The sequence below is a fragment of the Argonema antarcticum A004/B2 genome (assembly GCF_023333585.1).
In the GTDB taxonomy this organism is placed as follows: Bacteria; Cyanobacteriota; Cyanobacteriia; order Cyanobacteriales; family Aerosakkonemataceae; genus Argonema; species Argonema antarcticum.
The window spans coordinates 1-57671 of the sequence record NZ_JAIQZN010000035.1 but is presented as its reverse complement, the minus strand read 5'-3'; the positions used below and the strand labels follow the sequence as shown (position 1 = coordinate 57671).

General features: G+C 45.2%; 55 protein-coding genes (1 of these 55 running past the window's edge). 27 read left to right on the top strand and 28 right to left on the bottom strand.

The annotated features are described in order from the left end of the window. Window positions 1–813, top strand: partial view of a dynamin family protein gene (locus tag LAY57_RS16575; RefSeq protein ID WP_249067893.1) — the 3' portion only. 1563 nt of this gene lie to the left of the window's left edge; only the last 813 of its 2376 coding nucleotides appear in the window; the start codon falls outside the window, past its left edge; its stop codon occupies window positions 811–813. 76 nt (window positions 814–889) lie between these two features. Here the strand turns inward: LAY57_RS16575 and LAY57_RS16570 are convergent, their stop codons facing one another. Then, on the bottom strand, window positions 890–1168 hold the full coding sequence (locus LAY57_RS16570; RefSeq protein WP_249067892.1) for a type II toxin-antitoxin system RelE family toxin: 279 nt from the start codon (window positions 1166–1168) through the stop codon (window positions 890–892). Further along, window positions 1155–1424: a type II toxin-antitoxin system Phd/YefM family antitoxin gene (locus LAY57_RS16565; RefSeq protein WP_249067891.1), complete on the bottom strand. Its 270-nt coding sequence runs from the start codon at window positions 1422–1424 to the stop codon at window positions 1155–1157. Before LAY57_RS16565 ends, LAY57_RS16570 begins: the two co-directional genes overlap by 14 nt. 388 nt (window positions 1425–1812) lie before the next feature. On the opposite strand from LAY57_RS16565, the gene LAY57_RS16560 reads away from it, so the two are divergent. Beyond that, a complete protein-coding gene (locus LAY57_RS16560) occupies window positions 1813–2280 on the top strand; it encodes a pentapeptide repeat-containing protein (RefSeq protein WP_249067890.1) in 468 nt (155 codons plus the stop codon). 346 nt (window positions 2281–2626) lie between these two features. Here LAY57_RS16560 and LAY57_RS16555 read toward each other — a convergent pair whose 3' ends face one another. Together LAY57_RS16555 and LAY57_RS16550 are read right to left on the bottom strand one after the other, a co-directional pair. After that, window positions 2627–3766 carry a glycosyltransferase gene (locus LAY57_RS16555; protein ID WP_249067889.1) on the bottom strand — a complete coding sequence of 380 codons (1140 nt, stop codon included), beginning with the start codon at window positions 3764–3766 and terminating at the stop codon, window positions 2627–2629. Further along, window positions 3759–5045, bottom strand: a complete 1287-nt coding sequence (locus LAY57_RS16550) for a Glu/Leu/Phe/Val family dehydrogenase (protein WP_249067888.1) — start codon at window positions 5043–5045, stop codon at window positions 3759–3761. The genes LAY57_RS16555 and LAY57_RS16550 overlap by 8 nt, the downstream gene beginning before the upstream one ends. 200 nt (window positions 5046–5245) lie before the next feature. Between LAY57_RS16550 and LAY57_RS16545 the strand changes: the two genes are divergently transcribed. Next, window positions 5246–5821: a DUF4126 domain-containing protein gene (locus LAY57_RS16545; RefSeq protein ID WP_249067887.1), complete on the top strand. Its 576-nt coding sequence runs from the start codon at window positions 5246–5248 to the stop codon at window positions 5819–5821. A 95-nt stretch (window positions 5822–5916) separates the two neighbouring features. Here LAY57_RS16545 and hemH read toward each other — a convergent pair whose 3' ends face one another. Continuing rightward, window positions 5917–7080, bottom strand: a complete 1164-nt coding sequence (gene hemH / locus LAY57_RS16540; RefSeq protein WP_249067886.1) for a ferrochelatase — start codon at window positions 7078–7080, stop codon at window positions 5917–5919. A gap of 111 nt (window positions 7081–7191) precedes the next feature. On the opposite strand from hemH, the gene LAY57_RS16535 reads away from it, so the two are divergent. Together LAY57_RS16535 and LAY57_RS16530 are read left to right on the top strand one after the other, a co-directional pair. Then, window positions 7192–7818, top strand: coding sequence for a class I SAM-dependent methyltransferase (locus tag LAY57_RS16535; RefSeq protein ID WP_249067885.1), 627 nt, complete (start codon window positions 7192–7194; stop codon window positions 7816–7818). A gap of 306 nt (window positions 7819–8124) precedes the next feature. Beyond that, window positions 8125–8406 carry a YiaA/YiaB family inner membrane protein gene (locus LAY57_RS16530; RefSeq protein ID WP_249067884.1) on the top strand — a complete coding sequence of 94 codons (282 nt, stop codon included), beginning with the start codon at window positions 8125–8127 and terminating at the stop codon, window positions 8404–8406. Window positions 8407–8452: 46 nt separating this feature from the next. On the opposite strand, the gene LAY57_RS16525 is transcribed toward LAY57_RS16530, so the two are convergent. From LAY57_RS16525 to LAY57_RS16480, 10 genes are all read right to left on the bottom strand, one after another. Beyond that, window positions 8453–9619, bottom strand: coding sequence for a nucleotidyltransferase domain-containing protein (locus tag LAY57_RS16525; RefSeq protein WP_249067883.1), 1167 nt, complete (start codon window positions 9617–9619; stop codon window positions 8453–8455). 27 nt (window positions 9620–9646) lie between these two features. After that, a complete protein-coding gene (locus LAY57_RS16520; RefSeq protein ID WP_249067882.1) occupies window positions 9647–11434 on the bottom strand; it encodes an ABC transporter ATP-binding protein in 1788 nt (595 codons plus the stop codon). Between the two features lie 81 nt (window positions 11435–11515). Continuing rightward, window positions 11516–12670: a 50S ribosomal protein L11 methyltransferase gene (locus LAY57_RS16515; RefSeq protein WP_249067881.1), complete on the bottom strand. Its 1155-nt coding sequence runs from the start codon at window positions 12668–12670 to the stop codon at window positions 11516–11518. Between the two features lie 25 nt (window positions 12671–12695). Continuing rightward, window positions 12696–13679 carry a phosphoenolpyruvate carboxykinase (ATP) gene (locus LAY57_RS16510; RefSeq protein ID WP_249067880.1) on the bottom strand — a complete coding sequence of 328 codons (984 nt, stop codon included), beginning with the start codon at window positions 13677–13679 and terminating at the stop codon, window positions 12696–12698. A gap of 177 nt (window positions 13680–13856) precedes the next feature. Continuing rightward, window positions 13857–15713 (bottom strand): asparagine synthase-related protein, encoded by a 1857-nt coding sequence (locus tag LAY57_RS16505; RefSeq protein WP_249067879.1) that lies wholly within the window; start codon window positions 15711–15713, stop codon window positions 13857–13859. Next, window positions 15710–16171 (bottom strand): lasso peptide biosynthesis B2 protein, encoded by a 462-nt coding sequence (locus LAY57_RS16500; RefSeq protein ID WP_249067878.1) that lies wholly within the window; start codon window positions 16169–16171, stop codon window positions 15710–15712. The genes LAY57_RS16505 and LAY57_RS16500 overlap by 4 nt, the downstream gene beginning before the upstream one ends. Continuing rightward, window positions 16155–16439: a PqqD family protein gene (locus LAY57_RS16495; RefSeq protein ID WP_249067877.1), complete on the bottom strand. Its 285-nt coding sequence runs from the start codon at window positions 16437–16439 to the stop codon at window positions 16155–16157. The genes LAY57_RS16500 and LAY57_RS16495 overlap by 17 nt, the downstream gene beginning before the upstream one ends. Window positions 16440–16591: 152 nt before the next feature. Further along, window positions 16592–17044 (bottom strand): ferredoxin, encoded by a 453-nt coding sequence (locus LAY57_RS16490; RefSeq protein ID WP_249067904.1) that lies wholly within the window; start codon window positions 17042–17044, stop codon window positions 16592–16594. 53 nt (window positions 17045–17097) lie between these two features. Further along, window positions 17098–17484 carry a DUF1257 domain-containing protein gene (locus LAY57_RS16485; RefSeq protein WP_249067876.1) on the bottom strand — a complete coding sequence of 129 codons (387 nt, stop codon included), beginning with the start codon at window positions 17482–17484 and terminating at the stop codon, window positions 17098–17100. 38 nt (window positions 17485–17522) lie between these two features. After that, on the bottom strand, window positions 17523–17732 hold the full coding sequence (locus tag LAY57_RS16480; protein ID WP_249067875.1) for a DUF2997 domain-containing protein: 210 nt from the start codon (window positions 17730–17732) through the stop codon (window positions 17523–17525). Window positions 17733–18277: 545 nt separating this feature from the next. Between LAY57_RS16480 and bioU the strand changes: the two genes are divergently transcribed. Beyond that, window positions 18278–19279 carry a (S)-8-amino-7-oxononanoate synthase BioU gene (bioU, locus tag LAY57_RS16475; protein ID WP_249067874.1) on the top strand — a complete coding sequence of 334 codons (1002 nt, stop codon included), beginning with the start codon at window positions 18278–18280 and terminating at the stop codon, window positions 19277–19279. A gap of 89 nt (window positions 19280–19368) precedes the next feature. Here bioU and LAY57_RS16470 read toward each other — a convergent pair whose 3' ends face one another. Next, complete coding sequence (locus tag LAY57_RS16470; RefSeq protein ID WP_249067873.1) at window positions 19369–20007, bottom strand: Uma2 family endonuclease; 639 nt, start codon at window positions 20005–20007, stop codon at window positions 19369–19371. A 79-nt stretch (window positions 20008–20086) separates the two neighbouring features. Between LAY57_RS16470 and LAY57_RS16465 the strand changes: the two genes are divergently transcribed. Then, window positions 20087–20314 (top strand): hypothetical protein, encoded by a 228-nt coding sequence (locus LAY57_RS16465; RefSeq protein ID WP_249067872.1) that lies wholly within the window; start codon window positions 20087–20089, stop codon window positions 20312–20314. Between the two features lie 437 nt (window positions 20315–20751). Here LAY57_RS16465 and LAY57_RS16460 read toward each other — a convergent pair whose 3' ends face one another. The 5 genes from LAY57_RS16460 to LAY57_RS16440 all read right to left on the bottom strand — a co-directional run bounded on the left by LAY57_RS16460 (window position 20752) and on the right by LAY57_RS16440 (window position 26654). Next, the gene (locus LAY57_RS16460) at window positions 20752–21342 is read right to left on the bottom strand and encodes a hypothetical protein (RefSeq protein WP_249067871.1); all 591 of its coding nucleotides are present in this window, start codon (window positions 21340–21342) and stop codon (window positions 20752–20754) included. A gap of 80 nt (window positions 21343–21422) precedes the next feature. Beyond that, entirely contained in the window at window positions 21423–22490 is a 1068-nt protein-coding gene (locus LAY57_RS16455; protein WP_338022425.1) for a type II secretion system F family protein, read from the bottom strand. Window positions 22491–22895: 405 nt separating this feature from the next. Beyond that, window positions 22896–23999: a type IV pilus twitching motility protein PilT gene (locus tag LAY57_RS16450; protein WP_275994068.1), complete on the bottom strand. Its 1104-nt coding sequence runs from the start codon at window positions 23997–23999 to the stop codon at window positions 22896–22898. Between the two features lie 189 nt (window positions 24000–24188). Beyond that, window positions 24189–26204 (bottom strand): GspE/PulE family protein, encoded by a 2016-nt coding sequence (locus LAY57_RS16445; protein ID WP_249067868.1) that lies wholly within the window; start codon window positions 26202–26204, stop codon window positions 24189–24191. Between the two features lie 258 nt (window positions 26205–26462). After that, the gene (locus LAY57_RS16440; protein ID WP_249067867.1) at window positions 26463–26654 is read right to left on the bottom strand and encodes a CopG family transcriptional regulator; all 192 of its coding nucleotides are present in this window, start codon (window positions 26652–26654) and stop codon (window positions 26463–26465) included. 399 nt (window positions 26655–27053) lie between these two features. On the opposite strand from LAY57_RS16440, the gene grpE reads away from it, so the two are divergent. The 7 genes from grpE (at window position 27054) to LAY57_RS16405 (ending at window position 33087) form a co-directional block, all read left to right on the top strand. Continuing rightward, the gene (grpE, locus tag LAY57_RS16435) at window positions 27054–27773 is read left to right on the top strand and encodes a nucleotide exchange factor GrpE (protein WP_249067866.1); all 720 of its coding nucleotides are present in this window, start codon (window positions 27054–27056) and stop codon (window positions 27771–27773) included. A gap of 83 nt (window positions 27774–27856) precedes the next feature. Further along, on the top strand, window positions 27857–29818 hold the full coding sequence (gene dnaK / locus LAY57_RS16430) for a molecular chaperone DnaK (protein WP_249067865.1): 1962 nt from the start codon (window positions 27857–27859) through the stop codon (window positions 29816–29818). A gap of 50 nt (window positions 29819–29868) precedes the next feature. After that, window positions 29869–30996: a molecular chaperone DnaJ gene (gene dnaJ / locus LAY57_RS16425; protein ID WP_249067864.1), complete on the top strand. Its 1128-nt coding sequence runs from the start codon at window positions 29869–29871 to the stop codon at window positions 30994–30996. Beyond that, on the top strand, window positions 30993–31244 hold the full coding sequence (locus LAY57_RS16420) for a sulfurtransferase TusA family protein (protein ID WP_249067863.1): 252 nt from the start codon (window positions 30993–30995) through the stop codon (window positions 31242–31244). Before dnaJ ends, LAY57_RS16420 begins: the two co-directional genes overlap by 4 nt. Window positions 31245–31246: 2 nt before the next feature. Continuing rightward, window positions 31247–32356 (top strand): small ribosomal subunit biogenesis GTPase RsgA, encoded by a 1110-nt coding sequence (gene rsgA / locus LAY57_RS16415; protein ID WP_249067862.1) that lies wholly within the window; start codon window positions 31247–31249, stop codon window positions 32354–32356. A 96-nt stretch (window positions 32357–32452) separates the two neighbouring features. Continuing rightward, complete coding sequence (locus LAY57_RS16410; RefSeq protein WP_249067861.1) at window positions 32453–32704, top strand: type II toxin-antitoxin system Phd/YefM family antitoxin; 252 nt, start codon at window positions 32453–32455, stop codon at window positions 32702–32704. After that, window positions 32701–33087, top strand: coding sequence for a type II toxin-antitoxin system VapC family toxin (locus tag LAY57_RS16405; protein WP_249067860.1), 387 nt, complete (start codon window positions 32701–32703; stop codon window positions 33085–33087). The genes LAY57_RS16410 and LAY57_RS16405 overlap by 4 nt, the downstream gene beginning before the upstream one ends. A gap of 21 nt (window positions 33088–33108) precedes the next feature. Here LAY57_RS16405 and LAY57_RS16400 read toward each other — a convergent pair whose 3' ends face one another. The 3 genes from LAY57_RS16400 to LAY57_RS16390 all read right to left on the bottom strand — a co-directional run bounded on the left by LAY57_RS16400 (window position 33109) and on the right by LAY57_RS16390 (window position 36965). Then, a complete protein-coding gene (locus LAY57_RS16400) occupies window positions 33109–34341 on the bottom strand; it encodes a DUF445 domain-containing protein (protein WP_249067859.1) in 1233 nt (410 codons plus the stop codon). A gap of 595 nt (window positions 34342–34936) precedes the next feature. Next, on the bottom strand, window positions 34937–35641 hold the full coding sequence (ubiE, locus tag LAY57_RS16395) for a bifunctional demethylmenaquinone methyltransferase/2-methoxy-6-polyprenyl-1,4-benzoquinol methylase UbiE (RefSeq protein WP_249067858.1): 705 nt from the start codon (window positions 35639–35641) through the stop codon (window positions 34937–34939). A gap of 379 nt (window positions 35642–36020) precedes the next feature. Then, entirely contained in the window at window positions 36021–36965 is a 945-nt protein-coding gene (locus LAY57_RS16390; RefSeq protein ID WP_249067857.1) for a response regulator, read from the bottom strand. 356 nt (window positions 36966–37321) lie between these two features. Between LAY57_RS16390 and LAY57_RS16385 the strand changes: the two genes are divergently transcribed. From LAY57_RS16385 to LAY57_RS16370, 5 genes are all read left to right on the top strand, one after another. Next, the gene (locus tag LAY57_RS16385; protein ID WP_249067856.1) at window positions 37322–38416 is read left to right on the top strand and encodes a RuBisCO accumulation factor 1; all 1095 of its coding nucleotides are present in this window, start codon (window positions 37322–37324) and stop codon (window positions 38414–38416) included. Between the two features lie 140 nt (window positions 38417–38556). Beyond that, window positions 38557–38808 carry a transposase family protein gene (locus LAY57_RS16380; protein ID WP_249067855.1) on the top strand — a complete coding sequence of 84 codons (252 nt, stop codon included), beginning with the start codon at window positions 38557–38559 and terminating at the stop codon, window positions 38806–38808. A 114-nt stretch (window positions 38809–38922) separates the two neighbouring features. Further along, the gene (locus LAY57_RS36540; RefSeq protein WP_420839092.1) at window positions 38923–39030 is read left to right on the top strand and encodes an NACHT C-terminal alpha/beta 1 domain-containing protein; all 108 of its coding nucleotides are present in this window, start codon (window positions 38923–38925) and stop codon (window positions 39028–39030) included. A gap of 75 nt (window positions 39031–39105) precedes the next feature. Then, entirely contained in the window at window positions 39106–39378 is a 273-nt protein-coding gene (locus LAY57_RS16375) for a hypothetical protein (RefSeq protein ID WP_249067854.1), read from the top strand. Beyond that, complete coding sequence (locus LAY57_RS16370) at window positions 39375–39752, top strand: clan AA aspartic protease (protein ID WP_249067853.1); 378 nt, start codon at window positions 39375–39377, stop codon at window positions 39750–39752. Before LAY57_RS16375 ends, LAY57_RS16370 begins: the two co-directional genes overlap by 4 nt. 68 nt (window positions 39753–39820) lie before the next feature. Here LAY57_RS16370 and LAY57_RS16365 read toward each other — a convergent pair whose 3' ends face one another. Both LAY57_RS16365 and LAY57_RS16360 read right to left on the bottom strand, forming a co-directional pair. After that, window positions 39821–40294, bottom strand: a complete 474-nt coding sequence (locus LAY57_RS16365) for a DUF7689 domain-containing protein (RefSeq protein WP_249067852.1) — start codon at window positions 40292–40294, stop codon at window positions 39821–39823. Next, entirely contained in the window at window positions 40288–40710 is a 423-nt protein-coding gene (locus LAY57_RS16360; RefSeq protein WP_249067851.1) for a hypothetical protein, read from the bottom strand. Before LAY57_RS16360 ends, LAY57_RS16365 begins: the two co-directional genes overlap by 7 nt. A gap of 216 nt (window positions 40711–40926) precedes the next feature. Here LAY57_RS16360 and LAY57_RS16355 point away from each other — a divergent pair, with 216 nt between their 5' ends. After that, the gene (locus tag LAY57_RS16355; RefSeq protein WP_249067850.1) at window positions 40927–41094 is read left to right on the top strand and encodes a hypothetical protein; all 168 of its coding nucleotides are present in this window, start codon (window positions 40927–40929) and stop codon (window positions 41092–41094) included. Between the two features lie 562 nt (window positions 41095–41656). Here LAY57_RS16355 and LAY57_RS16350 read toward each other — a convergent pair. Together LAY57_RS16350 and LAY57_RS16345 are read right to left on the bottom strand one after the other, a co-directional pair. Continuing rightward, window positions 41657–43342, bottom strand: coding sequence for a glycosyltransferase family 39 protein (locus tag LAY57_RS16350; RefSeq protein ID WP_249067849.1), 1686 nt, complete (start codon window positions 43340–43342; stop codon window positions 41657–41659). Continuing rightward, window positions 43339–44727 (bottom strand): serine/threonine protein kinase, encoded by a 1389-nt coding sequence (locus LAY57_RS16345; protein WP_249067848.1) that lies wholly within the window; start codon window positions 44725–44727, stop codon window positions 43339–43341. The genes LAY57_RS16350 and LAY57_RS16345 overlap by 4 nt, the downstream gene beginning before the upstream one ends. Between LAY57_RS16345 and LAY57_RS36775 the strand changes: the two genes are divergently transcribed. The 7 genes from LAY57_RS36775 (at window position 44713) to LAY57_RS16310 (ending at window position 57481) form a co-directional block, all read left to right on the top strand. After that, on the top strand, window positions 44713–44937 hold the full coding sequence (locus LAY57_RS36775; RefSeq protein ID WP_249067847.1) for a hypothetical protein: 225 nt from the start codon (window positions 44713–44715) through the stop codon (window positions 44935–44937). The two genes, LAY57_RS16345 and LAY57_RS36775, sit on opposite strands and share 15 nt — an antisense overlap. A gap of 52 nt (window positions 44938–44989) precedes the next feature. Beyond that, window positions 44990–47269 carry an ATP-dependent helicase gene (locus LAY57_RS16335; RefSeq protein ID WP_249067846.1) on the top strand — a complete coding sequence of 760 codons (2280 nt, stop codon included), beginning with the start codon at window positions 44990–44992 and terminating at the stop codon, window positions 47267–47269. A 552-nt stretch (window positions 47270–47821) separates the two neighbouring features. Beyond that, entirely contained in the window at window positions 47822–49147 is a 1326-nt protein-coding gene (locus LAY57_RS16330; RefSeq protein ID WP_249067845.1) for a response regulator, read from the top strand. Window positions 49148–49312: 165 nt separating this feature from the next. Continuing rightward, window positions 49313–49675, top strand: coding sequence for a response regulator transcription factor (locus tag LAY57_RS16325; protein WP_249067844.1), 363 nt, complete (start codon window positions 49313–49315; stop codon window positions 49673–49675). Window positions 49676–49775: 100 nt separating this feature from the next. Then, entirely contained in the window at window positions 49776–50330 is a 555-nt protein-coding gene (locus tag LAY57_RS16320) for a chemotaxis protein CheW (protein ID WP_249067843.1), read from the top strand. A 126-nt stretch (window positions 50331–50456) separates the two neighbouring features. Beyond that, window positions 50457–53996 (top strand): GAF domain-containing protein, encoded by a 3540-nt coding sequence (locus LAY57_RS16315; protein WP_249067842.1) that lies wholly within the window; start codon window positions 50457–50459, stop codon window positions 53994–53996. A 335-nt stretch (window positions 53997–54331) separates the two neighbouring features. After that, window positions 54332–57481 (top strand): hybrid sensor histidine kinase/response regulator, encoded by a 3150-nt coding sequence (locus LAY57_RS16310; protein ID WP_249067841.1) that lies wholly within the window; start codon window positions 54332–54334, stop codon window positions 57479–57481. The last annotated feature ends 190 nt before the right edge of the window (window positions 57482–57671 follow it).

The window sequence follows — 57671 nt, the reverse complement described above, 5'->3', positions numbered from 1 at the left end:
GGTATGAAGGCCAAAACTTTTTTAACCTGGATTTCTAAACAGGTCAAATCTCCGTTAGAAGTGAAGCGTCAGACTTCAATTGAATTCCCTACACTCAGAGAAGCAGAAGATTTCGCAGATACAGCGGTGGCTTATGCCAAGCAGAGAGTAGATATATTGCTAGACAAGGTGCGTGAAAATACGACCAAACAAATCGAACAAGCGCGTCAAGAGATGATGCAGTTTTTGGATGCCCAGACAAAACCGATCGTCGAGAGGGCACGCGAACGTTTGAACGAAAATTTTAATTTGGAGCTATCATTGCCCAATTTAAGATTAGAACCTGACTATTATATTGACTTGAACAAACCACTGGTAATGCGTCATACGAGGACAATAGACCAGGGATATACAGAAGTAGTTAGAAATTCAAGGTCGTTTTTACATTATTTATGGCTAGTTCCTTTTGAGGTGACCGAAAAAATCAAACGACCGAACAAGCAGGAAAATTTCTACACTGTTTCTCTGCAAGGGATAGTTTATGAAGTTAATAAGATAATAGACCAGAATATTAATACGATCAAACTGGGGATTAATCAGTACTTGGATGAGGATTTCCAGCAACGAATTGATGAATTTTTTAACGACTTGGATCGTTACCTGAGTAACTACCGAGACAGTTTAAAACAGGCACAGTCAGATCAGAGGTTATCTATTGAGGCAAAGACAAAATTGATAGCATCTCTTAATTCCTTAGTTCCAGAACTTAAGGAACAAATCAAAAAGTCAGATGACTATCTGAAATACACAGAAGATTTAATGTCAGGTAAATGATGAGAGATTGATAGATGGGATGGTAACCTCCGATCAATTCACCAACAAGATGATTTATTTTCCCACGGGCTATGTCTCATAAAAGACGCTCCAGTTTTTTATATACCTCATCATCATTGCGCTTGCCAACCAAAATTACCTCTACCAAGTCTTCATCGGCATTAAATTGATAAACGATCCGATATTCGCCACTATCTACCCGATAATAACCAGGATAACCAATTAATTCTTTGCTATCAGCAGGCAACGGAGCGACATTTAGCGCCAACACCTTTTTAGCAATTTGAGCGGCAATCTTCGGTTGCAAACCTTTGATAAAATCAAGAACTGTTTGTAAACCATCAAGTTTCGCCATTAGCCAGTTGCTTTAGTGATTCTACAAAACTTTCTGTACCCACCATTTGCGACTGACTCAGCGCCGCTTCTGCTGCTTTACCCAAAGCCATATCTTCTAATTCTGTCAGCCTTTCCATCAAGTGTCTATAGATATCGAAGGACATAATTACATGGCTGGGTCGCGATTGCTTGGTGAGTAAAACTGGCTCCACAATAGCTTGGTCAAAGACTTCCCCGTGTTGGTTACGGGCTTCTGTAAGGGTGTAACTACGCATGGGAACAGTTAGGTTTGACTTTTTTGTACATTATGTCTATTTTAAGCATAATCGCTGGAAATTTCCAGCTATCGCCTATCATACACAACCCCGTAGTAGAGGCATAATGTTCAGCTTTGCGCCAGTGGAGTCAGCACCCGGATGGATTCTTGGCCTAAGCTTGGTGTGTGAAGCGATCGGTCTAGCATAGTTAGATTGACTAAATCAGCATTTAGGACTCAGCATCAGTGACCTAGCGCACACAACCGGACTGTACAGGATCGATACTATAACATTTGTATCATCACAACCAACTTGTGGCGTCGGTCAACATCTGTAGCTAAATGAGTGAGATAATAAAAGGGTGAGGAAAAAAACAGCACCAACCTTTTGAGGAAGGGGCAAAATTATGAAACTTTTTCATGCAGCAACCCTAAGCTTACTCGCTCCCCTATTTTTGAGTGGCTCAGCTCTAGCCTTCGATCCGCTTCACGTACAACGGTTATTGTCAACTGGGGAATGTTTTCGATGCGATCTATCTGGGGCCGATCTCAGTCGCGCACATTTAATTGGGGCCGATCTCAGAGAAGCCAATTTGCAAGGAGCAAACCTCACTCGCACTAACCTAGAAGGCGCTGATTTGACTCGTGCTAACTTGACAGGCGCTAACTTAACTCAAGCTTTTCTTACCAACGTCGATTTTAAGCAAGCAAATCTCGACGAGGTAAATTTGACTCGCGCTACGATTTATGACGCGAATGTGTTCGGTGCATCAATGAATAATCTTGATATCACTGATGCCAATATCTTTAACACTGCGATCGGCATTGGCGGTGAAGATGGGGCGGAAATCCCAGATTGGCCAAGGCTGGATTGAGTCCCTACCTATAGCAAAGTGCTGAGTGCTGAGTGCTGAGTACAAACGCAGTACTTTCCTTCATTTGAGCAACCCCCTTTATCTCGATCTGCTGTAGAGACGTTTCATGAAACGTCTCTACAATTTATATCATGTCCGGTAGCATCGATTGCCTAAAAAAATCTCTCTCTTATCTGCGTTTATCTGCGTTTATCTGTCTATCCTACGGGAAGGCGAAGCGCCTACATCTGCGGTAAAAATTTAACCATTGATGACAACAGACAATTTCCCGTAGCACTTTTACACTAACGATGCAACCAGACACGATATTACTCATAAAAGGGAGGTAATAAACCCGAATTCCCTATCAGCTAAAAAACTTTTTCCTCAACTTGCCACTAATTCTCTGAGTGAGTAGTTTAGCAACACGCATACTCGTCAAACTCGTGATATTCGGTAAGTAACGTTTTTTACTGTCAAAAAAATCATTTATATCTTCTAAAATCACCTGTAACCGTTTAACAATATTTTCAGACCGATACTCTGCAAGAACCTGTTCCGACAATGTGAGTGATGCTGAAGTTTCAAGCACTTTTAAAATGCGTTGAACATCATACTCTTTTGAGTATCCAGCGATTTTATAGCAATTAAATCCAGGATCTAAGTAATCCGATAATCCACCATTGACACTAGAAAAAACCTGACAACCACAGGCGAGAGCTTCCATTGGTTGCAGACCAAATCCTTCGCTCACTCCCTGTTGCGCCCAGTACTCAGCGGAGTCATAGAGATAAACCTTGGCGCGATTGAAAAGTCCTGTTAAATCTTTCACATAAGAATCAACTACGAATACGTTACATTGCTTCTGCAATGCTGGAATCAAATCCTGAATTAAATACTCAGAAGATTTTCGAGCTTGAACTAAAACATCAATATCCCGTTTTTGGTTAATGTTTTTAAATTCATCCGAAATCTCATTAGGCAAATAATAAATCAGTGAATTAGGAGAATTTTGCCCCCAATATCCCATTGTATTTCGGCTCACAGTCATGATGGGAATACTTGAAGGCAGCGTAAATTTGTATCCCGCACTGTGAGCATGATAAACTACATTATAGGATTTTAGCTTGGCAGCAAGTTTGGGGATATGAAATCCCCAGCTAATCACAAAAATTACATCATCTAAGTTTTTCTGCTTTAGCAAGTCATCTAAGAAAAGTGTGTCCTTTTCCCGTTGGCGGTAAGTGACAACCTCAGAACTGCAAATCTGCTTAGCAAGATTGAATGTTTTTAACTCTGCCCAAAGACCACCGCAGGCAAACTTGCCATCTGTCCCAGGAACTAAGAAGTACAGTTTCCTCATTACAACACCTTCCGAGAATGCGTTAGCGTATTGCGTTAATATTAGCTGATTATTATCATTATTGGTACGTTGTTGCGCTTTAGCGCTAAAGCGCAACAACGTACCAATAAGACAAAACGATCGCGCTTTTCTATCCTTACCCATTCACGTAATAATCCCTCGTTCCTTTAGTATTAATCGCTTCACCCAAACGATTCAGCGCATGGATGTAAGCAGCAGTTCGCATGGAAACGGATAATTCCTGAGAAATCTTCCAAATATTCTCTGTTTCCTCAATCATTTTGTCTTTCAAACGTTGATTCACTTCTGCCAAAATCCAATAAAGTCCGCTGCGATTTTGCACCCACTCAAAATAGCTAACTGTCACGCCACCTGCATTCACCAAAATATCGGGAACGATATAAATTCCTTTTTCTTCTAAAATTTGATCTGCGGCAGATGTTACCGGCCCATTGGCGACTTCAAAGATAAACTTTGCTTTGATATCATTGGCATTCGCTTCCGTAATTTGATTTTCCAAAGCAGCGGGAACGAGTACATCCACATCTAAAGCTAAAAGTTCTGCATTCGTCAAAACCTCATGTTCGACAACGCTACAAACTGTGCCTTCACAATAGACGGCGTGCATACCTTTGATAAATTCTTTGCAGCGTCGGATGCTGCGAATATCTAAACCTTGTTTGGCATAAATTCCGCCTTGAGAATCGCTCACTGCAACTACTTTATAACCATTTATTGCTAGTAATTCTGCCAGCACACCACCAGCGTTGCCAAATCCTTGCACTGCTACAGTCGTTTCTCTGGGTAGCTTGTCAAATTTGGAGAGAATGGTTTCAATCACAAAAAAAGCTCCGGTTGCAGTGGCGGTATCTCGACCTAAACTTCCCCCAATTGTGACTGGTTTTCCGGTGACGACAGCGGGGGTAATTTGCCGCTTGATAATATTATATTGATCCATCATCCAACCCATGATTGTCGGGTTGGTATAAACATCGGGTGCTAGAATATCAACATCGGGGCCAATAAAGTCTGCGATCGCATCTATATAACCGCGACTCAAACGTTCCAACTCCAGTCTCGATAAGGCTTTGGGGTTCAGCGTCACCCCACCTTTAGCACCGCCAAAAGGCAAATTCAACACAGCACATTTAAACGTCATCCAATACGCTAAAGATGTGACTTCATCCATTGAAACGTTTGGATGATAGCGGACGCCTCCCTTGGTTGGCCCTCTGGTATCGTCATACCGAACGCGATAACCCTGAAAAATCTTCAAAGAACCATCATCCATCCGCACGGGTATAGACACTCTTAAACTAGCTTTAGGAAATTTCAAATGTTCGATCGCATCATCTGAAATTGAGACATACTTTAGTGCCTTTTCTAGTCTTTGACTAGCATCAGCAAATAGGGAATTTTCCATATCATGTTTTTTCATTACTATTAGTATATTTAAGCACATTTTACTAATAATTATCGTAACAATTTAATAAGCTGGAAAGCACGTCAAGCTCTTATGCTTGTTAAACAGTGCAACCGAAGCGCCAAAATGATTAAACTTAAGAAACATTAAGTTAAAGTCAGGTTGTCTTTTTGAGCATAGCCTAAGTACAGGAAGAATTGATGATTGAACTCCTAGCCGCACTCTCGGCTGCGGCGGCGGTGGGAGTGGGGAGAATTGCCCTGCCCCTCCTGTTGATTGGCCTTTTGCAGGGAAATAATCTCTGGTCTCGCGTGCCGATTTTATCTTTGATTCATCCGCAGGTAGTTGTGGGAATCCTCACGAGCTGGTCGTTATTCGAGCTTTTTGCCTCCAAAAAGCTATTAGGGCAGCGCGTACTGCAAATTTTCCATCTTTTGTTTAGCCCTATTGTTGGGGCGATTATGGGGGTTGCTGTTGCGGAGGCAACCGACGCTCCTGGTTGGTTAATTATATTAGTTAGTGTAGTGGGTGGCTTGTTGGCGCTTGTGCTGCAACTTGTCCAAGTCGGTTGGTTTTTTCGATTGCGGGGCTTACCCTTGTGGGCTGTTTTTGCCCAAGATGCCTTGTGTGTGGCGCTGGTACTTTTAGCTTTTGATGCGCCCAGACAGGGAGGTTTAATTGCGATGATCCTGCTGTGGTTAGCAATTCGCAGTTCTGGTGAATGGTATAGCTGGTATAGCAAAAGTCAAAAGTCAAAAGTCAAAAGTCAAAAGTGAAATTGGTTCTGGGGGTCGCAATACTGAGTAATTTTAGATTGCAGATTTCAAATTTTACTTTCAATCCAAAATCTAAAATCTAAAACCTAAAATTTCTAGAGTAGTCCGATTAGGTGTAGAGGCCCGTGACCGCTGAGCAGTTCCAACACTAGGTCAATACAGATAATCATTGCTATACGACCGTTCCAAACTTCAGCAGATGGAGTTATGCCCCATTCCCAACGCTCTTGCGGGTACATCTTAACTTGTTTCTTGAGTTGTGTTACTTCGGAAAGCTTTATACTGGGGGAATTAAGAGCTTCGACTACGAGATCTGCCAGGGCGTCAATAAATACAGGATGGGTGTTGAGGGCGGGTACGCGGCGGAAGTTGTGAATGCCAGATTCCTCAGCTAGTTCGCGGTACTCCATATCAATTTCTTGGAGGGTTTCGATATGCTCAGATACAAAGCTGATGGGCACTACTAGCAAATCTTTGACTTCTTGGATGGCAAGTTCTTTAATAGCGTCTTCAGTGTAGGGTTTGAGCCATTCTACTGGGCCGACCCTACTTTGGTAAGCCAGAGTGTGGGGATTGGGTCGATTCAGCGTCTCCATGATTCGGACTGTGCAGTCTTCTATTTCTTGCTGGTAGGGGTCGCCAGCTTCTTCTACGTAGCTCACAGGGACGCCGTGGGCGCTAAAGAAGAGTGTAACTAGATCGGGATTCTCAAAGCGATCGAGTTCTTGGGCGATCAGCTGGGCCATTGCTTGTAGGTAACCGGGCTGCTGATACCAGGAACGAATGACGGTGTAGTCAATGGGGGTGAGGGAGGGGTCTTCTTGCCAGATCTTTTCCAAAAGGCGGAAGCTGGAACCGCTGGTGCTGATGGAGAATTGGGGATAGAGGGGGAGGATAACCAGACGATCGACGCGATCGCGTTTCATTCGTGCGATCGCTTCTTCCGTGAAAGGATGCCAGTACCGCATCCCTATGTAGACACTTGCTGGTTGCCCTTTTTGCTCCAAATCTTCTTCCAGGGCATGAGCCTGGGCTTCTGTAACGCGGCGTAGAGGAGATCCACCGCCAATTTGGCTATAATTTTCTTGGGATTTCTTGGCTCGCAGTGTAGAGATGAGCCATGCCAGGGGTTTTTGTAACCAGGGAAACGGCAGCCGAATGATTTCCGGGTCGGAAAATAGGTTAAACAGAAAAGGCCGGACATCCTCCAGTTGATCCGGTCCGCCCAAGTTAAGTAGTAAAACCCCAGTACGCCCCATAGCTCTTACAGTTTCCCAATGTTTTCAGATTCGTTACCGATTTTAATAATATATCTTGTTATTGGCTTCCATTAGCACCAAGGAATACACAATTTCAGGAGCAGTTAGGCCGTGGCCACTATTTTAAGGGACTGGAGCTATCGATATCAGTGGTTGTACGATGGGATTTCTCGTCTTGCTGCCATTAGCGTTGGTGGTGAAGGGCGATTCCGCCAGTTAGCTTTGCAAGGTTTGACCATCCTTCCAGATACCAAGGTACTAGACCTTTGTTGCGGTAGCGGTCAGGCAACCCAATTTCTGGTGCAATACTCCCAGAATGTGACGGGATTGGATGCCTCACCTTTATCGCTGAAGCGGGCGCGATCGAATGTTCCATCTGCTCAGTATATAGAAGCTTTTGCAGAAAATATGCCGTTTGCAGACAATTCTTTCGATCTTGTGCATACCAGTGTGGCGATGCACGAAATGCAGCCTGAGCAATTGCGACAGATTCTCAAAGAAGTTTATCGGGTGCTGAAACCGGGTGGAGTGTTTGTGCTGGTGGATTTTCACGCGCCGACGAATCCCTTATTTTGGCCGCCGATATCGTTATTTTTGTTATTGTTTGAAACGGAGACGGCGTGGCAGTTGTTGAAAACGGATTTGCCTGGGTTGTTGGCGGAGATTGGGTTTCGGGAGAATGAACAAACTTTGTATGCCGGTGGGAGTTTGCAGACGATAAAGGCCGCTCTCCCGTAATTAGTGTACTAAATTATCAGGAAAATACCAGATCGGGACGGAAGAACCTCTACGCCTCTGGCAAAAAACTAAAGATAAACAAAACTAAATCTAAAGTCGCAGGTATCTTGTGCCAGTTGCCAAACCGTCCCCACACAGTAAGACTTATCAATTCTTGAAAAGCCCTCATTGTGGTTGAATGCCAAAATTTTGGAACATCCACTTAAGAAACTGTCACTTAGAATTCATCTACCATAATAAGTAAATAGAATATCATGAAAACAAGCTAACAAGCAAAAAGATTTTATCCTACGACTGAGAGCCTGTATGCCACAACCAACTGCCCCTCAAAAAGATACTGCCGCTTGGATTATTCAAGTCTGGCTTTCTTTTGCTCTTTCCGTCTCGGCAACTGCTGGCGGTATAATTTACCTACCTGTAGATGGCTGGGTAAAAGGTTATATGGGAATGGGTTTACTGTTTTCAATTGGCTCGACTTTTACTCTAGCCAAAACCACTAGAGATAATTATGAAGCGACAAAACTAACAGCTAGGATTGATGAAGCCAGAGTCGAGAAAATACTCAGCGAACACCATCCTCTTAAATAGGGAATAGGGGATAGGGAAAATTATTAATTCTCCCACTCCCCCACTCCTAATTAGATACCCGCCTCAAACCCCGCAACCAACGGTAAGGATAATAAAAAGGTACAAACAGCGGATGTACAATTTTGTAGCGATATTCCATATACTCGCGAGTCGGAAACAGCGTATCCCAAACAATACGCAACCGTTGACGCCAATCTTTAGCACCCGCTACATCAGCAAACAAACGCAAAGCCATAATTTCATATTGCCAAGCATAAGTTCGCACTTCTTCCCGCGATGGTTCCAAAGCAAGAAATTTATCCAAAACATCTGCCGGAATTGGCGAATCCCATTCATCAGCTATTTGAAGCAAAATCCGCTGTAACGACATCACCAAATTGTATTCTTTTGCCTTACTTATAACCAATTCCCAATCAATTTTTTCTTCGTAAAACCTTATAACAGCCGCTATATCGTGCAACCACATCAAACTTTCTCCGCCGTGATGCAGCATCAAATGAGCGCATAAATAAACCACTTGCGCTTCGCAACCCAGCACCAGCGCCGGTGCTAAATTAATCTTGACAGGCAAAGAAGTTTCCCAAAACCAGTCAGTGGTAAACCTGCGCTGATAATATATAGGAGCTATTAGCCGCCAGTGTAAATCGATATAAATATCTACAAGTCCACCCTTGTAAAAAATTTCTTCATTGCGGAATTCTTCAGTGAAACCAGCCTGCATTTCCACACCCACAGGTGCATATCCCAAGCCTGTCAGAATTTGTCGAGTCATTGGCAAATCTTCAGGGTGGATAAGTAAGTCTAAATCGCTCATCGGTCGGGCCGCAATATCATCATAAATCATCTCGGCTAAAGCAGCACCTTTGAGGACGATAACATCTACTCCACTAGCAGAAAGTTGGTGCAGTACATCAGCTAATTCCCGCAGCAGCAAAGTGTTGCGGCAGGCATTGTGATAATAAGCTTTGCGCCATTCCTCCTCAATCAATGGCGAAACTAAGTTTTTACCGCGCACAATATGGTATAATAAGGGAGCCAAAGCTTCTGTATGTACAATCTGGCGCAAAGCATCCCAATTGAAATGATCGGCAGCCGCTATTTCTCGCGCCGCATTCAATGCTTTTGAATCCCAGCGTCCACGAAGACACAACCGCAGAAAGATGAGAAATTTAGGGTCTAAATTGCTAACAGGTATGCTACATTCTGCGTTCATATAAAAAATATCGATTTTGCCAACATTCTATACTGACTCTTGTATTTGCCTTTGCCAAGACTTAGCATAAGCGCCACCGCGAGATAATAACTCATTATGACTGCCTGATTCTACAATTTGACCATCAGCCATTACGTGAATGATGTCGGCTCGTTTGGCGATCGCAAAACGATGGGTGATAATAATAGCCGTGCTATAACCTACCAATTGCCGAAACCTCTCTAGCCAGTCAGCTTCCGCCCAAGAATCCATCGCGCTGGTAGGTTCATCTAGTATAATCAGAGGAGCCTGACGGAGAAAAGCTCTCGCTAGGGCAATCCGCTGCCATTCGCCGCCGCTGAGTTCTGTACCACCTTCAAACAACTTCCCCAATAAAGTATCGTAACCTTTTGGCAAGCGATCGATCATCTCGTTAGCACCCGCAGCTTCAGCAGCAGCACTAATTTCAGATAAACTGGGAGATGATATTAAATCCCCCATTGCAATGTTTTCAGCGACGGTGGTATTATAATCAACTGGTTGCTGAAACAGAATAGTGATGAATCGCCGTAAGTTTTGGATGGGTAAGTCGCGCAAATCGATGCCATCCAACTTGATACTACCATGCTGCGGATCGTACAAGCGGCAAAGCAATTTGAGCAGGGTAGTTTTACCAGCACCGTTGCTACCGACGATCGCTACAATCTTACCAGCAGGAATAGTAAGATTGAAGTGTTCCAAAGCTGCCTTGTGGCTACCTGGATAGCGGAAGGTAACTTGATGAAAGCGGATTTCCTGTTTTAAAGTTATTGGTGTCAATCTCGGTGAGGGGGAGTCTACCACTTGGGGTTGCAGTTCGAGAAACTCGAATAGGTTGCCCAAAAATAACATATTGCTGTAAACTTGACCGAGGTTTGCCAGGAGATTTCGCATCACACCTTGACCTTGGTTAAAAGCCTGGTAAAATAAAGCTAAGTTTCCCAAAGTCACCCGCCCCTGAAAAACTTTCCACACCATCCAAGTTAGGGCAACTGCGGTGATTAAAAGTGCGATCGCACTAGCGCCCAGATTCGCAAAACTCTCATCCTTAGCCAACTTTACCCGTTCGGATCGTAACTTTCGCCGCAATCTCTGATAAGCAGATTTGAAATGTTCTCCTAATCCAAACAGCCGTAATTCAGCAGCATACTGCTTTTCTGTAAGCAGCCAATAGTAATACCAGCTACGACGTTCATCAGCAGTATTTCGCAACCACCAATCGTAGTTTTGGCTACTATAGCGCAAGACGACATAAAAGGCAGGCAGAGTACTTACTAGCAGTGCAAAAGGTAACCAAATGCCAAAGCGAATCAGTACCGCTGCCATTGCCATCAGGGTAATACTATTTTGCAGCAAATTGCCGCTATTTTCTAGTAACGCCACCGGACGAAAATAAGCATCCTGGCGAACTCGGTGCAAGCGATCGTAATATTCTGGCGATTCGTAAAAAGCAAAGTCAATCTCTATTGACTTTTCGTGAATAAGGCTGCTAATATAATCTTTGACTAATTCTGATTGAACGGTGCGAACCCAAGTTAGTAAACTGCCAAGTACCTGAGTTAACAACAAAATACCGCCCATTAAAGCAACTAGCGTCAGAGTCGGTAATATCTTTTGCCAGTCAGCACCAGCACCTAAAGCTGCTACTAGGCTATCTACCAGTTGCTGAGTTAAATAAACTGTCGCTACTGGCAATAGTCCCTGCACTACCAACAGGATAGCCCAGGCGATCGTCCAGTTTCTAGCAGATGTCCAGACTAAATTGAGACTTCTGGACAAATAAGGTAGTTGACTCAAACCACTTCTTACCTTTGTCTTTAGAATTCTCAAGTTTGTCATTGGTAATGGGTGATTGGTGATATCGAATCACAAATTCGACTATTTACTGTATTTTTTAGAGAGATCACCGACTCGCGTCAAAGCCTCCGGCGAATTCCGAAAGCGACTGGGAAATTTCTCCTTAACTCGATTGGCAATATCGCCTAACGCCATACCGCTACTCATAAATTCCACAATTAGTCGATCGATCTCTCCATCCTCATTAAGCGTCGGCACATAGTTAGCAGCAGTCTTACGCAGTTGTGCGGGAGATAGCGGCATCCCGAAAAAGGTTGACTGCTTGAAGTTTGCTTTGATCTCTGTGGGATTTTCCTGATTTAAAATACAAGTATTCCAGCGCCAAATATAGTCATCTCCCACTAAATTAGCCTGTAAAGTAACAGACACTTTATCCCCAACACGAAGAAGAACTGCCTCAGTCCAAGGAAAAAAAGCAATACTGTAGATTAATTCAGGCATTCCTGGCGCATTGGAAAAGCTTATGCCTTCTGCCAGAGTAGCATCAAACCAAACACTTAACCCGTGAGCCGTTCCACTTTTCGCCACATCCCAATTTATTTCGGCACTAATATCGGGACTTTCGATCGTAGTATAATCCAACGTAGCCCAAGATTGCGGTGTCGTTAAAAGTTGTGCTGGTGCTACCCAACCTTTACTCCAAATATTAGTTACAATTTGTCGTGCCGCCTTCATATCAAATCCATATTCGCTATCATCCCAAGCCGATACGATCCGATTGTACAAATGGGGTACTTCCACGACAGCCGCCCACAAAGTATCGCGCTGGGGAATCATTATTCCACCGGGCGCAAGCAACCGTTTTCTAGCATCAACAATAGATGGTATGTGCTGTTGAAAAAGTGGCAATACGCCGCGTATATCTGAGATAATTACATCAGCTAATTCCGGTAATTTTACCTGGTTTGAGAGTTGTTGGATAAGCTGAATACGGTCAGCATAGCCATTTACATACGCAATTTCTCTTGCGACTTGAATAGTATCGCTTGGTTCAATGGCATAAACTTTTTTAGCACCAAATTGACAAGCAAGCAAAGCAAAAATTCCCGTGCCAGTCCCTATATCCAGTACCACAGACGCAGGTTTGACGGCTTGACGCAGTGCCTTTACATAGGCATCCATGCGTCCTTTGTCAGCGATCATGCTACCATAGCCGGAGATGCTATAAATTGCCATTAGTTATTCTTCATTCGTTATTGTATTACCAGTTACCTAATTTATAAAAATCTTCTAAAATTAAATTACAGAGTTTTGAAATAAGTTGAACATCTGCATGAGGCGTGACTCGTCGCAGCGGCACATTATCCACAACCCGACTCAACAAATCAAATTCCTCGGCACGCATTTTTTTATCCAACCAATTGTTAGCGTAGGTGTTAGAAATTAGCGTTATTAAACCAGTATGGCTAGGTACTGCTTCCAGGAAAGGGGCAGATGGGGAAGTAGTGCGATCGCCTAAAATATAAATAGCACCCAGCGGCAAAGGCAAGTCTTGAAATTGATATCCTGGTTGGGTAAGATCCAAATAACGTTTATCCCAGTTTGGCGTCAGACAAGGCAAAGCATCCGCTTTACCGTACAAAGCTTTCACCGATGTTGGCCACAAACGCAAACGGGGATAAGCAGGTTGTACCAGAAACTTATTATCCCTCTCCAAAATCGGTACAACGTCATCCGATAATACGGGAAACCCAGCTTTGGCAAAAGCCGCAGCTGTAGTAGATTTTCCCGCACCTGCTGGGCCAAGTATAACGATCGACTTATCCCCTACTGCTATAGCAGAAGCGTGCAAACAAACAACCCCCCGCAGGCGCAATCCAAAGCCGAAAATCGGCCCTAGCAGGTAGGTAGCTGTATCTTCCAGTGTCAAATTATCTGGCCAATTAGCCCAGATTTCGGTAACCGAATGGTCAATGATGAATTCGGTGCGATCGCAATATAAAAGCCGGAAATAGCGATCGTCAATTTTCCACACACTCAAGGCTGGCTGACCGTGTTCGTCTTGGCAAGAACTAACATAACAAACTCTATGGAGTCCTTCAGGAATATCTGCCAACCAAGGCGGGACACAAGACAACCAGACCCGAACATCTACTTCAGATTCAGACCTATTTTGCAAAGGCACTAATCCCGGAATTGGTGCATTGGAATGCAGTTTTAGGCCATATACGGAATAAAAAAACACGGGTTTCTTCTGGAACTGATAGGCTGCTGTCTTTTACATCACGTATTTGTCTTGTTAGCACTAGGAAGATTATCAAAGTTCTTCGTTGGACCAACTGAGTTTTTGGTAATCTCCCTGATATCACCATACACAGATAACTTGGGGCTTGTATAAGGAATCTTGGTGAATTTTTCATTATTAGAACGCATGGTTTTCCTCCTTTAACGATTCGTAATTAAATAACTGCAAATTTTGTAACCAGTAGTTGAGATTTAATGGTTGCAGATTAATGCAAGCTTCATTTGTATCCTGCGATCTTCCAGAAACTATCGGCATCGCTTTGCGATCGACATATTTAGCTAACATTGGTGTAGCTTCAAATCGATCGATCCATTGCGAACCAGCTTGCTGCAAAAGTAAGCCGATCGGATCGCCAGCTAGGGGCGATTTCGGACGCCGACGTACCGACTCCGGTAAAATCCCCCGCATCGCCACCCGCATCAGTTCTTTATGCAAGCACCAAGGCACTGGTGGAATTGCCAATAAGTAATTTACCAGACGCAGATCGAAAAATGGATATCGTACCTCCACAGGCAAACCTGTTACTCCCGGATCGCAGCTTTCAAACAGGTAAGGCCAAGCCGAACTGGTAAGCTGTTGATATGCCTCTGGACGGACAGGATGAATCAGCGGTTTTTCATCGTAAAACTGCTCCCATCTCCCAGGCAAATCCAATTTAGCTGAAAAATCTGAGTTTATCCATCGGGGATAGGCAGGAAGTGGGGGACGAATTCCCAGCCATCGCTTAACCCTCGATCGCAAACCCGGTTGCGGTAGCCGTTTATGAGAGACAACATACTCAACAGTATCTACGATCGAACGACCTAATTGCCAGTTTTTCAAGAGGTGTGCAAAATAAAAGTAAGCTCCCCAAGAATAAAAAACCGGATCGCCACCATTCCCATCCAGCAGAACTCGGCTATGGGCTGCAACTTGTGTGAGTCGATCTGCAAAAATGGCTAACATACAGACATTGGTAGGTTCGGGATGCCCCGATTGCCGTTGTTCCGTTTGCCCAAACAAAGTATAGTCGTCTGCAACTAGGTAGCGGATGGGAATATTTAAAGCTTCTGCCACCAATCCTGAATAATAACGTTCTTTATCTGGAATTAATTTATCATAGACGACGGTGAACGCTCTCAAATCAAAGGCATCTTTATTGTACAGTTGGCTGGCAGTGGCGGCTATGGTTGTAGAGTCCATCCCCCCACTCATTGAGACAGCCACCCGGTTAGTGCGAAGTCTATCTCCTACCGCCTTTCCCATTAACTCTTTGAAATTTTCTACATAATCGCTTGCTTTTTTATACCGGATCTCACCATCTACAGGTAGCATCCAGTAACGTTTGGATTTTAGTGTTTCTCGTGACCAAGTTAAACAGTGTGCGGGAGGTAGACGCTGAATATCTGCAAAAGTAGTTGTATCTAGCTCTTGGTTATAACCAAACAGCAGAAAATCCGCAATAGCCAGATCGTTTAACTCATCCGAAACTTGTGGGTGAATTCTTACGCCATTTAGCGTATTGCTAAAAATCAGGCTATTCCCGACACGAGCATAGTAAAACGGTTTGACTCCAAAATGATCTCTGGCGCAAAATAACCGTTGCACTCTTGAGTCCCAAATGGCAAAAGCAAAATCTCCCAACAGGTGTTTAACGCAGTCTTCTTCCCAAACCTGATAAGCGCGGAGGATAAGTTGTACATCCGTTACCGTCTTAATATCGATACTGCTGTTCAACTTTTCAATCAGTTCTGCTCTACCATCAATGCGTGCATCAGCAGTAATCCACACCTCACCATCAAGACTACAGGGTTGCTGTTCCCGTAGCGATTCTGATGTTGTACGCAGCAGCGCGTGACCAAATCCTACATTACCATCAATCCAAATGTGCCGATCGTCTGGCCCTCGATAGGCCATGAATTCAGTCATTTGCTGCAACAGCTGTCGGTCAATTGGCTTACCGTCCAAGTTAACTATCCCGACGATACCGCTCATAGTGCTTGCTCCTTTAGCGGCAAAATCGCACCCGCAAAAGGCGCAAAACGCTCCTTAACATCACTACTGTCATTTAAAACATCACCCTCGTACTCCACCCAAGCATGAGCCTCCAGGCTGCCGTCCTGTTTGCGTACTCCTATACGCAGGTCGCTTTCAATACCTTGACAGCGCAGTAACCACCAGAGAACTAGAGACTTTTGCAGGCAGTTAGGGCGATATAAACCCCGGTTACTTGCTAGCGATACCATGCGTGTAATTACGTAGATATCTTTTTTTATCGGTTCTAAATGATACCAATTTTTTTTGGTAAATGCGATCGCAGCATACAGCCGTCGAAACCCAAACAGTTTTATACAAACAGCCGTCAGCGGCAGCAGCATTAGCGATCGAACCAGCAGCCTTAGCTCTGACCAGGAAAGTTTTTTTAACTTGCGCCAACTATTTACTGCTGACATTTACCAATCCATGCTCCACCAGCTGTTCGATCAAGTGATATAAGTCCCCTCGTAGCTGTTCCGCATCTACATCATATTCGGATAGTAAAGATTCGTAGGCATCCTGTATCATATCGCAACTAGAAAGAGCCGCCCACATACGGGTGCCTACCTCATCCAAGCCAAAATAACGTTCGCTCTTAAGATTGAGAATAACCGATTCGCCATCCAGTTCCCGAACCAACACATCTGCTGGCACTGAAAGCCCCATATCAAACGAAAGTGTCAAAATTTGCCTAACCTCCCAGATAAATAGGAATTTCCAACGATATCTTAGCCATCAGAGTTTAAAACCGCAACAGGCACAAAAATAGAGGCTGTATGTACCAGCCTCTCTCAGAATAACGGTATCAGACTAGATATAGGACTAATATCCTGCCTTTATTTGCGGTTTGTCTTCCGCTTTTGGTGACGGCGTTTGGTAGTAACCAGTGCGCGATCGACTGGAAATCCCACAACGGGTGGTATTACTTGATACTCCCGCTCTACTTCCAGATTTTTCAGTTCTGTGTAGTCTACCCAGTGGATGCAATCGACCGGACAAGTATCGATCGCTTCTTGAATCAACTCCTCCCCATCGCCATCCTGCCGAACCACACGAGAACGACCATAATCTGGTTCTATGTAGAAGGTATTACGCGCGACGTGAGCGCAATGCTTACAGCCAATGCAAGTAAGCTCATCTACATAAACCCCTTTCTGCCGCAGCGCTCCACCCAGTTCTGGCTCAAAACCCGATCGCTCTGGCGCATCTCGAAAGAAACCACCCAGTTCTGGTTCCAAACCAGACCTTGTGGAAGCTGGCGTCTCGCTATCCAGATTTTTCTCTCCCATTGATAGACAAAAATCTGTGGCATCATTTGCCGAAGGGCCAGAAAAGTCGGACATCAGTTCCTCCAGCGTTGCACTACCAGTCGGATCGAACCATCTTCATTTTGTTGTTGTTCGGCAACTTGGAAACCTTGCTTAGCGGTTTCCTTCATCACCGTCTGGAAAGCATAACGCTGAGTCACCTTGCTCAGGAACATATCCACAGACGACGTTTGGTGCCAAAACTGCAAGTCCGCAACTAATTCATACTCATTACCATTCCAGCTAAAACCGATGTCGTAACCGTTGTCTTGCTCGATCGCAATTTCCGCATTAACAGCTTGACCCCGATAGCCCCGCACCGGGCAAGGGCCTTCTTTCCAGTCAATCCCTAAATCTGTCAAAGCAGCTTGCAGAGAGGCCAGATTACGGATCTGAGTTTTGATTTGGCTAAAGTGTGACATATTATCCTCTGGTGAGTAAATTGTAGATTGATAAAAAATTACCACTCGCTAAAAGTGGCTTGCGCTGCCGCTGTTGCAGGCTGTTGTAGCACTGCGGCGAAATATTCCGAGGTCTGCTCCTGGCTGAGTACCTGCCCGAGCTGAGCTTCAATGGCAGCAGTCACCTCAGCACACGAGTAGCCAACAATGCCAGTAACTTTTTCTTTTACCCGACCATCGGGATAAATTACAAACTCTAGTGTCTCCACGCTCTTAACTGAACCCTAAAGACTTTTTGACCAAGGCGATCTCTTAGCTGGCTATAGCCTTCGCACGAAGGCGATTCGGCAAAAGTTTCTGCATCAAGATCCTAACTAGCTTCTCTTTAATTCACTTTACCCATTGGGGCTAAAATGAATCAAAACTTAACACAACTTATTAATTAAGCGATTAAGTTCTAAATTATTTGTTAGTTTCCCTTAACTTGCCACAGTAGTCAATATCAACGGGGCTACAAATTTAAAGCGGGACAGTCTAACCCCACCCCCTTGCCCCTCCCCGTCTACGGGGAGGGGAGAAATACTCTTCCCTCTTCCCTCTTCCCTCTTCCCTCTTCCCTCTAGCCCCTAGCCCCTAGCCCCTAGCCCCTAGCCCCTAGCCCCTAGCCCCTAGCCCCTAGCCCCTAGCCCCTAGCCCCTAGTCCCTAGCCCCTAGCCCCTAGCCCCTAGCCCCTTCTTCGTCTTGCTTGTCAACTGTTACAGAGTATAAATAACCCAGGATAATTAGAGATTGTCTGAATTCAAGGAAAAGAACTATGAGCTACGAGCAGCTTACAAGTCCGATTCGCGTAGGGGTGCTTGGTTTTGGCGGGTTGGGACAAGCCGCCAGCCGAGTACTTGCGCCCAAAGGAGAGATGATCTGGGTGGCGGCAGCAGATCGAGAAGGCTATGCTTATGTCAGTGAAGGGTTAAATCCCGATGTCTGTATTGCAGCTTACCAATCTCATGGTTCTGTGGGATATTTAGAGCCAGGAGGTACTTTAAGCGATCGCAGTATTCACGATTTAATCAAACAAGCATCTGTAGATGGCTATTTCTTAGCCTTGCCCAACCTGCCAAATACTTTTATCGCTTCTGTAGTGAGTCAGTTTATTGAATCTGGTTGGCAAGGAGTATTAGTCGATGCCATCAAACGCACCAGCGCCGTCGAGCAACTTCTCGGATTAAAACAGCCCCTTGCAGCTGCTGGAATTACTTACATGACGGGTTGTGGAGCCACGCCGGGACTGTTAACAGCAGCAGCTGCCCTAGCGGCCCAGAGCTACGCAGAAATTCACAGCGTCAAAATTACGTTTGGTGTCGGAATTGCCAACTGGGAGGCTTACCGCTCTACCATTCGCGAAGATATTGCCCATCTGCCCGGTTATAGCGTCGAAAAAGCCAGAGTGATGACAGATGAGGAAGTGGAAACACTGCTCGATCGCACAAATGGTATACTGACTCTGGAAAATATGGAACACGCCGACGATCTGATCTTAGAACTGGCGGGAATTTGCTCTAGCAGCTGCGTAAAAGTAGGCGGCGTAGTCGATACCCGCAATCCCAAAAAACCCCTCAGCACTAACGTCCAGGTCACAGGTCGCACCTTTGAAGGCAAAATTTCAACCCATACCTTCACCCTGGGAGACGAAACCAGCATGGCCGCAAATGTATGCAGCCCCGCATTTGGTTATCTCAAAGCAGGCATAGCTTTGCATCGACGCGGCATTTACGGTTTGTTTACCGCCGCAGAAATTATGCCCCAGTTCGTCAAATAGGGACTAGGGGAAGAGGGGTCGAGCGGGAAGTTCCCTCGATCCCCCTAGCCCTGCTTCTTAAGGCGGGACAATAAGATCGAAGTCCCCCCTTAAGAAGGGGGATTTAGTGGGGGTAACCCTGCTCGAAAAATCTGTTCGACCGTCAAGTTCAACTCTGGAAAAGCTAGCGACTCAATCCTCTCGCTTTCCCTAAACTGTTTGACTTGATACTCTTCGTCTACCAGTTGATAAACTGAGAGGGTGGGTTGTTTGGGATTGCCGATAAACTTGCGGCCACCTAAACCCAGGTAGTCCACAATCCAGTATTCGAGGATGCCCATTTCCTCATAGTCAGAAGCTTTCAAAAAATAATCATCCCGCCAGTTTGTGCTGACGACCTCTACAGCTAGTCGCACCGAAGCCCCCATCGTGATGATAGATTCTTTCTGCCAACGCGGTTCGTTTAAGAGTGCGGTTCGGTCTAGGACAATTACATCTGGCTGGTAACCTGATTCGTTACGGACGGGTTTAAGCAGGCAATCACCTGGAATTGAGTAAGCCAATTGCAGTCGCCTGATTTCAAAATTGATTTCACTGGCGATGAAACCTGTAACGTCGGAATGGTCGCCAGTTCCTAAAGGCATTTCAACAATTACTCCGTTGTGTAGTTCGTAGCTGCGGGCAGAGTTCTCTGGATACCAGGCCACGAACTCATCAAACGTGACTGTTTTGGGTATGGCTTGGAGCATGATGTTTTTTTTTCTGAAGTTGTAGAATACGAGTTCACAAGGGGTTTTGCTTGTTGTTGTGGAGAAAAATAAACTTTCTATGAAGAGTGCTGAGTTGAAAGTGCTGAGTGCTGAGTTAAAAGACCGCCCACTCGCTATGCGGGGTATCAACCTTCTCCTGATGATAAGATTCCGCCCACTCGCTATGCGGGGCATTTACCGAGTGCTGAGTGCTGAGTACTCTTTTTCTTACTCAGCACTCAGCACTCAGCACTCAGTACTGAGTACGGTAAATTTGATGATTAGTGCATTGACAGGTTCTATGTAAATTAATTTATTATAATTTTGTATGTTTGTTTTGAAATAACGATACGAGCGAAAAGGTAAAATTAAAAAAGGTACTAAACATCACATCACTATATTTAAATTTAATTACACTTTCAACTGATGAACTAATCGGTGTGGTCGGGGCGAATCAGATGTCATTGTCGGGGGCTGGTTAACTAAATGCCAAGAAGACGAAAAAAATGGGCTCTTCCGTACTTAGTGTGCCAAATTATTAGTTTTCCGTGTCCTACACCTTAGCTGGCTGGAGTTTCAAGGCTATCGCCCCGTCAGGAGCAAGTTGCCATCTGGCAAGCTAATGGTGTAGATAATGTCAAAGCCTTATCTAGCAAAGCCTTGAGGATAAATTTAAGTTAACTTAGCACACTAAGTACGGAAGAGCCCATTTTTCCATTTTTCCATTTTTTCTTTTGACTTTTGCTACGCTGGTGGACTTTCGGTAGACAAGGTGGATGGGATTTCTTCCTCTTCGATAACGGAGTCTAGAGTCTGAACGACAAAAGGTAGATATGCTCCAGCTAATCCCCGTTTAATCCTTTCCGGTGTCTGGGCAAAGACAACAAACAGAGGATGGATATTTTCCGCCTCCTCGTTCAGCACGTGCTTGTAGCGGGGGGGCATCACCCATTCATAGCTTTTGTGAAGATACACCTGTGTTTGTCGCCAGCGACTGAGCAAATCGGAAAAGTCTTCCTGCGGGCGATGGATGAACACCATAATTTCCACCCCTGTTTTAATTTTCCATTCGGGGTCGCACATTAAAATAGCTACATCGCAGGGCAGGCAAACAGCCTCTTTGGTAGCAGTAATAACACCACTATTCTTTGCCGATGATACTGTGTGGTTAAGTAGCACAATTGGCAAAGGAATGGTAATAACGCTTTGATCCGGTCGTCGCAGACTGGGGATCAGCTCTAGATAGGGACGGTGCTGCTTCAGAAGCGCGATCGCTCCCATCTGGTTGCTGTACTCTGCTAGTAGTGCTTCATAGTGAGATGGTTTAACAGACATTGTCCTGAACTTAGGGGCTAGGGGCTAGGGACTGGGGAAGAGGGGGGGAAGAGGGGCTAGTGCAAAAAGCAAGTTTACTCTTAGCCGATACCGTCCATCACTTTGAACATAGGAAGATACATCGAGAGCAAAATCATCCCCACCATTCCGGCGATACCGACCATCATTAGCGGTTCCAACATACTGGTAAGACCTTTCACCGCTTGTTCTACTTCATCTTCATAAAAATCCGCCAGTTTCAGCAGCATTTTGTCAAGTTCGCCCGTTTCCTCACCAATGCTCATCATTTGAATAGCCAAGGTGGGGAAAACATTCGCTTTTTGCAAAGCAATACTGATCATACCCCCCTGTTCCACTTCTGTTCGGGCTGCCTCAATAGCATTACCAATAATCACATTACCAGCGGTATCTCTGACAATTTCCATTGATGTCAGCATCGGCACCCCAGAACGAGTCAACATCCCAAAGATGCGGCAAAAGCGAGCCACCGCCGTTGTTCTAATCAGCTCTCCAACGATCGGCAACTTCAACATCATGCCATCTATTTGCAGACAACCAGCCGGAGTTTTGTAATATGCTTTATAAGCAGCAATTGCCGCAGCTATACCGGCGATAGCCGTCAAAACGAGAGGAGGTGTTCTCAAGAATTTACTAATTGCCAGCATGAATTGAGTCAGCGCAGGTAATTCCATCCCCAAGTCTTCAAATATCTTAGCAAAAATTGGCAGCAGGAAAGTTGTCATTGCAATAAAAATTACGACCGCCAAACCACCCACCATTTTCGGGTAAGCCGATGCTGACTTGATCTGATTTTGAAGTCGAGCCGAATCTTCTAGAATTTTAGCAACCCGGTTGAGTACTTCATCGAGAACACCACCAATTTCTCCAGAGTCCACCATTGATGTATAGAGATTGTCAAAGCAGTTTGGATGTTTACGCATCGATTCTGCGAGGCTGACGCCCTCATTCACATCAGCACTAATTTTCATCAAAGCTTTTTTGAGCTTGGGATTGGTGCATTGATCGCTCAACACGCCAAGGCATCTGACCATCGGTACGCCTGCATTAAACATGGCCGCGAATTGGCGTGAAAACATCGCCATTTCTTTGACCGTGATTTTGGCAAACATACTCGCAAAATCAGGCATTTCAAAGCCTTTAGATTCCTTAAGGTCTTGAACTGCAAGACCTTTTTTCATCAGCTTCTCCTTAGCTTCAGCCAAGGAGTTTGCTTCGACCTTCTGAGTTTTTTTAGAATCCCGAACTGTGGCAACGTAGGTAGGCATAATTCATACCAAAGATTAAAAGTTGTTTTTTATACCAAGTTGCAGCCGTGTTGCGTAATTTTGTTTTTTGTTTTTTGTTAGTGGTTCATTGATACGAATCACTAACCATGAATTCTAAGAGTTACGATTTATAACCGTGCTGGTTGGTATTAGTCGTTGTAACTGAGTGATAGAGTGCAGGCAAGAACGATTGTCTTAGGGGAGGTTTTATAGTAATTAGGCTAGAAAGAATGCAGGCATTTTTTTTTACTGCCTGCATTGTCTTGCCTAGTGCGCGGCTACTTTTTGCCCCGGTCCTCCAACTGGTGCTGGCCCAATCAGGCGTTGCAATTCATCAGGTTTAGAAGATTTCGACATAGCTGCATCGTAACTAATTTTGCCCTCTTTATATGCCGCAGCAAGTGCCATTTCCATTGTCAGCATACCCAATTTACCGCCAGTTTGGATAGCTGAGTAAATTTGAGAAGTTTTTCCTTCTCGGATCAGGTTAGAAATACCTGGAGTCACGACCATAATTTCCTGAACGCACACCCGACCGCCGCCAATTTTCGGCACCAAGTTTTGAGAGCAAACGGCTACCAAAGAGTTAGACAGCTGCGATCGAACTTGGGGTTGTTGAATCGGGGGAAATACGTCTAGCATCCGGTCTATTGTCGCCGACGCTGAGTTGGTGTGCAGCGTACCAAAAACCATGTGGCCTGTTTCTGCGGCGGAAATTGCCAGTCCGATCGTTTCCAGGTCGCGCATTTCCCCTACCAGGATAACGTCAGGGTCTTGACGCAGGGCACCTTTGAGAGCGTTGGCAAAGCTCTTGGTGTCTTCCCCTTTTTGCCGTTGGTGAATCAGGCTTTTGATATTCGGGAAAACATATTCGATCGGATCTTCCACTGTGAGAATATGTTCGCCCCGCGTCCGGTTGATCAAATCGATCAGAGCCGCCATTGTGGTGGTTTTTCCAGAACCAGTTTGACCCGTCACTAACAACATTCCCCTTGGCCGTTCTGTCAGTTCCCGCAGCACCATTGGCGTTCCCAGCTTATCGGCATCGGGAATTTTAGAAGACAAAGCTCGCAAGCAAGAGGCCCAGCAACCGCGTTCGCGGTAAACGTTGACGCGGAAACGAGCTAATCCCTTAACTCCATAGGCACAGTCTAACTCCCAGTTTTGCTCCAAGTCTTTGCGCTGACCGTTATTCAACATACTGAATATCAATCGCTGACAGTCGTCCGAATTCAGAACTTCGCCGAATTGGGTCTGAGGTGTGAGCTTCCCACTGATCCGGAAGAAGATAGGCGATCCCGCTTGTATGTGCATATCAGAGCCGCCTTGCTCGATCAGGGACTCCATTACGTCTTCAATCATCATATCCATCGAGCTGTCTCCTTTAACGTATTTGTCAGTGTGTTATGGCAAAGTGCAAAGTGCTGAGTGCTGAGTGCTTTAGTACAAACACAGTCCCGGCCTTGCGGGGAATAGTTCTATACTGTCCTAACCTATGTGACTGTGGCTATAGTTGTTAGCGGTCATCAGTCACTCTTCCACAGTTCTCCAAAGTGACTATTACTCATCAACAAAGCGGGGTGTCAGACAGTAGGGACACTCTAGCCATTCTGGTTGGGCTTCGGCACTGCAAACGCGACAAGTCAGAGAACTCTTGCGTTTTGCTTTCAATTCTGCTTCTAGACCTTTGTCGGTGAAAGTTACCCGCTCAACTTCTTCAAAAGTCGTAGCGCCCAGGCGCACGAGGTTTAAGCTATAAGCTAGCAATGTCACCATCCCTTCTTCCACCGCTGCTTCTTTAATGCGCTCGGTGGGCGCACCTTGGCTGATTAAGGTTTGGAGTCGTTCTGTTACCTTCAAAACTTCATAAACACCGCAACGGCCTTTGTAGCCCCCTCCATTGCATTTGGGACAGATAGTGCCAGCTTCCATTGCGGCCTTTCTTTGGTCTGCTGTTAAAGTATTAGCTTTGTAGAAACTGACTTCCAGTTCGCGGGAAGCCGACAGACCAAACTTGGCGAGTTCTTCCGGGGTAGGGGTGTAGTTAATGCGGCATTCCGCACAAACGCGCCGCATCAAGCGTTGAGCGCAGACACCTAGCAAGGCACCGGACACCATGAAGGGTTCAACGCCCATTTCATCTAACCGCGCGATCGCACCAGCAGCGTCGTTCGTGTGCAGCGTCGTCAACACCAAGTGACCCGTTAACGCCGCTTCAATAGCCGTTTTTGCCGTTTCTTTATCTCGCGTTTCACCCACCAGAATCACATCCGGATCTTGCCGCAAGAACGCCCGCAGTAGATTGGAAAAGTCCAAACCTTTTTCCCGAATTACCTGACACTGAGTAATGCCGCCCAATGCGTACTCAATAGGGTCTTCAGCCGTACTGATATTCACCCCAGGATCGTTACGTTCTGCCAAAATTGAGTACAGGGTCGTTGACTTACCCGAACCCGTTGGCCCTGTTACCAAAATCAGTCCGAACGGACGGCTAGCCATTTCTCTAACCATTGCTAGCGCATCTGGATCGCTAATTAACTTATCCAAACCTAGCTGGGTGGACGAGTTATCCAAAATCCGCAATACGATCTTCTCCCCGTAGCGAGAAGGCAGACAGTTAACCCGGAAGTCCACTGTACGTCCCTGGAATACCCGACGAATACGACCATCTTGAGCTTGACGGCGTTCCGCCACATCCATATTGGCAATAATTTTGAAACGAGAGGTAATCGCTGGGATGACCTTCTTAGGCAAGGGCGGAAAAGGTTCTTGCAGAACCCCATCTTTACGCATCCGAATCCGCAGAAATTCTTCTTGAGGTTCCACATGGATGTCAGAAACCCCATCTGACAAAGCTTTTGCTAAGATTTTGTTGACCGTTTTGACTACCGGAGCTGACTCGGCTTCCCCCAAAGCAGCATCCAAGTCCATATCCTCGTCGATGGGGGCATCATCAATATCGACGTTCTCGAATTCCCCTCCATCTAGAGCTAATCCTTTGTCGCGGTCTTCAGCAGCACGTTTGGCTAGCTTTTGAGCCTGTTCGTCCAAGTACTGAGTGATTAACTGCTCGTAGTCTTCCCGCGTAATCACCATCCGCTGTAACCCAAGACCTTGAGGCCGCAGGATGCGGTTAAGATCGTCGAGTGCTTCTAGGTCATCGGGATTGACCATTGCCACCAAAACACTAGGCGGAGTTGTTTCGTGCTTGGATAAGGGTACTAATCGATAGCGACGACAGATATCAATTGGAATCAGGGTGTCAATCAGTTCGCTGAGATTATTGGCCTGAACTTGAGTAATTTCCGGATCGAGGCATTCAACGCCGAAAAGGATTTTAAGTTCAAATAGCTGTTGTTTTTTGTACTGGCGCAGTAAATCTGCTGGCAGCTGTCGTCCTGTAATCGACTCTAGTACTTCTGTCAGTGGTCTGCCTGACTGGCGACTTTCAATCATCGCCTTTTTCATATCGTCAGGATTAATATAGCCAGACTGAATTAGCTTGTTGCCGAAGGGTGAGAAATTCAGGGCAATCAAGCTGGTGCTGCGTCGCGGGGATGATGAGGAGTTAGTCATATCCGATCGGTGAAGCTCTCCTTATAAAGTATTCCCAAAAATCTTTGGCAAAATTGCACAGATAAAAATATCTGGCGCTGAATGGGGGTGAGCAGACTTTTTTTGTTTAATACCCATCCTGGGCAGCAGGATCTACAAAAATTTGATAGGGTGGGTTGCTGGCTCTGCGGAATCCGAGAAATCTTTTACTTTGTATTCTAGATGATAGCTTTTTCAGAATTGGCATCCTCCCTAACTATACCGCAAGCGATCGCGTCGTTAATTTGGTGGTGAACTCTGCCAATCTTCTGGTTTATTTTCTGGGCTGGATGAAGGTTCTGGAAGAGAACGGATGAATTCTCGCAGAACGTCGCTTTGAGCGCGTTGGGTTTGCTGGCAGTAGGATCGAAGTCTTTGCTTCTCTTCGGCAGTTGCTTGAAAGTTAATCCAAACACCGTTTTTGCGTGGCATTGTATCGCTCTGATAACTACTAAGTTGCTACTCTAATTTTATCAAGAGCGGTAACGTTCAGAAACTTAACCGCTCTTGCTGCACTAGATTGGGCCAAATTGCCAGCGGGGAGAATCAGGCAAAAATCTGAGATGACCATCACTTTCAAGGCTATTTAGGGTAAAATTTAAGCTTAGGGAATCAAGCAATCCCAATGCTTACGCTCCCTTTAGCAGGATGCCGCCAGTTATCTGGCTAAAGGTCACCGGTTCATGGCGGTGCAAAATTGGGCAAACAAATATTTGTACAGGCTATCCAGCACCTCACACAGATAAAGTAAAGTGAAAGGGGGAGCTAGCGCAAAAATTAAACAAACTGGGTCGCTCTCGCTAGCAGTCTCTTAACCGGGATAAATATAAGATGATTGACGAAGTTAAGCAGACAGATAAAACTGAAAACCTAACTCAGGACGCTCCTGAGGAAATCGCCAGGGATACAGCCGAGATGGACTTCCAGGCCGAAGCTGGTCTCTTCTCTGAGGAAGCCGGTGTTGACGAAAATGCCCAAGCAGATGTAGAAGCGGAGGCGGATACTTCTCTTCGGGAGGAAATGGAAGCAGAAATAGCGGCGCTGGAGCAGGAAGTGGAAACACAAAAAGCTCAGCTGGAAGATCGCACAAATCAATATATGCGGATTGCGGCTGATTTTGAAAACTTCCGCAAGCGGACGCAGAAAGAAAAGGAAGAGTTGGAACTGCAGATAAAATGCGCCACAATTACAGAATTACTGGCGGTTGTCGATAATTTTGAACGGGCGCAGTCGCAGATTAAAACTCAAACCGAACAGGAGAAAAACATTCACAAGAGCTATCAGAGCGTTTACAAACTATTGGTAAGCAGCCTGAAACGCCTTGGGGTATCACCGATGCGTCCGAAGGGAAAAGAGTTTGACCCCAACCTTCACGAAGCGGTGGGAACGGAACAAACAGATGAATATCCAGAAGGAACCGTGACTGAGGAGTTGATGCCCGGTTATTACCTGGGAGAGAAAGTCCTGCGTCACGCGATGGTTAAAGTTGCTGCTGCTCCTGAACCCGTGGTAACCTCAGAAGAAAGTCAGCCGACCTCATCGGAAAGTTGATTGGTACTGACGATTTGAGATTTTAGATAAAATCCAAAATTCAACAACCATCAACAAAAGCATCCACCAAACTGCCGCGATCTATGGGAAAAGTCATTGGCATCGACCTGGGCACCACGAATAGTTGTGTCGCCTTTCTAGAAGGCGGGCAACCCGTGGTGATCCCCAACTCGGAAGGAGGGCGAACGACGCCCAGCATAGTGGGATTTGGCAAAGGGGACGAACGCTTGGTCGGTCAGCTGGCGAAGCGGCAAGCAGTAATGAATGCTGAAAATACAATTTACAGCATCAAACGCTTTATAGGCCGACGCTGGGATGATACGGAAATGGAGCGATCGCAAGTTCCATACAACGGCGTCAGAGGCAAAGACGATACTGTCGATGTCAAAGTTCGGGGAAAAAATTATACCCCTCAAGAAATCTCAGCTATGATCCTGCAAAAACTTAAGCAGGATGCGGAAAACTTCTTGGGCGAACCCGTCGATCAAGCCGTGATTACGGTGCCTGCCTACTTCACAGATGCCCAACGGCAGGCTACCAAAGATGCCGGTACGATCGCCGGACTGGAAGTGCTGCGAATCATTAACGAACCCACAGCAGCAGCTCTTTCTTACGGCTTGGACAAACAGCACGAAGACAACCGGGTACTGGTGTTTGACCTTGGGGGCGGCACTTTCGACGTTTCCATCTTGCAGCTGGGTGACGGCGTGTTTGAAGTCAGGGCTACTTCTGGCAACAACCACTTGGGTGGCGATGACTTTGACAATTGCCTCGTGCGCTGGATGATCGAGAACTTTAAAAAAACAGAGGGCATTGACCTATCACCAGATAAAATGGCCCTCCAGCGCCTGCGGGAAGCCGCAGAAAAAGCCAAAATAGAACTCTCCAGCACAACCAACACCTCAATTAACTTGCCGTTTATTACAGCAGATGAGACAGGGCCAAAGCATCTGGAAATGTCGCTCTCCAGAGCAAAATTTGAAGAATTGGTAGGTCATCTGGTAGAAAGTACGATCGAACCGATGAAGCAGGCTCTGAAAGACTGCAATATGACGCCGGATGACATCGACCGGATTATTCTGGTGGGTGGTTCTACGAGAACACCAGCAGTACAAGATGCGCTGCGTCAGTTCTTTGGGGGGAAAACGCCCGATCGCTCAGTCAATCCCGATGAAGCTGTGGCCCTGGGAGCGGCAATTCAAGCTGGCGTGCTTGGTGGTGAAGTTAAAGACTTGCTGCTACTGGATGTGACGCCGCTGTCACTGGGGATTGAAACCTTGGGAGAGGTGTTCACGAAAATTATCGATCGCAACACGACTATTCCAACCAGCAAGTCTCAAGTGTTCTCAACGGCCACAGACGGACAAACATCGGTAGAAATCCACGTCCTGCAAGGTGAGCGGGCAATGGCTCGCGACAACAAAAGTCTGGGCAAATTCCTCCTCGCTGGCGTTCCTCCAGCCCCTCGCGGCGTGCCGCAAATTGAGGTAAGTTTTGAGATAGATGTCAATGGTATTCTCAGAGTTTCGGCTCAAGATAAAGGCACGGGTCGAGAGCAAAGCATCAGGATTACCAATACTGGTGGCTTGAGTGCTGGTGAAGTGGAACGGATGCGGCTGGACGCTGAAGTTTATGCCGAGGAAGACCGCAAGCGCAAGCAAGTAGTCGAAGTCAAAAATCAGGCAGATAGCCTATTTTATAGTTATGACTCGACCCTCAAAGAAAACAGTCAATTTATCAGTGAGGAACTAAAAACGCAGGCTCGACAAAAGGCGGTAGAACTGCGAGCCGCCGTAGCAGACCCCTCGATCGGCCTAGACGACATGAGGCAACAAATTGATGACTTCCAACAAATGCTATTTGTCATTGGTGCGGAAGTGTACAAGCAAGCTAATCAGCATCAAGACGAGTATGACGAATCTTATCCAGCCTCAACGCCAGAGTTTAGGGACGATCAAGAAACTAGGTCTGAAGGAGACGAAGATTTCGATTTTAATTTTGAAGACGAGAATACGGTCAGTGCGGATTACGAGGCCGTTGAATAATTGGGCTCAATATCTCTGTTAATTTAAAATTCTTCTGCAAAGCGCTCTTTATGGCCGACTACTATGAAATTCTCGGTGTTTCTCGCAACTCCGATAAAGAAGAAATCAAGCGAGCTTACCGTCGCCTAGCTCGGAAGTACCACCCTGATGTGAATAAAGAACCAGGGGCTGAAGAGCGCTTTAAAGAAATTAACCGTGCCTACGAAGTGCTTTCAGAGCCTGAAATGCGTACACGCTACGATCGCTTTGGCGAAGCAGGCGTAGCAAGTGCTGGCGCAGCAGGTTATCAAGACTTCGGCGATATGAGTGGCTTCGCCGACATTTTTGAAAGCTTCTTCAGCGGTTTTGCTGGCGGACAGGGCACTCGGACTGGGCGCAGGCCCGGAAGCCCCACCCGTGGAGACGATCTGCGGCTGGATCTGAAGCTAGAATTCCGGGAAGCTGTCTTTGGCGGCGAGAAGGAAATCCGCATCAGCCATCTGGAAACCTGCGAAGTATGCAGCGGAACGGGCGCTAAACCGGGCACTAGACCTCGAACCTGCTCAACTTGTAGTGGTTCGGGTCAAGTCCGTCGCGTGACTCGGACTCCCTTTGGTAGCTTTACGCAGGTTTCAGTCTGTCCGAACTGTAATGGCACAGGACAGATGATTGAAGATAAGTGCGAATCCTGTGACGGCAAGGGTCAAAAGCAGGTCACCAAGAAGCTGAAAATTACGATTCCAGCGGGGGTTGATGATGGCACCCGCCTGAGAGTAGCTAATGAAGGCGATGCCGGTCAGCGGAGTGGCCCGTCTGGGGATCTGTATGTGTACTTGTTTGTTAATGAAGATGCAGAGTTCCAGCGAGATGGGATCAATATTCTGTCTCACATCCAGATCAGCTACTTGCAAGCAATTTTGGGCTGTAGAATCGAGGTAAATACGGTCGATGGGCCGGAGGAATTAATGATTCCGCCAGGAACTCAGCCAAATACAGTTCTGAAATTGGAAAATCGGGGCGTACCCAAGCTGGGGAACCCGGTGAGTCGGGGCGATCACATGATTACGATCGCTATTGAAATTCCCAATCGCATTACGACTGAGGAGCGGGAACTTTTGGAAAAATTGGCTAAAATTAGGGGCGATCGCATTGGTAAAGGCGGTATAGAAGGATTTTTTGGAAATATATTCAACAAATGAGTAATCCGGCCCTATCAACTCCCGACGCCCATCTAGATCTGCGGGGCACTCCTTGCCCTATTAACTTTGTACGTACCAAACTCCGCCTGGAGCAAATGTCTCAAGGCTCTTTGTTGGAAGTATGGTTAGATCCGGGCGAGCCGATCGAGCAAGTCCCGGATAGCTTAGTAATGGAAGGTTATCAGCTAGAACAAGTTGAAGACCGAAATGGCTTTTTTGCCATTTTAGTACGGCGACCTCTAGATTAAGCATGAGTTCAGCTATAGCAGAACAAAATGCAAGAGAATCGACTTCACCGTTGTTAGGAACCGTGCTGGCTGTACAGGCAAATTTCTATCGGGTGCGTTTAGATACGCAAGAAACTAACCAAACTAAGTGTCTTGACGTAGATAAACCATTGGAATTGCTCTGTACCCGCCGGATGCGCCTGAAAAAAATCGGGGTAGGAGTGATGGTGGGCGATCGCGTTGTTATTGAAGAACCGGACTGGGCCGGGGGTAGAGGTGCGATCGCTGAAGTTTTCCCCCGCGAAACCGAACTAGACCGTCCCCCGATCGCCAACGCCAATCAAATTTTACTGGTTTTCGCCCTCGCAGACCCGCCGCTAGACCCATATCAACTGACTCGCTTTCTGATTAAAGCAGAGTCTACAGACTTAGATATCTGCTTATGCCTAAATAAAAGCGATTTGGTGACAGGTGCCGAACTTTCCGAATGGCGCGATCGCTTCACTTCCTGGGGCTACCAACCCGTATTTATCAGCGTCCTGGCTAGCATTGGATTAGAAGAATTGAGAGAGAGGCTAAATAATAAAATTAGCGTTCTGGCTGGACTTTCTGGTGTTGGCAAGTCTAGCATTATAAACTATTTCATTCCCAATGTCAATTTGCGTGTCGCAGAAGTTTCCGGCAAACTCAGCCGAGGGCGTCATACCACCCGGCACGTCGAACTGTTTGAATTACCAAGTGGGGGTTTGTTAGCCGATACCCCTGGTTTTAATCAGCCGGATTTGGATTGTGTGGGGGAGGAGTTAGCACTGTATTTCCCAGAGATACAACAGCGCTTAGAAGCTCTTCGCTGTCAGTTTAGCGATTGCTCGCATCGGGATGAGCCGAATTGTATAGTGCGGGGAGATTGGGAAAGATATGAGTATTATTTGGATTTGTTAGAAGAAGCGATTTCTTATCAAGAGCAATTCAATGAACAATCCGATGCAGATGCAAGCATGAAGTTGAAAAGTAAAGGCAAAGGGCAGAGTAAATATGAACCCAGATTAGAAGCTAAAAAATATCGCCGGACTTCTCGAAAAACTCAGCATCAGGACTTGCAGGAATTGTATAACGAAGATACGGATATTTAATTTTTTAGTCATTAGTCAGAGGATTATGTAGGAGATTTTCTGGGTTTGATGCCGATCGTAAGTTGGATCGAGAGACAGATTTTAATGTTAGAATGAATGATTAACAAAGAGGTGACAGCCATGCAGCAAATAAATTTGGCTGAGGCATTAAAAGATATGCCTTCCTTAATCGAAGCGGCGATTCAAGGAGAAGAGATTGTGATTACGAAAGACGAGCGACCTGTGGTAAAATTGATACCAGTGTCGCCAGTTCAACAGAATCGTAAGGCAGGAAGTGCCAAAGGGTTAGTGACAATAGCTGATGATTTTGATGAGCCAATAGCAGATTTCGAGGACTATCTGCAATGAGACTACTGCTAGATACCCATACCTTTATTTGGTATGTTACTGATAATCCTAAACTTAGTCCTACGGTACGGACGCTAATTGATGATGGTAATAACGAAACTTTGCTCAGTATAGCTAGCATCTGGGAAATGGCGATCAAACAAAGTATCGGTAAGCTGAGTTTTGGGATGCCATTTAGGATGTTTATAGAGCAGCAAGTCAGCCTTAATAGAATAGATATACTAGATATCAATTTAGATTACATAGAGGTTATAGCGACGCTACCTTTACATCATCGAGATCCATTCGATCGGCTAATAATTGCACAGGCTATGGTTGAACAGATACCAATCCTGAGTGCTGATTCTGCCTTTGATGTTTATCCGATTCAGAGGTTGTGGTGAGTAGAAAATGATGAATTTAGATTACTGCTGCAACAGCAATATCACCACCTGGATCGACCCCACCACAAAACCCAACACTCCTCCTAAATTAACGATCGCTTGCAACTCACTTTTAACAATTCCCTCTATTGCTGCCTCTAAATCCTGGGGCGAAGTTGCCTTAACTCGCTCAATAATCACGCGATCGATATTCAAAATTGGTATTACCTGCTGCACAATTTTTTCTAAATCTCGCTCCAGATAGCGCTCCAAAACCAAAGCCAATTCCTTACCGATCACTTCCAAAGAAGTATTGACAACAGCCGAACTTCGCAGGCGTTTAAGGACTAAAGAAGCAGTTTCTTCCCAGTTTATAGAACCGCCTAATCCCTGAAGTAATTCAGCGCCGCGATTTTGAATATAAGAGCGAATACTTTCCCGCATCGTCTTCCGCAACTGGCGCACCGTCGAAACAGGCAAATTCTGTAAAGATAGGTTTTGCAGCCATTGTTTCAGTCTTTCTTTAATCGCTAAAGATTGGATTAATTCTTTCAAACGCGCATTACTTTCCTCTTTCTCATCCAAGCAATAAGTACGCAGGCGAGTTAGGGTATTTTTCAAACCGAATAGATTTGCCACCACCCAATAAGTGCCGCTGCTTTTCTCCCGAAAACCCTCATCAATTACCTGAATATTGCGATCGGTCAAAAAATCAATCAAAGCTAACCGGAGAACATCCGGGGGTAGCACCACTTGTACCAGCCAATCTGCTAACTGACTGGCTTGCTGTTCGGTTAGCTGGAACTCCAACAAAACCTGGTCAAAAATTTGGTTGATCTGAACTTCTAGAAAATCGTCACGACGCGCTAAAACCTTAAGCAGGCGCGGTAAAGATTCACCTAGCAAATCCCGGAGAATCCCAGCTAAAACCTTGGCAGTTCGCTGTTCCTTATCGGCTTGAAGTTGATCCAGCCCCAGCCTTAGCAACCAGATAATTCCAGCTTGAACGCGCTCAGTTTCCAGTAGCTTTCGCGCCAGGTTTTGCAACTCTTCTGGTGTCAGTAGCGACCCCATGATGGTGTCAGAAATCCGCTTTGCCAGTCGCTCTTGGTTAGCGGGAATCAAACCGGGTGTAAACGGGATCTGCCGCTTACCGATGTATATAGCTCGGTAGGGACGAAATAGCATTTTAATGGCTATGTCGTTAGTAAAATAGCCAATAACTGCACCTAGTACCGGAGGGCTAATGTAAAGCCAGATGTTAGATAGATTCAACTTAGAACTAAGAACGGTGAAGTGAAGTACCCCAACTAAGCAACGCTCAAGTTGGGGCTTCCAACTAAAACAAAGACTTAGGACGGTCTTATTCGTCTTCGGAGTTTCCCGTCTCAACCGCCGTTGCCACGTTAGGTATTCCTATTACTAAGAATTCGGAAACCTTTTCCGATGATGGTCTTACACAGCGTCCGCAGGCAGACTCCCGCCTTCCGCCGGAGTATATTGATTTCTGTTAGTGGCGCTTGGTTAGAGCGGACTGGGGTTGTAACTACAACCCTATAATACCTCACAGTATCTTGCACTCTTGTTTTCTGGATGCCTATTGGCAAACGGTGGGCGAGTTCATCAACGTGCAAGGACTACTTCTCTTTACACCTAGCTTCAGGTCAACAGCCCATGCCAAAACATGTAGACTTACCGAAGATTTTATTATAATAATCCTAAAATAATACCATTGTCAACTGTTAAATTAGTTGCGGGAAATAAAGCTCTATCCACAGAGGGTTGCGGAATAGGCAAACTAGACTAAAGACAGTGAAGTGTAAAGTCTGATGTTAGTGTTTTGGGGTTTTTTAGGTCTACTTCTTTAATTCTATTTGGCGATCGCTAAAACACCCATCATCCCACCGGCAATCTGATAGTGCGTAGCGGTGGCAAATCCGGCTTGACGAGCCAGCTGTACCTGTTCTGGCCCGATCGGAAATTTGTCTAAGCTGGGGCCAATGTAGGCATATTCTTCAGTTAAGCCGAAATGCTTGGCGGTTGAAACTACGATGTTGTCCAGATACCACTGCTGAAAACTGCGTAAGGCGGGATTGCTGGGGCGATGGAAGTCTAGAATGGCGGCTTTGGCACCGGGTTTGAGGACGCGATGTAATTCGTGGAGACAGCGGGGAATATCGGTGACGTTGCGAAGTCCGTAACCCATTGTGGCGCTGTCGAAGTGGTTGTCGGGAAAAGGCAGATTGAGGGCGTCTGCTTCTACCCAGGTGACAGGGGGAGCTGGATAATGGTTTTGCATTCGCGCCTTGGCTTGCGCTAACTGTTGGGGTGAAAAATCCACTCCAAAGACTTTACCCGCAGTTCCTACCTGACGCGCCAGCATCAGGGCGAGGTCGCCACTGCCACAGCATAAGTCTAAGCAAGTATTTCCTGGGCCTGCATTGCTCCACTTGATCGCCATCTGCTTCCATACGCGATGCTGGGCGAGGCTCAATCGATCGTTGAACGAGTCGTAAACCGGGGCAATGCGGTCAAAGATGGCGCGAATTTCAGTAGCACGACTATCTAGGGTCATCAGATTTTAGATTTTAGATTTTAGATTGATTTAGAGAATAAATGTTTATCAAAGAAGTTCTTGAAATAAACATAATATTATAGCATAGATTAATAAAAATGGGATGCTAAACAATTTATTTGTTTGTGGAAATTCATCCCCACCTTGTAGACGGATGGGAATGAATTGTGACATTTAGTTAAAAATCCGCGATCTAATATCATGTCCGGTGGCATCGGTTGCCTAAAAAAATTTCCCCTCTTATCTGTGTTCATCTGTGTTCATCTGTCTTCATCTGTGGTAAAAATTGAACCACCGATGACAACAAACAATTTGACGATATCACTCTTACACGGGCGGTGCTACCGGACACGATCTCAAACCTAAAATTGTTTGCTGCTTAAGCGGCGCGGGTACTTAAGAGAGCTAAGGCAATTTGTTGGGCTGAGAGATGGATTAGTTTGATTTCATCTTCTCGCAGTTGGAAAGGGCGTTTCCATTGGAGAGACAGAACGGCTAGCACTTGGGAACGGTGGGTGATGGGGATGATTAAATGGGCCTGAACTCCAGAGGCGGGGTAGTGTTCGATCGCAGATAAGTTTGTATCCGCTGGCACATTCACAGATACCCGCATTTCCTTCGTGGCGATCGCATCAAGAGCCAGCGGATCTTGGGCCAGCCAATTTGACATTGGGGTATTAGCACTGTAGATCCCTTGGGCTGAACTTAAAGAATTGTTTTGCACCAGTTGCAAAATACAGCCATCTGCCTGGAAATTTTCGCCAAAAGCGTTTGCAATTGGCTCCAGACAATCCTCTAAGGTATAAGCTGCTTGGGCAACCTGCACTACTGCCAAAAGCAAAGCCGTTTGGGCTTGAGCCCGACGCAATTCTTCCGTTCGTTGCTTGAGAACTTCATAAGTCTCTGTAGCCCTTTGTACCACCGCCTTTAGTTCATTGGGGTCCCAAGGCTTAGTGATGTATTTATACACCTGCCCAGAATTAATGGCGTCTACGAGATCTTCTATATCAGTAAATCCCGTCAATATAATTCTTACCGTGTCGGGAAATTGGGGCACGGTTTTGCTGAGGAACTCGGTTCCCTTCATTTCAGGCATCCGCTGGTCAGAGATAATCACAGCAACTTCGCCCTCCACTGCCAGCACCTCCAAGGCATGAACACCGCTTTCTGCCTTGAGGACATTAAAATCTCGCCGGAAGGTACGAAAGAGCAGATCCAAGTTATCTGGCTCATCGTCTACTACCAGCATCTTGGGCTTTTTGCGTCGTTCTAAGCTCATAAGTTGACGCCGGATGCTCTCAAGCTCTGGGATGACATTATCCATACTATCTGAATAAACTGATACATTTACGCTAATCAAAGCCGATCGACGAGAGCGATGCCGCGATCTCTAACGACACTGGCGGTATCCCGCCAAGTCCTTACAGTCAATTGGGATTGACTATTGACTGCCTGAATCCTAACAATTATGGGCATTCAGACAGGACATCAGGAAACTGGGAATTCTCGTTTTTTGGTAAAATTTGCGTCCACGATAATCATGTTTTCAGATTAAAGCAAATTGTTACAGCAATGGCGCTAAATTTGAAAAAGACGGCTGCAATCCGAGTCGATCGCTTTTCTTGAAGCCAAAAGTGGCGTTCTAGCAAATAATCGTCTAATTTTTTCCTCCTCCCAACTATGACCGATATAAGACCAGATGCTTCTAACCCTGACCCGCAGCCAACGGATGTGACCGCTGAGGTTGAAGATTTACTGCGTAGTCTCCGGCGCAAAGAAGGCACCTGGGTTTACTGGGGACAGGCTTGCCAAAAATTGCAAAAAGCAGGATGTAACCCGCAAAAGATTTTTCAGGAGACTGGGTTTGAACCCGTTCAGCAGAATCAAGTCATCGTCGCTTCCCAAGTTTACACCAGTCTAGTGAATGCGGTTGTATCGGATGAGGTGCTTGAGCATTTCCAACAAACTGGCAGCGATACCCTGTACGAATTTCGCATTCTCACTCAGCCACAACGCGCGGAGGCCGCCACCTTCGTGTTGGAACACAAGCTGGACTCCCTCGCGGCTAAGGACTTGGCTAAAGCCATTAAAGAGTTATCCTGGCTGCGTAACCTGCCATCTGGATTTACGGATCATCCCGGCGACGCCCTTGCTTATCAGTACTGGAAATATGCCCGCGAACAATCAGACTTGCAAGAGCGATCGCGTTTGATTGCCAGCGGGTTAAAATTTGTTCGCAGCGACAGTGCTAGGCAACAGATCGAAAAGCTGCTCATCGATTTTACCTTAGTATCCCGTCGTCCAGCGCCCCAGTTGCCCATTTATCGACTGGAAGTTGAGGAAGAGTTACCCCGCATCCTGCCTTTAGTTGGGAAACTACCGCTGAGTGCCGAAGATCTAAAAGCTGTCCCCTTCATTGAGGATACTGGGCCTTTTCGGGTTGTCAAGTTTTCTGGAGAGGGCGCTTGGGTTCCCCTACCGGGCTGGAAAGTTATCTTGAATGCAGAAGATCCGATCGCGATTCTATGGAATAGTAATGACCTTCCCTACCAGAAAAATAACTTGGGAGAACAAGTTCTGGCGATCGTAGATCGAGCCGCAAGACAATGGGAAGAGAATAGCTATTTTATTTTTGAGCGAGAAGGACTCTTGCAAATGCAATGGTTTGAAGAATCTCCCACAGAATCTCTACTTGGGCGAGTTCTCCTCATCCTGCGTCCAAAGAAAATTCTGGACGAAAATGTCACCAAGGACGCTTGGCAAATTGATGAATAAGTAGTGATTAGTCAATCGGAGAATTGCAGGAAAGCGCTGCCGATTTAATTCGGTAGCCTGGCTCTTCCGTACTTAGTGTGCTAAAATCTTAGATAATTGTCGCAAAAAGAGTCGAGTGTGAATCAATTATGAAAAGGGTAATGACAAAATTACTAAATTTACCTAGTGTGATAGTAGGAGATAGCAAAGAAACAAAAGAAACAGTAATCTTATCTGTAAGACTAGATAAAAAAACAGCGCATTGCCCGCATTGTGGTCAGACTTCTCATCGCCTTCATCAAAATAAAAGCCATTTAGTAAGAGATTTACCGATGGGGGATAGAGAAGTAATTATGAAAGTAAGTCGGCGACGATTCAAGTGTAAAAATTGCCAAAAACCTTTCTACTTTTGAGCTATAGTTGTCGCCCCTTCAGGTTTATTTGCAAGATTGCGTTGTTTTTAAGCGTAAATTATCTCTAAATTAGCCTAAAACAAAATATGGGCGATTTCCGATACTAAACTGGGTTTGTACGTCCTCTGGATAACCGACGAACCCCTCGAAGCGCCTCTGCGCGGTTTTCTCCCCAGTCAAGATAATTTATTAGGGGCAATTCAAACTTGGTTAGAGGAATAACCATAGGGGAAAATTATGTTATAATAGATACTAAAATTAAGAATTCCCAACAGCAAACCCTAGTGTAAAATAACCATGCAAGCTATTTTTTGGACGGCTGAAGAAGTTGCTCACAAAGCCCAACAAATTTATGAAAATAATATTCGCCAACAAGTCGAGTCCCGTGAAAACCTTGGTAAAATGATCGTAATTGATGCAGAAACAGGTGAATATGGCATCGATTCTACTGGGGTAGAAAGCGCTTTAAAATTAAAGCAAAAGAACCCCCAATCCCGATTATTTACAATGCGAATTGGTTATGATGTAGCAGTCAGCTTCGGTGGTGCAAGTGAGCGTATTCTACAATGATTTATGGGAAATTTATTGACAGCAAAGCGATTGTCTCTGTGACATTCCGTTTACCTGAACAACCTGAGTTTTCTATATATTTCGTCATTGACACAGGATTTAACGATCATCTGACCTTACCCCCTCAAGCAGTTAGTGCAATGAATCTGCCGTTATATTCCACGACACTTGCTAGATTAGCAGATGGTAGTGAAGCCCTATTATCAATACATTTAGCGACCATTGTTTGGGATAATAGCGAAAAAGTTGTCCCGATTTTAGCCTCTGGATATAAACCTTTGCTGGGAACAGCGTTGATGACAGGATATCATCTAGAAATAGATTTTACAGAGAATGCTTTGGTTTCATTAGAAAAGCTGTCAAGCTCGATATAGTTTGTGTCATCAAACAACAATGCTCCTTATACAACCCTGCCCAAGTCCAAAAGTTTGCTGAAAGTTTATTACTCCTGCTCAATAAAACGCCTTTTCATCACACAAGCAACTTCACCATATATACTACCTTCTAAACCCTCTAAAGAATTATGTTCTATATCCTCATACTGACCTAATTTGCTAGTCCACTTTCCATTAGGAAGTTGTCTCGCTGCGTGTTGAGGTTTTCCATCTAAAACATAAATCGCTATCTTTTCAAAACCAACTTCCAGGAAAGTGTTATCACAGACTTCATACCCTAAAGTTTGATAAGCCATCATAAAAGCAGTCAGGGATTCCTCTCGTAGTATATTAGGTGGCCAGTAGTCTCCACTTTTGGCATCTGGCCACCACCATTCTTCTGTACTTCCAGCAGCCCAAGCTATACAATTATAATCAGTTGTGTCTGAACTGGTAATTTGATATCCCGTTGTCACTAAATTAGGATGATTTTGTTCAATCCATTCTTTAATATTTTGTATCCAAGGATTATTTTCTACCATTTGTAACCTTTTGCTTTCCCCCACTCTAGCCAGAACTGAGTCATCTCTTTAGTTTTACCCCGTTTTTCTAAAGGTACTGGATCTTCTCCAGTAATTTCACACAAAGCCCAAAACCAACGCCCAGACTTTCTTTCGACTTCCCTTAATAACAGAGGAATTACTACTGGACCCATCGTAATAATTTGTTGGTAAGCAGGGTGCATCACTAAATCTGTAGTGGAGGAAATACCTATTGTTTCATTGCGCCATAGTTGTACTAAATTTGTAAAAGTGCGATCGATTTCCTCCATCGCACTTGGCATTGCACTCACTGGATAAAAATACCCAACTAAGCGTCCGTTATATTCGATTGCTAGAGGTTCTGTTTCCTCTAACAAAATTTGTTCCTTTAATTCCTGCAAATTTGTTTGTTTCATTTGGCATAAATTAAAATATTAGTATGAAGTTACATCGTAACTGAGAAGCATATTTTTGTCAAGGATTAAATGCGCTGCGATTAGTGCTTTACCTCCAAACCAGATATTTCTGAGAAACCTGGTTTCTGTCTGGGTATTATGCGATATCGACATAATAAAACTCATATTCCACACTATCTGCTATAATTGAATGTAATTTGAGCTAATGAAGAATTTATGGTTAGCAAAGTATCAACAGTCAAAATATCTCAGTCAGTTCCCCTGAAGTTTCATATTTTGCTCGATCGCTCTAATGAAACAAAAATAAGCGCATCTTTTCTGGAACTCCTTAACTGCAAAGTAGAAGCTTCAACGCAAGAAGAATCTATAGAAAAATTGAACTAAATTTTACATAATCGTCTGGAAAACCTAGAGATTATTCCAGTAGACATTGAATGGCAACCCTCTAAACAACCGGAGAATCCTTGGGTAAAATTTGCAGGAATTTTTCAGGATGATCCTGACTTTAGTGAGATTGCTGAAAGTCTTAGAAAAGAGCGTTTAGCTAACGATGATGAAATTGCTGAATTTTAGTTAGAAAACTATTAATAATCAGAGAAATAATGACAATTTGGATACTTGATACAGATCATGTTTCCCATCTACTCCAAGGGGAGAAAAGAAATAAAAATGTTCTTAAGTGAACAAAAGCATCGCAACTCCGAAAGAGCCATAAATTTCTGGATCTAGAAACTAGATTGATAATTATAGCAACCGCCAAGGCGGTCAAGGCGTTCTTAATTCCTGAAACCCTTGATAAATAAAGCTTTCTTACTCTAGCCCCTAGTCCCTAGTCCCTAGCTATAAATCGAATCGTTTGCAGATTCTCAAGGGAATAGAGTTAGAATTAACGGTGGAAACAGTTTTTAGCTGGTTGAGTTTTAGTTAATTTAAGAAGTGCGATCGACTATTGACAACGATAAAGCTGATAGGGAATACCTATGCGGTGGTATTCGGAGGGATCGATATTGCAAGTTGCTTGGCTAGAAAGTGCTAGCTGCGGAGGATAATCACGGCGTCTGAGTCCTGGGGCGACTACCCACAAAGAAAGCGGAAGTGTTGGCGGTGTAGGTAGTTGGGATAAGTTTTGCCAAACTGAATCGTAGCCTGAAGATCGGTTAAAAAAAGCAAATTTTGGACAAGCTTCTGCGGTTATCTTACATTTATCTGAATCAAATTTATGAATCGCTAAAGCAAAGCTAAGTCCCAAAGCCATATCCTGAGAATCGTCGTATCCCATCACAACCATAAGCGGAGAAGCTGGTTCGCTTAGCATATCTTGCGCGACTCGCTGGGGATTATATGGCTTTTGAAAAGCCCAATCATGAACTACAAAAACACTGCCGATCATACCAACCAATAAAACAGTGGCGATCGCAAATTGACGATCGCAAATTGCCGATCGTTTCCCGCTCCCCCGCTCCCCCGCTCCCCTACTGACGAGACTGGCTCCCAGTAAAGCGCAGATAGCTGGGTAATAGACAAAGTTATAGCGGGGAGCAATAGTGATATCCTTACCCAACAGATACACGATCGCAAAAAATTCCAACAACACAAAAAGGATAAAAATCCCCAGAGTCACGGTAGCCAGATGAGTTGCCGAATTGTGCCATAATTGTCTTACCCCTTGAAAGGCGTACCATCCCAGCCAACTGCCAAACACAAGCATCAGCAAACCGAGAGGAATCGCAATCCACAGAGGTTGGTTTTCTACAGGTAAGGCGATCGCCATCAGCAACCAAGCAGCCAGAGTTTGGTATAGAGGCGCAATATTCTCTGGCGGCGGTACCCAACTGGTTTCGTGACGCCCAAAATGCCCCAATAACACTGACAACCACGGGATGAAGAAGATAAAAGGTAAAAGCCAAAAGCCAAAAGCCAAAAGCCGAAAACGAAGACTTTTAATTTTTGCTTGATAAAAGAACACTACTATGGTTGCTAGCTGAGCGAGTAAGGCAAGGATAAAAAAGTAGTGGACGTATAGACCAATGGTGTTAAATGCTACCCAACTTAACCAAACGAGCGATCGCAATTTCTGTCGTTGAATGTCTTGCTGAATTTGGATCAGTGCTGATAATGATAAAGCGATCAGCAGTACCGGCAGGGTATAATGACGTGCCTCTTGGGAAATGTAGACGCCAAAAGGAGAGACAGCCATTAAAGCAGCTGCCATTAGTCCGGCTTTTGGGGAAAAGGCAACTCTATTGAGCCAGTAAACAGCTGCGATCGCACCTACTCCAAATAAAGCCGGTAGCGATCGCAACTCAGTTCTGAGTGCTGAATGCTGAGTGCTGAGTTTTTCTACCCAAGCGTTTATCAGACAAAAAAACAGGGGTGGATGAGTAGACTGGGTAGCAAGAGTGCGGGCAATTTCCCCACAACTGGTAGCAGGATTGAAAGTAAAGATTTGTTCTAGACGGTTGACGGGAAAAACCACATCTAGTATTACATCATGGTAAGATCTTCCCAAAGTAAACAAAGCGGTAATTACTTCATCCAACCACAATGGCTTGAAGTCCAGATTCCAGAATCTTAGGGTAGTTCCCAGAACTAGAACTAAAGCCAAACCCTGATAATGGCGAGATAATTTCATCGAATTGCTAGCGGTTTTTTCAAGAAAGCTGCTATTTCCTGGGTCAACCAGTCTTTCTCGATCGGCGTTAGCCAGCAGCCGAAACGGTGAGTGCGAACTCCTTCCACCAAGGTACAAGCTATTTTTGGTTGAGGAATTTCCCCTTTGAATTTGGCATACCACTCATCCTCTGGTCGCACAAATTCACTCAATTCTACGCGATCGATGTCTTGGGTGCGTCCCTGGACTTGGTAGAACATTCCTAATAACGACCATCGCAATCGGAAGTTTTGTCTGTCAATTTCCAGTTTTGTGCGACCCAGTAATTTAAACACGATTTCTTGGAGCTTTGCCAGCCCAAACATCCCCAAAATAATCGCACCAAGCGGAAAAAGCCAGAAAAATGGGCTAAAGAAAATAAAGCGGAAGAAAGAGAAGAAGAAAGATGATATTACCAGCGAAATCAGCGCCGAAATTAAATTGTACACATCCCTGTATCCCCATCCATTCCGGGGAAGTTCTGCCACTAAACGCTTCTGGGTTTTAGTAAAAGCGACACGAGTGCCAGCGGGTCGGCGGTGTATCGGTACGAGAACTCCCTCACCCTTTAGCACCGAGAGTGCTTCCTTCGCTGACAAAAATCGGTTTTCCACTGCGGGTTCCAGCAGCTTTTCCAACCAGTCTGCGAACTCAGATGAAAATGGTAGCTGAGAGCGGAAATTAATCTTGAGTTGGCGAGAAGGAAATTCCGAGGGCGATTTATGCGTCAGCACATAGAGTAAAGTTGTTCCTAAGCCATACAGATCGGTGGCGGGAAAAGCTTGTCCCCGAAACTGTTCTGGTGCCATATAGCCGTAAGTGCCGACTACCGTACTGCCACCAGTAATTGTATTCTGATAAGTGGCTTTGACCGAACCAAAATCCACTAAAAATATTTGTCCGTCTTCGCGCCGAACGATGTTATGAGGTTTGATATCGCGGTGGATAACTGGTGGGGTAAGTTGGTGCAGGTAGCTCAAAACATCTAAAATTTGGCTAGCTAGCTGCCGAACATCCTTTTCCGTTGCGTGCCATCCGCTTTGCACCAAAGAAAAGAGCGATCGGCCCTCTGCCAATTCTTGAACGAGGTAGAAACTATGGTTATTCGGTGTTTCCACCTGGAAATAGTCTATATAACAAGGAATGCCGGGATGATTCAAGTGGGAAAGGACGCTGGCTTCTCTTTCAAATAATTCTAAAACTTTCCAGTCAGCCATGCGGTCTAGGGACAGCCCTTTGATCGCCACCCGCTTACGAGTTTGCAGATCTTCTGCCTCGTAGGTCGTCCCCGTTCCACCTTGCCCTAAAATGTTGACAATCTGATACCGTTCGGCAACGATATCTTCCGGCTGGTGCAACAGTTCCATGAAACTTCTTATGCTGTGGGTTGTATTCTGATTTTAAGTCAGTTGTCAGTGGTCAGTTGTCAGTGGTCAGTCGTCAGTTGTCAGTTGTCAGTGGTCAGTGGTCAGTGGTCAGTGGTCAGTTGTCAGTGGTCAGTGGTCAGTTGTCAGTGGTCAGTTGTCAGTTGTCAGTGGTCAGTTGTCAGTGGTCAGCGGTCATTAATTATTTTTTGACTTTTGACTTTTGACTTTTGACTTTTCTTGCCCTTAGCCCCTAGCTATAGTTATGACTTTTGACAAAGAAGAAGCTTTACAACTTATTCGTAATAGTCTGCGGGAAGGACAAAGACAAATGGCAGACTGGCGGGGTGGCCCGCTGGCGGTTTCTGCGGTTCCCGGTGCGGGTAAATCTACGGGGATGGCGGGTGCGGCAGCTCTAGCGATCGCACGTAACCAACTCCATAACCGTCGTCAGCTAGTCGTCGTCACCTTTACCCGTTCAGCTGCTGCCAATATCAAAGCCAAAATCCGCAAATATCTGCGCGAGCAATTATCGTTAGCACAAGTAGGCTTTGTTGTCCATACATTGCACGGCTTAGCGCTGAACATTGCCAACCGTCATCCAGAACTATCTGGGTTGAATTTAGATAACGTTACCATAGTCACGCTCGATCGCAGTCACCGCTTAATTCGGACTGCGGTGGAGCGGTGGATTGCCGCAAATCCCCGACGCTATCAAGTTTTGGTGGAAGGACAGCAATTTGACGGAGAGGAAACCGAACGATTGCGCCGTCAGTCGGTTTTACGCACAGAAGTGTTGCCATCACTGGCTAAAACGGTAATTCACGAAGCAAAAAGTTCCGGTTACTTACCTGCAAAATTGTGGGAATTGAGTAACGAGACTAGAGATGAATATGAAATTTTAGCTCTAGCAGCTGGGTTATACGAAAATTATCAGGACTTATTGCGATCGCGCGACTTCATCGACTACGACGAAATGATTCTCGCCGCCTTGCGAGTCCTCGAAAACGAAAACGCCCGCCGTCTTTGGCAAAACCAAGTATTTGCCGTCTTTGAAGACGAAGCGCAAGACTCCTCTCCCCTCCAGACTAGATTACTGGAGATTCTCGCCACTGACCCACAAGCGGAAAAATCCCAAATAAATCTAGTGCGAGTTGGCGACCCAAATCAGGCAATTAACTCCACTTTCACTCCCGCCGATCCAAAGTATTTCCGCGACTTTTGCGAAGCCTGCAAAGCCGAAAACCTACTGGCGACAATGGATCGAGCCGGTCGCAGCAGCCAGATTATCATCGATGCAGCTAACTTTGTCCTCGACTGGGTAAATAACTCCCAATTGGCAGGTACAGCCCAACCTTTTCGCCCCCAGAAAATTCTCCCAGTTACAGCTGGCGACCCCCAACCCGATGCTAACCCCGCCCCAGTCGGTCGCGGTCTGGAAATCTATACTCCTGACGACATTCATCACACAGTCAAACTAATTGGCGATCGAGCAATCGAATTATTAGCCCCTATTAACAAGGAGAGTGGGGTAGGATCGGCAGCAGTTTTAGTGCGGACAAACGACCAAGGAAGATTTGTTGCCCAACAGCTAAGACAGGAATATGGAAATCAGATAGATATATTCGATGTCATTCAGCAGACTCTCTATACAAAAGTTCCAGCAGAAATCCTCTTTCTACTGCAATTCCTCGATCGGCCCCATTCCCCCGACCACTTAAAAGCCGCCTTAGAAGTGCTGGTAGAACGTCAACTGATACCCCCGCAAGACCTCAACCCCCTCGCCAGTCTACCAGAGCAGTTTCTCTACCCCGGCCCCCTCGACCCACCCCAGACAGAGGTAGTGCTTAAAGCGCGTAGCTTCTGTACTAAGTTACTCCGCGCCAGAATTGAGTTGCCCCACTACCAACTGATTACCTTCCTAGCTTTAGCTTTGAATTATGACCAAACCGAACTTGCTACCGCCGACAAATTAGCCGAACGGATATTCCGACAAACAGCGGGTAACAGTTCCATGACTGCTACTCTGGACGCGCTGAGCGAAATCGTCACTTCAGAAAGGTTTGAACCTGTCGATACTGAAGGCAATGAGAGCCAATTTACTCAACCTGGTAAGCTGACGATCATCACGATGCACAAAGCCAAAGGGCTAGATTGGGACTACGTTTTTATCCCGTTTTTACACGCCTCAATGATTCCCGGTAGTCTGCGGATACCAGCACCCTCTCAGTTTCTGGGCGACTTTACTTTGGCAGAAGTAGCCCGCGCCCAAATTCGTGCTAGTCTTCACGGTGAATTTCCTTTACCAGAAGTAGCCGCAGCTTGGGAACAAGCGGGATATCTCAAGACAGCTGAGGAGTTTCGTCTCCTCTACGTTGCTATGACGCGGGCGAAACGTTTGCTGTGGATGTCTGCCGCGTCATCAGCGCCTTTCACCTGGAGTAAACCGGAGAATTGCACCGAACAACTCCCTTGTCCGGTTTTGCCAGCATTAAAGGGTAGATTTCCGCGATCGGTCGTTTCCCTGTCTATGGTGCAAACTTAGAGCAATACCGAAAAATCCGATTCTACGCAGCATACTTCACGATAAATTTATATTTACATCTGTGTTCATCTGTAGTTCACAAAGGCTATCAGTCTTGCATCAACTTACGTTCAAAAACTTTACAAAATATGCTGTCGCCACACTAAAAATGTTGCTGTTTTGTTATAAACAGCTTTGGCCGACCTTGTTTTTTCCATTTTTGTAGTTATACCAACCGCTCTCATCGGTTAGGACATTCTCAATTCCGAAACTCTTCATTCTTGGCCTTTCTGCCCCTAGCCCCTTGCAATCTTAGTTCCTTGCCTCTAACTATAAAACAGTGTTGTGGGCCGATAATCTAAGGGTAAACACTTAGGTTTAATAATTGCTTAATATTAACATCTTTAAAATTAATAGTAAAGTAGCAATCTCATTTTCAAAGTGATATTGTTGTTTTGTTAAGACTTTTTTAAGATTTATAACTTTTAGTCTTTTATAAACCATCAAAAGTAAGATAGAAATATGTAATTTAAATCACACTAACTTTTGGCGAAATGCTTCTAGGGAACCGGGATGACTACCAACAATTTAGCTACTGACAAGCTGAGCGATCAAATTCAAAGTTATAGCCAGAGGCAATTTACTGGGAGGCTTGATATACAGGGAGCAACTACTTGGAGCCTTTACTTTTGTCTTGGTCGCCTTGTCTGGGCTACCGGGGGAGTACATCTGCACAGAAGGTGGAACAGGCTTCTGACTCAATATTGCCCCCAGATACCTCCTAATGGTGTCCGCCTCCGAGAGAAAGAACTATCTAGATACTGGGAGTATCAAGTTCTGACTGTTTTGGTGAGGCGGCAGAAGATCGCAGGGGAACAAGCTGTGGCTGCTATTAAGAGCGCCGTAGCGGAAGTATTATTCGATATTTTACAGCACGAGGAGAAACAGCCGCTCACATTCACTATCGATCGAGAAGATGTGTTGGATGCGTCGCTCACCCTAATGAATCCAGCACAAGCTCTCCAAGAGTCCCAACAGGTTTGGGAAACCTGGTGTAAAGCTGGTTTAGGGAATTTATCTCCAAATTTTGCGCCTGTACTCAAACAATCAGAGGAACTGCAAAAGCTGGCTTCACCCCGCGTTTACCAAACCCTGGTAAAGGTGATTGACGGAGAACATAGTCTGCGCGATTTGTCAATCTTTATTAAGCAAGATTTACTTTTGTTGGTGCGATCGCTTCTCCCCTATATCCGCAAAAAAATCATCGGATTGGTAGAAATTACGGACTTGCCCAAACAAGCCGTAACCCCTATAATCGCCCCAACCGCCCCAACCGCCCCAACCGCCCCAATCGCCACAACCGCCACAACTCCACAGCAAAGTAGCAGAGAAGAAGCAGTCATCCCCCCGACTGCACCGCCCCAACCGCCAGTTTCATCAGCCAGACCCTTATCCTCACCGCCCCAACCGCCAGTTTCATCACGTAGACCCTTAGTGGCATACGTAGACGATAGCGTACTCGACAGCCAAATAATGGAGGATATTCTTAACAAAGCTAATTATGGATTTCTCAGTATCAAAGATTCCATGCAAGCTTTGCCCCTGCTGCTGCAAAACAAACCAGATGCAATTTTCTTAGATCTGGTTATGCCAGTTGCTAACGGCTACGAAATTTGTGCCCAGATCCGGAGAATTTCATCTTTTAAAAACACACCCGTTATTATTATCACCGGCAATGACGGCATAGTTGACCGAGTTCGCGCCAAAATGGTTGGGGCAACTGACTTTTTGGCTAAGCCGGTAGTCTCCCAAAAAGTACTGGCAGCCCTCTATAAACACTTAAATTCTTCATCTTTTTCAGAGTCTGCACCGCAGTTGTTGAACTATCAAGCTTTGTAAATAGGTAAGAGTCAAAAGTCAAAAGTCAAAAGTCAAAAGTCAAAAGTCAAAAGTCAAAAGTCAAAAGTCAAAAAATAATTAATTACAACTGACAACTGACAACTGACAACTGACAACTGACAACTGACAACTGACAGCTTAACAATCGTCATTTTAGAGGATTCTATGAGTACAGTATTAGTCGTTGAAGATAGCTTGACGGACATGGAAGTCATGACTTCCTACCTGCAACAAGCGGGATTATCTGTGGTTAGTGCCAAGAGTGGTGAAGAAGCTCACGAAAAACTGCATTCACACAAACCAAACTTGATTATTCTTGATGTCGTCTTGCCCGGTCAAAGTGGGTTTGAACTGTGCCGAGAAATAAAAAGCGATCCCGACACCAGCCAAATTCCAGTAGTCATTTGTTCCACAAAAAATACTGATGTTGACAAAATGTGGGCTAATATGTTAGGCGCGGATGCCTACTTGTTTAAACCCGTAGAGCAGACAGAATTGATGCGGACAATTCGACAACTAATGAAGTAGGTTGTAAAAATTGCAAATTGCAAATTTCAGATGGCAAATTGAATAATCTCAATCCAATCTGAAATCTCAAATCTCAAATTTGAAATTCATTAGAAAAACTATGGTTGATTCTGTAAAACAGGTTTCCGCGCTTACTCGTGTTGCGCCTATTCGTACAGCAGCAGCTTCCGCAGAGGCAGAGAAATTTTTACGCTTTCAGCTAGGCTCAGAAGGTAAAGCTTTGCTTCCCGTTAATATTATTACCCAGGTAATGCGGGTATTGGGGGCTGATATTCTGCCGGTTCCTCAGATGCCTAGTTGCGTGCTGGGGATTTACAACTGGCGCGGGGAGATGCTTTGGCTGGTGGATATCGGTCAACTAATGGGATTTCCAGCCTTGTGCGAACCTTCTGTTGGTAAGGGGGTAGTTGGGGGGGATTTGATGGCGATCGCGATCCAAATAAACGACCAATATCTAGGATTAGTGGTTTCGCAAATAAGCGATATCGAATTGCATGATATTCAACAAATACAAGTCCCTTCTATAGGATTGTTCTCTCCCGAAATAATGCCTTATTTGCAGGGTTACTTAGTTGCACCGAATAACGAAGTTTTGATGGTACTTAATGCTGAAGCGCTAGCACAAGCTCCTCTTTGGAAGAAATTTCAAAGTTAATAGGACTTAAGCTTGTCTCCCCCCCCAGATTTGGGGTACGGGTTGCAAAAGCAAGGTTTTTGCGTAAATCCTGGTTAATAAAATCCAAAATCCAAAATCTAAAATCGATTGACTGAGGCTTAATCAATGACTGCGTACTACCAAAATAATCAAACCGAACAAGAAACTAACGGTAATAAAGGCGATCGGACCCAGATCAATGGCAGCTCCCCTATCCGCATAATCGCTACAGCATTGGGTAGCTTAAAATCAGACTTAGAAAAATCCGTCGTATGGAAAACACCGGAATTCCAAAATAAAGTGCTGCGGATAGAAAGTTTGGTGGCAAGCGTAGAGCAAAAATTTAAAGCCACCTGGGATACAGCCATTCAAGCACAATTTAAGAGCGAGCGAGAGAAATTATTTGCGATCGCATCGACAATTCGCCAAGCACCAGACGTAGATAGCAAACTAAGAACTGCCGTCATGGAAGTGCGGAAAAACCTCCAAGCCGATCGCGTATTGATCTATCGCTTCAACGGGGATAGCTTTGGGGTCGTCGTAGCAGAAGCAAGCGAGCGAGAATTGACTTCATCCTTGGGACAAAGTTTTGCCAGCAGTTGTTTTGGGGCCGATCGGGCCTCAGATTATTTAACTAGGCAAGTTGTAGCAATTGATGATATTTCTGCCAACGAAATCACCCTTTCTCAAATGCAGTTGCGGGAGAATCTGCAAGTAAAAGCAACCTTAAGCATACCCCTATTGATGGATGAAAAAGTATGGGGTTTGCTGGTAGTACAACAGTGCAGTACAACCCGTCATTGGCTGGAAACAGAAATCAACTTAGTTTATCAGATTGCTATAGAACTCTCCATGATTATGCAGCCGCATGAATTCCGCGTGCAGTTGCAACGTCAGGTAGAACAAGAGCAAACCTTGAACAAAGTTATCAGTCGCATCCGGCAATCCCAGGATCTGGATACCCTATTTAAATCAACTAGCCGAGAAGTCAGACAGCTAATAAATGCCGATCGCGTGGCAGTGTTTCGCTTCTTTCCTGAAAAAGGCTTTGACGAAGGAGAATTTATCTCCGAGGATGTCCTATCTAGCTACACTTCAACATTGGGATTAAAGGTACGCGACCACTTATTTGGAGAACAGTTTGCGCCTCTATATCGGCAGGGTAGAATCCAAGCAGTTGCTGATATCCACAATTCGGGAATGTCCGAATGTCACGTTGAGTTACTCGCCCAATTTCAAATCCGAGCTAACTTAATTGTGCCCTTAATAAACGGAGAAGAATTGTGGGGATTGCTTTGCATTCACCAGTGCAATGGCCCGCGTCAGTGGCAAACCCATGAAATTGATTTTGCCAAGCGAATTGCCGCTCAATTTGGGGTTGCTTTGGGTCAAGCGAACTACCTGCAACAACTGAAAGATAAATCCGAACAGTTAACGGTTGTAGCCGAACGGGAGAAAAACTTTATTCAGATTATCGGTAAAGTTGGACAATCCATTGCCGATAAGATTCAGAATTCCCAGGACATCGACACAATTTTCAAAACAACTACTCAACAAATCCGACGGTTGTTAAGTGCAGATCGAGTAGTAATTTATCACTTCAATCCAGATTGGAGCGGTACATTCATGGCCGAATCCGTTGCTACCGGCTGGTCGAGTCTAGTAAACAATCATTCAGATGATAACCACTACGTAGACGACATTGTTGATTATGGCGGTACGCTACAACGAAAGGGAGCCAAATTCAGAGTTGCCGATACTTATTTGCAGCAAACTAGAGGAGGACATCGCCACGAACGCCACAATTTCGTAGTTGATGATGTCTACAAGGCAGGTTTTCCTGATTGCTACATAGAACTTTTGGAGCAATTTGAAGCCAAAGCCTACATACTTGTGCCGATTTTTGCAGGAGAAAAGCTTTGGGGCTTAGTTGGTGCTTATCAAAACACAGGTTCTCGTCATTGGGAAGAGTCTGAGGTGAATTTGCTGACTCAGATTGGCACTCAATTAGGAGTAGCCTTGTTGCAAAGCGAAAGCATCAAACAATTGCGGGCAAAATCTGACAAACTGGGTGAGGTAGCACAACGGGAGCAAACGCTAACTAAAGTTATCGACAAGATTCGGCTGTCGTTAGATGTTAATAATATCTTCAAGACGACTACCCAGGAAATGCGACAGTTGCTCAATTGCGATCGCGTGGCAGTTTATCAGTTCCAACCCGACTGGAGTGGGGTGTTTGTGGCAGAGGCGGTAGGCGGTAGCTGGAAGAAATGGGTCAGCCCCGATTTTATAACCGTTTGGGAAGATACCCACTTGCAAGAAACTCAAGGCGGTCGATATCGCAACAATCAAAAGTTTGCCGTCGAAGATATTCACTCCAAAGCTGATGATGTCACCAAAGCCGGTTTGTCTCGCTGTCACGTCGAAATGCTGGAGCATTATGAGATCAAAGCTTATATTATCGTGCCGATCTTTTTGGGCGATACGCTTTGGGGTTTGCTAGCTGCTTATCAACACTCAGATGTTCGTCTGTGGGAAGATTCTGAGGTGAACTTGCTGGCTCAAGTTGGTATCCAAATGGGTGTGGCTTTGCGACAAGCCAAATATGTGGAACAAGTTAAGGAGCAATCTGAGCAATTGGCTACGGCGGCAAAACGGGAGAAGGAAGCAAAAGAGCTGTTGCAACAACGAGCTATTCAGTTGTTGGGTGCTATTCAGCCGACTTTGAAGGGTGACTTGACTGGACGACTTCCGATCACAACCGATGAGGTGGGGACGATCGCGGATGCTTACAATAACATGATTCAAAGCTTACGCAAAATCCTCATTCAGGTGCAGGCTGCGGCTGGAAAGGTGCAACAGACTTCTCAGGTGAGCGGTTTGTCGATTGAGGTACTCTCTAAGGAATCGCAGAATCAGTTCCAGGAACTCACCCAGGCTCTCGGACAGGTTAAGGCGATGGTAGATTCTACCCAAGCGGTAGCAACCAACGCGGCTCAGGTGGAAGTTGCGGTAAAGCAAGCTAACCAAACTGTGCGAGTTGGCGATGCAGCGATGAACCGCACGGTGGAGGAAATCATCACGATTCGGGAAACGGTGGCGACAACTGGTAAGAAAATTAAGCGCCTGAGCGAATCATCGCAAAAAATCTCGAAAGTGGTGAATTTGATTCGGGATTTGGCTACTCAAACTAACTTGCTGGCTTTGAATGCTGCGATCGAAGCTACGAGAGCGGGAGAATACGGTAAGGGGTTTGCTGTGGTAGCGGATGAAGTGCGTAGTCTGGCTCGTCAGTCGGCAGGAGCAACAACTGAAATCGAGCAGCTGGTGCAGGAAATTCAATCGGAAACTGGTGAAGTCGTAATAGCGATGGATACCGGCATCCAACAGGTGGTGCAAGGTACTCATCTGGTCAATGAAAGTCGCCAGAGTTTGAATGAAATCGTGACGGCGACGGCACAAATTCAAAAGTTGGTAGAGGGGATTACTCAGGCGACTCAGTTGCAAACTCAGCAATCTCAGTCTGTGACTGAAACGATGACGAATGTGGCTGCGATCGCAAACAAAACTTCTGCGGATTCTCTGAATATTTCAGCTTCCTTCAAAGAGTTACTAACAATGGCAGAAGATTTGCAGGCTAGTGTCGGACGATTCAAAGTCAACTAATTGCAGATTTGAGATTTTAGATTTCAGATTTAAAATTTAAAATTAATAAATTCTGAAATCTAAAATTTGAAATCTCTTTCAATTCTTCTCATATCTGCGTTCATCTGCGTTCATCCTTCTTTATCTGCGGTAAAAATTAACCTACGATGAAAACAGACAATTTGACGATATCACTCTTACACTAACGATGCAACCGGACATCTTAGGCAAAGGCTGAAAGTGCAAGATTTAATTAATTTGAGATTTCAGATTTTCTTAATTAAAATTTGAAATCTAAAATCTAAAATTTGAAATCTCTTTAAATTTGAAATCTAAAATTCCAAATCCCAAAAGTTATGAGCATTGACACTACTATCCGCGAACAAGGCTATCAATACTTTGTTACAGAAGCACCGGAACTGTTACAAGCGATGGAGCAAGAGTTGCTGACTTTAAAGTCAGATTACAGCCTTGTTAAAGTCCATAGTCTGATGCGGACAACCCATACTCTCAAAGGTGCTGCGGCTAATATGGGTTTAGAGACAATTAAAACCGTAGCTCACCATTTGGAGGATGTATTTAAGGCTCTTTATAACCCCGATTTGGTGATTGATACGGAGTTGGAAACGCTGTTGCTTCAGGGGTACGAGTGTCTGCGCTTACCTTTGATGCTGGAGATCCAAGGCGGTTATGTGAATGATAGTGAAGTTTTGGATCGGACGGTTTATGTTTTTGCACAATTGCAAGAAAAATTGGGAGATTATTTTGGTCGAGAAACTCATATTCCAACTTCACTTGAACTGGGATTTGATATTACTAAATCTATTTTTGAAGTTGGTGTGAAACAACGGCTGGAAGAATTAGCAGATGTTTTAAATAATTGCAAGCCGTGGCAGGTAGATCCAGCTTTACGAGAACAGGCGGAAATTTTTGTAGGCTTGGCGGAATCTCTAAATTTACCGGGGTTTGGTGCGATCGCGCAAAAAACGCTTGCCGCTTTAGATCTTCATCCAAAACAGGCAGCCACTATTGCTAAGGTAGCGCTGACGGATTTTTGGCAAGGGTGGGCGGCTGTAATAGCAGGCGATCGGACCAGTGGTGGAGAACCCTCCTTTACCTTGCAACAGCTAGCTGGGACAATTCTGTCAGCAGGAGTAGCTTCGGGAGCAGACGAGCAGGGGAGTGGGGGAGCGGGGGAGCGGGGGAGTGGGGGAGAAGAAGAAAATGAAGAATCTATTTTTTCTGAGTCAGATCAATTTTCTAGCTTTCTGGATGATTCAGAAACAATTATTGAAATAGATACTACTGTAGATTTTTCAGAAATATCTTTAGACCCTAGCCTGGAAGATATTTTTGGCAGCGTCACAACCGATTCTAGGGAGTCTAGTGCTGAGATAAACTCACCTGAAAAGCAGCTAATAGATACAATCCTAACCGATGTTGCAAATGAGCGAGAAAGCCTGGAAAATCGGGAAGATTCCCAATTGCCAATTCTCAATTCCCAATTCATCAATCCAAAATCCAAAATCCAAAATCCAAAATCGGTTGGCTCATCTGTACGAGTAGACTTAGAACTGCTAAAACGCCTGAGTCACTTGGCGGGTGAATTGTTGATTAACCAAAATCGGCTGGCTAACATTGCCGAACAAATTCAAGAATCTGTGGTCCGATCGCGCTTGCGCTTGCGACGGCACCAGCAAACTATGGGTGAACTGCGCGACTGGTCCGATCAAATATTTAGTTCTCAAGAACGTCAAAGTGCAAAATGGCAGATTTCAAATTTTAAATTGCAAATTGGCAAAGGAAAAATTCCATCGGCAATCTCAAATTTGAAATCTGAATTTAGCTCTAGTTTTGATTCCTTGGAATTGGATACCTACAGCGAACTTCACATACTGTTGCAGTCAGCCATAGAAGAAATTGTCCAACTAGAAGAGGCCACAGATTCAACAGACATATTAGCAAGGCAATCCAGTCAAATTATTGAAAAACAACGACGCCTGTTGAATAACGTCCAAGATGACATGAGAGAGGCACAAATGTTGCCTGTTGGGGAAATTTTCAGCCGCTTCCCCCGACTCTTGGAACAATTGGCGACAGCTCATCGCAAACCAGTAGAACTGACACTGCAAGGTACAGATGTGCTGGTGGATAGGGCGCTGGCAGAGAAGCTGTACGATCCCCTACTGCATTTAGTGCGTAATGCTTTCGATCACGGCATAGAGTCTCCTGAAATTCGCTGTCGGCGAGGGAAACCAGAAACAGGTAACGTTGAAATTCGCGCCTATCATCGGGGAAATCAAACAATAATTGAAGTTAGCGATGATGGGCAGGGACTAGATTTAGATCGCATCCGTCGGCGTGCTGTTGAACTGAATTGGATGTCTGCCGAAAAGGCTAACAGTTTATCTGAGAATGCGGTATTGGATTTATTATTTGAGCCGGGATTTTCCACCGTATCCCAAGTTAGCGAACTTTCCGGTCGCGGTATTGGTTTGAATGTTGTTCGTTCCCAAATGCAAGCCGTTTCTGGCTCAGTTACTGTTTACTCCGAACCGGAGCGGGGAACTACATTTTCTCTACAGTTCCCGCTCACTTTAACGATGGCAAAGTTGATGGTTTGTGAGGCGGGTGGTGCTGTTTATGCGCTGCTATCCGATGCTGTGGAACAGATAATCATCCCTAAATCTGCCCAAATTCAGCAACTGGAAGGTCAAAAAGTTTTGCGCTGGAGTACGGGCAACTCTCAATCTATGGTGCCTGTGTATAATATGGCAGATTTGCTTGGTTATACTTCCCATTCCCAAGTCTCTGGTTATAGTCCGTTGCTGCTGCTACGCCAGAATCAGGAACTTTTGGGGTTGGAAGTTGACCAAATCTTGGGCGAACAAGAACTGGTGATCAGACCTTTGGGTAAAGCGATCGCACCTCCGAGCTATGTTTATGGTGGTAGCACTTTAGCCGATGGTCGCCTCACGCTTATTATTGATGGTACTGCTTTAGTCGATCGCTTATTTGACAAACTTGTACAGCAGGAGAGTGGGAAGAGGGAAAGGGAAAATACTCCCGCGCTACCTTTTGCCCCCTCTCCCCCGCTTCACCTCCCATCTTCTTCACCTAAAATTTTGGTGGTAGATGATTCGATTAGCGTGCGACAAACTCTGGCATTACTGTTGCAAAGAGCGGGCTACCAAGTATTACAAGCGCAAAATGGTGCTGAGGCATTACAGCAAATGCGCCAAAATCGAGCGATCGAATTGGTAATTTGCGATATTGAAATGCCTTCGATGAATGGTTTTGAATTTTTAAATCATCGTCGTCAAGAGCCAGATTTAGCTAAGGTGCCTGTGGTAATGCTGACTTCTCGCCGGGGTGAAAAACATCGCCTCATTTCCCTAGAAATGGGGGCTGTCGGTTACTTCACGAAGCCGTATCGAGAAGATGAACTTTTGGATGCGATCGCAGATTTGCTCAATCCGAAAGTTCCGGCTCTTGTCAATTCTTAACACGCATCTAAAATGACCGTCAGTTTTTCTGAACTTCTTGTGGGATGGGCAGGAAAGCCCGTCTTTGTATTGGATTTAGATGCGTAATAGCTTATTTCGGGGCTACTATAGCTGGGTGTGGTCATAAGTAGTTGGTTGAAACGAAAAGCTTTTCTTCTGGGCCTTGTCCTCCTTGTCTTCCTTGTCCTCC

Bases quoted from the DNA above. Each gene is read 5' to 3' on its own strand.
- LAY57_RS16570 (WP_249067892.1), bottom strand. From the start codon at position 1,168: ATGGCGAAACTTGATGGTTTACAAACAGTTCTTGATTTTATCAAAGGT.
- LAY57_RS16565 (WP_249067891.1), bottom strand. From the start codon at position 1,424: ATGCGTAGTTACACCCTTACAGAAGCCCGTAACCAACACGGGGAAGTC.
- LAY57_RS16560 (WP_249067890.1), top strand. From the start codon at position 1,813: ATGAAACTTTTTCATGCAGCAACCCTAAGCTTACTCGCTCCCCTATTT.
- LAY57_RS16555 (WP_249067889.1), bottom strand. From the start codon at position 3,766: ATGGGTAAGGATAGAAAAGCGCGATCGTTTTGTCTTATTGGTACGTTG.
- LAY57_RS16550 (WP_249067888.1), bottom strand. From the start codon at position 5,045: ATGGAAAATTCCCTATTTGCTGATGCTAGTCAAAGACTAGAAAAGGCA.
- LAY57_RS16545 (WP_249067887.1), top strand. From the start codon at position 5,246: ATGATTGAACTCCTAGCCGCACTCTCGGCTGCGGCGGCGGTGGGAGTG.
- hemH (WP_249067886.1), bottom strand. From the start codon at position 7,080: ATGGGGCGTACTGGGGTTTTACTACTTAACTTGGGCGGACCGGATCAA.
- LAY57_RS16530 (WP_249067884.1), top strand. From the start codon at position 8,125: ATGCCACAACCAACTGCCCCTCAAAAAGATACTGCCGCTTGGATTATT.
- LAY57_RS16525 (WP_249067883.1), bottom strand. From the start codon at position 9,619: ATGAACGCAGAATGTAGCATACCTGTTAGCAATTTAGACCCTAAATTT.
- LAY57_RS16515 (WP_249067881.1), bottom strand. From the start codon at position 12,670: ATGGCAATTTATAGCATCTCCGGCTATGGTAGCATGATCGCTGACAAA.
- LAY57_RS16505 (WP_249067879.1), bottom strand. From the start codon at position 15,713: ATGAGCGGTATCGTCGGGATAGTTAACTTGGACGGTAAGCCAATTGAC.
- LAY57_RS16500 (WP_249067878.1), bottom strand. From the start codon at position 16,171: ATGTCAGCAGTAAATAGTTGGCGCAAGTTAAAAAAACTTTCCTGGTCA.
- LAY57_RS16490 (WP_249067904.1), bottom strand. From the start codon at position 17,044: ATGGGAGAGAAAAATCTGGATAGCGAGACGCCAGCTTCCACAAGGTCT.
- LAY57_RS16485 (WP_249067876.1), bottom strand. From the start codon at position 17,484: ATGTCACACTTTAGCCAAATCAAAACTCAGATCCGTAATCTGGCCTCT.
- bioU (WP_249067874.1), top strand. From the start codon at position 18,278: ATGAGCTACGAGCAGCTTACAAGTCCGATTCGCGTAGGGGTGCTTGGT.
- LAY57_RS16470 (WP_249067873.1), bottom strand. From the start codon at position 20,007: ATGCTCCAAGCCATACCCAAAACAGTCACGTTTGATGAGTTCGTGGCC.
- LAY57_RS16465 (WP_249067872.1), top strand. From the start codon at position 20,087: ATGAAGAGTGCTGAGTTGAAAGTGCTGAGTGCTGAGTTAAAAGACCGC.
- LAY57_RS16460 (WP_249067871.1), bottom strand. From the start codon at position 21,342: ATGTCTGTTAAACCATCTCACTATGAAGCACTACTAGCAGAGTACAGC.
- LAY57_RS16455 (WP_338022425.1), bottom strand. From the start codon at position 22,490: ATGCCTGATTTTGCGAGTATGTTTGCCAAAATCACGGTCAAAGAAATG.
- LAY57_RS16450 (WP_275994068.1), bottom strand. From the start codon at position 23,999: ATGGATATGATGATTGAAGACGTAATGGAGTCCCTGATCGAGCAAGGC.
- LAY57_RS16445 (WP_249067868.1), bottom strand. From the start codon at position 26,204: ATGACTAACTCCTCATCATCCCCGCGACGCAGCACCAGCTTGATTGCC.
- LAY57_RS16440 (WP_249067867.1), bottom strand. From the start codon at position 26,654: ATGCCACGCAAAAACGGTGTTTGGATTAACTTTCAAGCAACTGCCGAA.
- grpE (WP_249067866.1), top strand. From the start codon at position 27,054: ATGATTGACGAAGTTAAGCAGACAGATAAAACTGAAAACCTAACTCAG.
- dnaK (WP_249067865.1), top strand. From the start codon at position 27,857: ATGGGAAAAGTCATTGGCATCGACCTGGGCACCACGAATAGTTGTGTC.
- dnaJ (WP_249067864.1), top strand. From the start codon at position 29,869: ATGGCCGACTACTATGAAATTCTCGGTGTTTCTCGCAACTCCGATAAA.
- LAY57_RS16420 (WP_249067863.1), top strand. From the start codon at position 30,993: ATGAGTAATCCGGCCCTATCAACTCCCGACGCCCATCTAGATCTGCGG.
- rsgA (WP_249067862.1), top strand. From the start codon at position 31,247: ATGAGTTCAGCTATAGCAGAACAAAATGCAAGAGAATCGACTTCACCG.
- LAY57_RS16410 (WP_249067861.1), top strand. From the start codon at position 32,453: ATGATTAACAAAGAGGTGACAGCCATGCAGCAAATAAATTTGGCTGAG.
- LAY57_RS16405 (WP_249067860.1), top strand. From the start codon at position 32,701: ATGAGACTACTGCTAGATACCCATACCTTTATTTGGTATGTTACTGAT.
- ubiE (WP_249067858.1), bottom strand. From the start codon at position 35,641: ATGACCCTAGATAGTCGTGCTACTGAAATTCGCGCCATCTTTGACCGC.
- LAY57_RS16390 (WP_249067857.1), bottom strand. From the start codon at position 36,965: ATGGATAATGTCATCCCAGAGCTTGAGAGCATCCGGCGTCAACTTATG.
- LAY57_RS16385 (WP_249067856.1), top strand. From the start codon at position 37,322: ATGACCGATATAAGACCAGATGCTTCTAACCCTGACCCGCAGCCAACG.
- LAY57_RS16380 (WP_249067855.1), top strand. From the start codon at position 38,557: ATGACAAAATTACTAAATTTACCTAGTGTGATAGTAGGAGATAGCAAA.
- LAY57_RS16375 (WP_249067854.1), top strand. From the start codon at position 39,106: ATGCAAGCTATTTTTTGGACGGCTGAAGAAGTTGCTCACAAAGCCCAA.
- LAY57_RS16370 (WP_249067853.1), top strand. From the start codon at position 39,375: ATGATTTATGGGAAATTTATTGACAGCAAAGCGATTGTCTCTGTGACA.
- LAY57_RS16365 (WP_249067852.1), bottom strand. From the start codon at position 40,294: ATGGTAGAAAATAATCCTTGGATACAAAATATTAAAGAATGGATTGAA.
- LAY57_RS16360 (WP_249067851.1), bottom strand. From the start codon at position 40,710: ATGAAACAAACAAATTTGCAGGAATTAAAGGAACAAATTTTGTTAGAG.
- LAY57_RS16355 (WP_249067850.1), top strand. From the start codon at position 40,927: ATGGTTAGCAAAGTATCAACAGTCAAAATATCTCAGTCAGTTCCCCTG.
- LAY57_RS16350 (WP_249067849.1), bottom strand. From the start codon at position 43,342: ATGAAATTATCTCGCCATTATCAGGGTTTGGCTTTAGTTCTAGTTCTG.
- LAY57_RS16345 (WP_249067848.1), bottom strand. From the start codon at position 44,727: ATGGAACTGTTGCACCAGCCGGAAGATATCGTTGCCGAACGGTATCAG.
- LAY57_RS16335 (WP_249067846.1), top strand. From the start codon at position 44,990: ATGACTTTTGACAAAGAAGAAGCTTTACAACTTATTCGTAATAGTCTG.
- LAY57_RS16330 (WP_249067845.1), top strand. From the start codon at position 47,822: ATGACTACCAACAATTTAGCTACTGACAAGCTGAGCGATCAAATTCAA.
- LAY57_RS16325 (WP_249067844.1), top strand. From the start codon at position 49,313: ATGAGTACAGTATTAGTCGTTGAAGATAGCTTGACGGACATGGAAGTC.
- LAY57_RS16320 (WP_249067843.1), top strand. From the start codon at position 49,776: ATGGTTGATTCTGTAAAACAGGTTTCCGCGCTTACTCGTGTTGCGCCT.
- LAY57_RS16315 (WP_249067842.1), top strand. From the start codon at position 50,457: ATGACTGCGTACTACCAAAATAATCAAACCGAACAAGAAACTAACGGT.
- LAY57_RS16310 (WP_249067841.1), top strand. From the start codon at position 54,332: ATGAGCATTGACACTACTATCCGCGAACAAGGCTATCAATACTTTGTT.